39 protein-coding genes (2 of these 39 running past the window's edge) are annotated in these 57,671 nt (G+C 44.9%); 36 read left to right on the top strand and 3 right to left on the bottom strand.

All coding sequences use genetic code 11. The features are described from left to right. The 3 genes from pseC to NXH67_RS15810 form a co-directional block, all read left to right on the top strand. On the top strand, positions 1–810 hold the 3' portion of the coding sequence (gene pseC, locus NXH67_RS15820; RefSeq protein ID WP_026668586.1) for a UDP-4-amino-4,6-dideoxy-N-acetyl-beta-L-altrosamine transaminase. Its footprint begins 396 nt before the window's first position; the window shows 810 of its 1,206 coding nt (coding positions 397–1,206); its start codon lies beyond the left edge, outside the window; the stop codon is at positions 808–810. 4 nt (positions 811–814) lie between these two features. Continuing rightward, entirely contained in the window at positions 815–1,825 is a 1,011-nt protein-coding gene (gene pseB / locus NXH67_RS15815; protein WP_330676744.1) for a UDP-N-acetylglucosamine 4,6-dehydratase (inverting), read from the top strand. A 198-nt stretch (positions 1,826–2,023) separates the two neighbouring features. Then, positions 2,024–2,182 (top strand): rubredoxin, encoded by a 159-nt coding sequence (locus tag NXH67_RS15810; RefSeq protein ID WP_022777692.1) that lies wholly within the window; start codon positions 2,024–2,026, stop codon positions 2,180–2,182. 77 nt (positions 2,183–2,259) lie between these two features. On the opposite strand, the gene NXH67_RS15805 is transcribed toward NXH67_RS15810, so the two are convergent. Beyond that, entirely contained in the window at positions 2,260–3,438 is a 1,179-nt protein-coding gene (locus NXH67_RS15805) for a hypothetical protein (protein ID WP_272798004.1), read from the bottom strand. Positions 3,439–3,587: 149 nt separating this feature from the next. Between NXH67_RS15805 and NXH67_RS15800 the strand changes: the two genes are divergently transcribed. The 30 genes from NXH67_RS15800 to NXH67_RS15655 all read left to right on the top strand — a co-directional run bounded on the left by NXH67_RS15800 (position 3,588) and on the right by NXH67_RS15655 (position 50,885). Next, positions 3,588–4,973 (top strand): sugar transferase, encoded by a 1,386-nt coding sequence (locus NXH67_RS15800; protein WP_272798003.1) that lies wholly within the window; start codon positions 3,588–3,590, stop codon positions 4,971–4,973. Positions 4,974–5,008: 35 nt separating this feature from the next. Beyond that, positions 5,009–5,746 carry a glycosyltransferase family 2 protein gene (locus tag NXH67_RS15795; RefSeq protein ID WP_022777688.1) on the top strand — a complete coding sequence of 246 codons (738 nt, stop codon included), beginning with the start codon at positions 5,009–5,011 and terminating at the stop codon, positions 5,744–5,746. Between the two features lie 25 nt (positions 5,747–5,771). Next, entirely contained in the window at positions 5,772–6,896 is a 1,125-nt protein-coding gene (locus tag NXH67_RS15790; RefSeq protein ID WP_272798002.1) for a glycosyltransferase, read from the top strand. A gap of 36 nt (positions 6,897–6,932) precedes the next feature. Further along, positions 6,933–8,942 (top strand): phosphoenolpyruvate mutase, encoded by a 2,010-nt coding sequence (aepX, locus tag NXH67_RS15785; RefSeq protein ID WP_272798001.1) that lies wholly within the window; start codon positions 6,933–6,935, stop codon positions 8,940–8,942. A gap of 4 nt (positions 8,943–8,946) precedes the next feature. After that, positions 8,947–10,077: a phosphonoacetaldehyde reductase gene (locus NXH67_RS15780; protein WP_272798000.1), complete on the top strand. Its 1,131-nt coding sequence runs from the start codon at positions 8,947–8,949 to the stop codon at positions 10,075–10,077. Beyond that, the gene (aepY, locus tag NXH67_RS15775) at positions 10,074–11,192 is read left to right on the top strand and encodes a phosphonopyruvate decarboxylase (RefSeq protein WP_022777685.1); all 1,119 of its coding nucleotides are present in this window, start codon (positions 10,074–10,076) and stop codon (positions 11,190–11,192) included. The genes NXH67_RS15780 and aepY overlap by 4 nt, the downstream gene beginning before the upstream one ends. Positions 11,193–11,194: 2 nt before the next feature. Beyond that, positions 11,195–12,034 carry a LicD family protein gene (locus tag NXH67_RS15770; protein ID WP_022777684.1) on the top strand — a complete coding sequence of 280 codons (840 nt, stop codon included), beginning with the start codon at positions 11,195–11,197 and terminating at the stop codon, positions 12,032–12,034. 22 nt (positions 12,035–12,056) lie between these two features. Further along, complete coding sequence (locus tag NXH67_RS15765; protein ID WP_022777683.1) at positions 12,057–13,205, top strand: CDP-glycerol glycerophosphotransferase family protein; 1,149 nt, start codon at positions 12,057–12,059, stop codon at positions 13,203–13,205. Between the two features lie 18 nt (positions 13,206–13,223). Beyond that, positions 13,224–14,648: a lipopolysaccharide biosynthesis protein gene (locus tag NXH67_RS15760; RefSeq protein WP_272797999.1), complete on the top strand. Its 1,425-nt coding sequence runs from the start codon at positions 13,224–13,226 to the stop codon at positions 14,646–14,648. Positions 14,649–14,671: 23 nt separating this feature from the next. Next, positions 14,672–16,597, top strand: coding sequence for a hypothetical protein (locus NXH67_RS15755; RefSeq protein WP_272797998.1), 1,926 nt, complete (start codon positions 14,672–14,674; stop codon positions 16,595–16,597). 112 nt (positions 16,598–16,709) lie between these two features. Further along, entirely contained in the window at positions 16,710–17,804 is a 1,095-nt protein-coding gene (locus tag NXH67_RS15750) for a glycosyltransferase family 4 protein (protein ID WP_272797997.1), read from the top strand. 45 nt (positions 17,805–17,849) lie between these two features. Continuing rightward, the gene (locus tag NXH67_RS15745; RefSeq protein ID WP_272797996.1) at positions 17,850–18,830 is read left to right on the top strand and encodes an acyltransferase family protein; all 981 of its coding nucleotides are present in this window, start codon (positions 17,850–17,852) and stop codon (positions 18,828–18,830) included. Between the two features lie 17 nt (positions 18,831–18,847). Then, the gene (locus NXH67_RS15740; protein ID WP_272797995.1) at positions 18,848–20,446 is read left to right on the top strand and encodes a hypothetical protein; all 1,599 of its coding nucleotides are present in this window, start codon (positions 18,848–18,850) and stop codon (positions 20,444–20,446) included. Positions 20,447–20,496: 50 nt separating this feature from the next. After that, positions 20,497–22,512, top strand: coding sequence for a hypothetical protein (locus NXH67_RS15735; RefSeq protein ID WP_022777677.1), 2,016 nt, complete (start codon positions 20,497–20,499; stop codon positions 22,510–22,512). 19 nt (positions 22,513–22,531) lie between these two features. Further along, on the top strand, positions 22,532–24,310 hold the full coding sequence (locus tag NXH67_RS15730) for an ABC transporter ATP-binding protein (RefSeq protein ID WP_022777676.1): 1,779 nt from the start codon (positions 22,532–22,534) through the stop codon (positions 24,308–24,310). After that, on the top strand, positions 24,307–25,281 hold the full coding sequence (locus NXH67_RS15725) for a glycosyltransferase family 10 domain-containing protein (RefSeq protein ID WP_022777675.1): 975 nt from the start codon (positions 24,307–24,309) through the stop codon (positions 25,279–25,281). The genes NXH67_RS15730 and NXH67_RS15725 overlap by 4 nt, the downstream gene beginning before the upstream one ends. A gap of 1 nt (position 25,282) precedes the next feature. Beyond that, entirely contained in the window at positions 25,283–26,437 is a 1,155-nt protein-coding gene (locus NXH67_RS15720) for a glycosyltransferase 61 family protein (RefSeq protein WP_272797994.1), read from the top strand. A 14-nt stretch (positions 26,438–26,451) separates the two neighbouring features. Next, on the top strand, positions 26,452–27,420 hold the full coding sequence (locus NXH67_RS15715; RefSeq protein WP_272797993.1) for a glycosyltransferase family 2 protein: 969 nt from the start codon (positions 26,452–26,454) through the stop codon (positions 27,418–27,420). Next, entirely contained in the window at positions 27,417–28,367 is a 951-nt protein-coding gene (locus NXH67_RS15710; RefSeq protein ID WP_330676741.1) for a glycosyltransferase family 8 protein, read from the top strand. Before NXH67_RS15715 ends, NXH67_RS15710 begins: the two co-directional genes overlap by 4 nt. Next, on the top strand, positions 28,358–29,350 hold the full coding sequence (locus NXH67_RS15705; protein WP_272797991.1) for a glycosyltransferase family 8 protein: 993 nt from the start codon (positions 28,358–28,360) through the stop codon (positions 29,348–29,350). Before NXH67_RS15710 ends, NXH67_RS15705 begins: the two co-directional genes overlap by 10 nt. A 1-nt stretch (position 29,351) precedes the next feature. Further along, positions 29,352–30,440 carry a glycosyltransferase family 4 protein gene (locus NXH67_RS15700; RefSeq protein ID WP_272797990.1) on the top strand — a complete coding sequence of 363 codons (1,089 nt, stop codon included), beginning with the start codon at positions 29,352–29,354 and terminating at the stop codon, positions 30,438–30,440. Beyond that, positions 30,437–31,906 carry a hypothetical protein gene (locus NXH67_RS15695; protein ID WP_272797989.1) on the top strand — a complete coding sequence of 490 codons (1,470 nt, stop codon included), beginning with the start codon at positions 30,437–30,439 and terminating at the stop codon, positions 31,904–31,906. Before NXH67_RS15700 ends, NXH67_RS15695 begins: the two co-directional genes overlap by 4 nt. A 46-nt stretch (positions 31,907–31,952) precedes the next feature. Further along, positions 31,953–32,924, top strand: a complete 972-nt coding sequence (locus tag NXH67_RS15690; RefSeq protein ID WP_272797988.1) for a glycosyltransferase family 2 protein — start codon at positions 31,953–31,955, stop codon at positions 32,922–32,924. Between the two features lie 14 nt (positions 32,925–32,938). Next, positions 32,939–34,480, top strand: a complete 1,542-nt coding sequence (locus NXH67_RS15685; RefSeq protein ID WP_272797987.1) for a hypothetical protein — start codon at positions 32,939–32,941, stop codon at positions 34,478–34,480. Further along, positions 34,477–35,697 carry a glycosyltransferase gene (locus tag NXH67_RS15680; RefSeq protein WP_272797986.1) on the top strand — a complete coding sequence of 407 codons (1,221 nt, stop codon included), beginning with the start codon at positions 34,477–34,479 and terminating at the stop codon, positions 35,695–35,697. The genes NXH67_RS15685 and NXH67_RS15680 overlap by 4 nt, the downstream gene beginning before the upstream one ends. Positions 35,698–35,892: 195 nt before the next feature. Continuing rightward, complete coding sequence (locus NXH67_RS15675) at positions 35,893–36,510, top strand: superoxide dismutase (protein ID WP_272797985.1); 618 nt, start codon at positions 35,893–35,895, stop codon at positions 36,508–36,510. Between the two features lie 54 nt (positions 36,511–36,564). Continuing rightward, the gene (locus NXH67_RS15670; protein WP_272797984.1) at positions 36,565–43,431 is read left to right on the top strand and encodes an Ig-like domain-containing protein; all 6,867 of its coding nucleotides are present in this window, start codon (positions 36,565–36,567) and stop codon (positions 43,429–43,431) included. Positions 43,432–43,539: 108 nt separating this feature from the next. Further along, positions 43,540–47,361, top strand: coding sequence for a S8 family serine peptidase (locus NXH67_RS15665; protein WP_272797983.1), 3,822 nt, complete (start codon positions 43,540–43,542; stop codon positions 47,359–47,361). 157 nt (positions 47,362–47,518) lie between these two features. Continuing rightward, positions 47,519–49,216 (top strand): LTA synthase family protein, encoded by a 1,698-nt coding sequence (locus NXH67_RS15660; RefSeq protein WP_272797982.1) that lies wholly within the window; start codon positions 47,519–47,521, stop codon positions 49,214–49,216. A gap of 16 nt (positions 49,217–49,232) precedes the next feature. After that, a complete protein-coding gene (locus tag NXH67_RS15655; protein ID WP_272797981.1) occupies positions 49,233–50,885 on the top strand; it encodes a hypothetical protein in 1,653 nt (550 codons plus the stop codon). 60 nt (positions 50,886–50,945) lie between these two features. Here NXH67_RS15655 and NXH67_RS15650 read toward each other — a convergent pair whose 3' ends face one another. Then, entirely contained in the window at positions 50,946–54,308 is a 3,363-nt protein-coding gene (locus NXH67_RS15650; RefSeq protein WP_272797980.1) for a S8 family serine peptidase, read from the bottom strand. A gap of 125 nt (positions 54,309–54,433) precedes the next feature. Continuing rightward, the gene (locus NXH67_RS15645) at positions 54,434–54,793 is read right to left on the bottom strand and encodes a hypothetical protein (RefSeq protein ID WP_272797979.1); all 360 of its coding nucleotides are present in this window, start codon (positions 54,791–54,793) and stop codon (positions 54,434–54,436) included. 425 nt (positions 54,794–55,218) lie between these two features. Here NXH67_RS15645 and hpf point away from each other — a divergent pair, with 425 nt between their 5' ends. The 3 genes from hpf to NXH67_RS15630 form a co-directional block, all read left to right on the top strand. Continuing rightward, positions 55,219–55,749, top strand: coding sequence for a ribosome hibernation-promoting factor, HPF/YfiA family (hpf, locus tag NXH67_RS15640; protein WP_022777657.1), 531 nt, complete (start codon positions 55,219–55,221; stop codon positions 55,747–55,749). A gap of 192 nt (positions 55,750–55,941) precedes the next feature. Beyond that, complete coding sequence (locus NXH67_RS15635) at positions 55,942–57,132, top strand: acetyl-CoA C-acetyltransferase (RefSeq protein WP_272797978.1); 1,191 nt, start codon at positions 55,942–55,944, stop codon at positions 57,130–57,132. A 95-nt stretch (positions 57,133–57,227) separates the two neighbouring features. Further along, a protein-coding gene (locus NXH67_RS15630) for an enoyl-CoA hydratase-related protein (protein WP_022777655.1) crosses the window boundary here: on the top strand, positions 57,228–57,671 show its 5' portion. The gene runs 351 nt beyond the window's last position; 444 of the gene's 795 nt are visible here — the first part of the coding sequence; it begins with the start codon at positions 57,228–57,230; its stop codon lies beyond the right edge, outside the window.

The following is a 57,671-nucleotide window of genomic DNA, read 5'->3' as shown; positions in this document are numbered from 1 at the left end:
ACAGACAGGACCAAGGCTGTTGTGGCGGTGGACTTCACCGGACAGGCCGTTGATCACGACAGGATCAGCGCCATCTGCAAAAAGCACGGACTGATCTTTATCATAGACGGTGCCCACGCCATCGGAACCAAATACAAGGGTGTTCCTGAAGGCTCCCTGGCAGATATGACCTGCTTTAGCTTCCATCCCGTTAAGACTGTTACATCAGGAGAGGGCGGAGCCATTACCACCAACGATCCTGAGCTCTTTAAGAAGCTTCATCTTGCTTCCCAGCACGGAATCACCAAGAATCCCGAGGAGTTCGAGGGCGAATGCGAGGGACCCTGGAGCTATGAGATGCAGACCCTTGGATTTAACTACCGTATGACGGATTTTCAGGCAGCTCTTTTGATAAGTCAGCTGAACAGGCTCCAGGAGTTCTCCAAGAGAAGGAGCGAAATAGTTAATAAGTACAACGAAGCCTTCAAGGACGTTCCTGAGATCATAGTTCAGCAGGAAATCCCTGAGTCCGACACCACAAGGCATCTGTATATCATAAGACTTAACTTTGACAGATTATCCTGCACCAGAAGAGAGTTCTTCGATGCCATGAGCGCCGAGAACGTTCAGTGTCAGGTTCATTACATACCGGTTTATTACTTCCCCTTCTACAAGAGAATGGGATATGAGAAGGGCCTGTGCCCTGTAGCTGAGAAGGTATACGAGGGAATCATCAGTATTCCTCTTTATCCTCTTCTTACAGACGCTGATGTTGATGATGTTATAGCGGCAGTCAAGAAGATCGTAAATTGGTACAAAAAGGAGATTTAAATAAATGGAAAAATCAATTTTAGATAACAAGACCATACTTGTAACCGGCGGAACAGGTTCTTTCGGACATTGCTTCACCGAGTATGTGCTTGAGCACTACAACCCTAAGAAGATCATCATTTACTCCCGCGATGAGTTCAAGCAGTTCACAATGGCTAATGAGAAGGTTTACAAAGAGCACGCAGATAAGATGAGATTTTTCATCGGCGATGTAAGAGACGGCGCAAGACTTGAGAGAGCCTGCGAGAATGTTGATTATATTGTGCATGCAGCAGCTCTGAAGCAGGTTCCTGCCTGTGAGTACAACCCTGATGAGGCTATCAAGACCAACATCAACGGTGCTCAGAATGTTATCAATGCAGCCCTTAAGACCGGCGTTAAGAGAGTTGTAGCTCTTTCTACAGATAAGGCCGTTGATCCCGTTAACCTTTACGGCGCAACCAAGATGGTTTCCGACAAGCTCTTTATCGCAGCTAATGCTTATGCAGGCAGCAAGGATATCAACTTCTCAATCGTAAGATACGGAAATGTAGCCGGTTCCAGAGGTTCTATCATTCCTCTTTTCAAGACTCTTGCAGAGAGAGGAGAGAAGGAGCTTCCTATTACCGACTTCAGAATGACAAGATTCTGGATCAGCCTTCCCGAAGGTGTTGAGCTTGTTCTCAAGGCTCTTTCAGAGGCTAAGGGCGGCGAGACCTTCATCAGTAAGATCCCTTCCTTCAAGATCACAGATCTTGCAGAGGCTATGTATCCCGGAATTGCCACCAAGGAAATCGGCATCAGACCCGGCGAGAAGCTTGATGAAGTTATGGTTACCAAGGAAGATGCTCCCAACACCTATGAGTATGAGAAGCACTTCATCGTTTATCCTCAGATGTCTTTCTCCCATGAGATTGAGATTGCTCCCGGTGGAAAGAGAGTTCCTGAGGGCTTCTACTACAGCTCCGGCAACAATACAGAATGGATGAGCGTAGAAGACATCCGTGCACGTCTCTCAGAGGCTGTAGAGCACTGATAGCGGACGATGAAAAAATTGGGGTCTGACCCCAATTTTTTTTGCACATAGCGTGAGGCCAGTATTTATCAGTGGTTGCGAAAATATAAATTGTGTCTAAACTGTGAATTGGGGTCAGACCCCAATTTTAGTTTTGTGTGGTATAATATTCATATGTTTCCAATAAAACATTCAATTTGCAGAATGGAGGGTTTGCTTATGAAGTATGTATGTGGCACCTGTGGATATATTTATGATGAAGCTGCCGGCGATCCGGATAACGGAATTGCTCCGGGAACCAAGTGGGACGATCTTCCTGCAGATTTTGTTTGTCCCCTTTGCGGTGTAGGCAAGGAAGAGTTTGCTGTAGAAGCTTGATGAGATGATTGTAAAGTAAAAGGCTATGCACTTTTTGAACGAGGTGCATAGCCTTTTTAATGTAATTATTTCGGTGTTTATCGCAGTCCTTTGAAATAGTCGTAGCAATAACCTATGTAGGCTGCGAAATATGCGATGGCGCAGATCCATAACGGGATGGGACTTCCGTATATCAGTGCATTTGAATAGGTACAGATGGAGCATATCATCATGGAGATAGGAACCCACAAATACTTTCTGCGGAACATGAGGACATATACGAAAACAAAGATGATGGCGGTGTAATCATATCTCTCATGCATTGCGGGAAGGAACATATAGCAGGTCCAGATACACAGTCCTGTCAGCTGGAATACTCTTTTAAGGTCAAGTTTGTCCTTCTGCATAAAGGAATAGTAGGCTATGATGACGAAAATGGCTATAGTTGTCAAAATCGCAGCTCTGTAGAGCCCGTAGTAGTCGTTAAGTCCAAGCAGGTAGAAACCGGGAGTATTGATCGTCATGGCATCTTCCTGGCCCATCTGTCCCAGATAGGTCTTATAGACGTCCTGCCAGCGTCTTCCGCAGGCAATGGCGGGAATGCCGAAGGCAATGTACCAGGCCGGAATTTGGAAGAACTGGAAAAATGTGAACTTGTGGAAGCACACATAGGCTATAATAAAGAACGGAAGCACAAATATCATCTGAAGCTTGAAGCAAAAGCCCACAGACAAAAGTACAAAGGCAAGCGTATGCTTTTCCTTCAGAAGATAATACAGGCTTGCAAAGGTAAACATTGTATAAATGGAATCACACTGTTTCCAAAGGGATGAATTAAGTATCACATGGGGGAGATACAAAGTTGCTACAGCTACAAACAGTGCGAACTTACCATAATTCTCGGATTGATCCATACCTATTTTGGCGCCTATCAGACGCAGCAGCTTATAGATATAGTACACGCTGATATATTCCATTGCACAGAAGAATATGCTAAGGGGTACCCAGGGTTCAACCGGCAGAAGTGAAAACAGAGCGTACAACAGGTTGAAGGGTACGTAGTAATCACCTATTCCCTGCCTCAGACAGGAGACAATTCCATCAGTTCTATACTGTTCGATCCAGGGCTTATAGAAGGTGTTGTAGTCACCGGACAAAAAGGTGTTGGGCGCCAAGGTCCATCTTATCATCACGGATACTGCCAAGAGAAGCAGCATTACTATATGAAAAGCGTGCTTGCAGCAAAAGTCATAGAGTTTTTTATCAATTGTTTGCATGGTTATTCTCCCCAAAACTAATTTCAACAAATTTCAGTATAACGCAAAATTTGCGCAAAATGAAGTAATGGAACCCCTTAACTTTCCATAAGGGGATGCATGTGTTAAAATGACCTTTGAGATTTTAATGCGGAATGGAGAACCGGTAGATGAGTTCACAGAAGAAGGGGAAATATATATACAGGGCAGCATGCACATTGGTCTTTGCTATTTTTGCAACAGGCGTATTTATGATGTGGTGGTATGAATTTGCCAAAGAGAATAACCAGACGGGACATCTTTTGGGTTATGCCAACCTTTTAATGTCAGCAGGAATATATTTCATCTTGTACCTTATACTGGGTAAGGCTCTTAAGGCGTTCAGGATTGGTGTGGACAGAAAGGCTAACCTGCTTGCTTCGCAGGTGTTGACTCTTTTTTGTACTAATGCACTTGAAACCCTTGTATCCTGCGCTATAACCGGCCAGTTCAGATTTTTCCCGGCTTTTTTGTGGCGATATGCACTGGTATTTTTGATTCAGTCGGTGGTTCTTTGCTTTGCTACTTTATTATTGGTTGATATTTACAGGAAAATTTTCCCTCCCCACAGGATTCTTGAAGTATTCTGTGACCGCACCGGAGGCAAGCTCCATTTCATGGATGGAAGACCGGATAAGTACAGCATCGGCGAGTCCATCAATATAGATAAATTGGACGGGAATCTGCAGCCTATATATGACAAGATGTCAGGTTACGATGCGGTCCTTATCAATGATATTCCATCAGAAGTTAAGAACGACATATTAAAAGAGTGCTTCAGCAGGGATAAGAGAGTCTACTTTACTCCGAAGATTTCCGATATTATCGAAAAACATTCAGAGGAGATCAACCTCTTCGATACACCTCTTTATTTGTGCAGAAACAGCGGTATTTCACCCTGGCAGCTGGCAATTAAGAGATTTTTTGATGTGCTGTTATCTCTCATTGGAATAATTCTGACCAGCCCGATCCTTCTGATAACCGCGCTTGCCATTAAACTGGAGGATGGCGGCCCTGTTTTCTTCAGACAGGAGAGGACTACCATTGGCGGCAAGGAATTCAGCATTCTGAAATTCCGCTCCATGATCGTTGATGCGGAGAAGGATGGAAGACCACACCCTGCAGGAGAGAAGGATGATCGTATCACCAAGGTGGGCCATATTATCAGACCAACCAGAATAGACGAGCTTCCACAGCTTATCAATATTATCCGTGGTGATATGTCCATCGTTGGACCAAGACCCGAGCGTATCGAGCATGTGAAGAAGTACACCGAGGATGTTCCTGAGTTTGAGCTTCGCCTTAAGGTAAAGGGCGGTCTTACGGGCCCTGCACAGGTTTTTGGTAAATACAATACCAGCCCCTTGAATAAGCTTAAGATGGATCTGTATTACATAACCAATTATTCAATTCTGTTGGATCTTCAGATATTATTTGAGACAGTCAAGATTCTTGTTCAGAAGGACAGCACAGAGGGATTCTCAGAGGAAAAACAGGATGAGATGCACGATGCGTGAGCATCTCGTTATAGTAAAGGAATTGTGATCCGGTAATGATATCTATAGTTACAGTGACTTACAACAGTGAAAAAACTGTAAGTCGGACAATTGAATCAGTACTAAGACAGAGTGTCGGTGTCCTGGAGCATATCATCGTTGATGGCAAATCCTCCGACAAGACTCTTGAGATTGTGGAATCCTACAGGCAGCAGTATGAAGCTAAGGGTTATGTTCTTAAGGTTATCTCAGAGAAGGACAGAGGTCCCTATGATGGCATGAACAAAGGTGTATCCATTGCTACGGGAGACTACATCGGTATTCTTAACAGCGACGATGCCTATGATAACAATGCCCTTGAGATTGTAGAGAAGGCTGTAGCAGACGGCAGCGCTGATATTTATATGGGCGCCATCCGCATTCATAACGGCGAATCACAGATAATTGAGAAACATGCTAAGGATGGTCGGTATCAGACCTCCCGCCATTTCAATCACCCCGCTATGTATGCATCCCGCAGCTGCTACAAGGATGTGGGACTCTATGGCATAGAGAATGTTCACTCAGACTACGGATGGTACTTGAAGGCTCTTAAGATGGGCAAGAAGGTCACGATAATCCCGCAGGTTCTTGCTGATTTCTACATCGGCGGCTGGAGTTCCAAGAAATCCTTTAAGAACACACTTGAGCGAATTAAGACCAAGTATCAGGTTTACAAGGAGAATGGCTATAGCAGACTCTATTATTTTGAATGCTTCGGTCAGGAGATCGCCAAGTATTTATTACTCAAATGAGATTAGAACACAGGTCAGTTAAGTAATGAAAGTTTTGTTGATTAATGCCGTTCTGGGGTATGGCTCTACGGGCAAAATCGTCCTTGATATTGCCAGGGAGTACGACGAGAAGGGCTTTGAGGTTAAAATAGCATACGGAAGAAAACCGGAGATTCCGGCGGGGGCTGAAAAATACGCGGTGCTTATCGGTAGTAAGGCTGATACTTACATGCACGGTATCTACACCCGCCTTACGGACAAACACGGACTGGGATCGAGACATGCAACGGCTAAGTTCCTGAAATGGGCCGAGGAATACAATCCCGATATTTTGTGGCTTCACAATATTCACGGTTATTATATAAACTATGAAATGCTCTTTGCATGGATCAAGTCCAGACCTGATATGAAGGTCAAGTGGACCCTTCATGACTGCTGGACATTTACAGGGCACTGCGCCTATTACACCTACGAAAAATGCGATAAATGGATGACCTGCTGCAGTGAATGTCCTTCACTAGCGCAGTATCCAAAGAGTAATCGCGACAACAGCAAGGATAATTATCTTAGGAAAAAGGCTGCATTTACAGGTGTTAAGAACCTGCAGATAATCACACCTTCAGCATGGCTTAAAGCTGAAGTTGAAAAGAGCTTTTTGGCAGAGTACCCGGTCGAAGTAATCTACAACAGGATAAATACTGAGGTGTTCAAGCCTACAGACAGTTCCTTCAGAAAGGACCATGATCTTGCGGACAAAAAGATGCTTCTTGGAGTTGCCAGCATCTGGGAGAGAAGGAAAGGTCTTGATGATTATATAGAGCTGTCAAGAATCCTTGATGCCAAGGCACCGGGCAGATACAAGATAGTTCTTGTGGGACTTAATGAAGCACAGATAGATGACCTTCATAAGCGAGGCATCGATATACTGGCACTTCCCAGAACAAGCAGTGCCACTAAGCTGGCAGAAATATATTCCGCCGCAGATGCATTTGTCAATCTTACCCATGAGGACAATCTGCCAACCGTCAATCTTGAGGCGGAGGCCTGCGGAACACCGGTAATAACTTATGATACAGGCGGCTGCGCCGAGACGATTCACAGACAGGACAGCGTTGTAGTACCGCAGGATATACAGGCTGTGAGCAAGATAATAACAGATGTGATATACTAAAAAGCGTAGTTTTGGAAAGAAAGGTTTTATATTTATATGAAAGCATTAATTCTTAATTCAGGAATGGGATCACGTATGGGCGTTCTGACTTCAGAGCATCCTAAGTGCATGACCGAGATTTCCTCAAAAGAGACAATATTGTCAAGACAGCTGACACAGCTCTGCGCAGCAGGCATTGAAGAGGTAGTAATGACTACAGGTCTTTTCGATGCGGTTTTGGTCAACTACTGTCAGAGTCTTGATCTTCCGATTCATTTTACTTTTGTGAAGAATCCCAAATATGACAGTACCAATTATATTTACAGTATCTACTGTGCAAGGGAGCATCTTGATGATGACATCATCCTTATGCACGGTGACCTTGTTTTTGAAAACGAGGTTCTGGACAGAATAATCGCTGCAAAGGACAGTTCCATGGCAGTATCCTCTACTCTTGAGCTTCCTGAGAAGGATTTTAAGGCTGTAGTTAGAAACGGCAAGGTAGAGAAGGTTGGAATAGAATTCTTTAATGAAGCTATGGAAGCGCAGGCTCTCTATAAGCTCAAGAAGGAAGACTGGAAGATCTGGCTTGATAAGATCTGCGAATTCTGTGAGAGCGGCAATACTAATGTCTATGCGGAGAATGCTCTTAACGAAGTGACAGATAAATGCGTTATTAAGCCCGCCGATATGAAGAATATGCTTTGCGCTGAGATCGATAATCCTGAAGATCTCGCTGTTGTAAGTTCCAAGCTTAAGGAAATTGAGTCAAGAGTGGTATATATGTGCTTTTCAACAGATATTATCCACGGAGGACATATAGCAATTATCAAAAAGGCTCAGAAGCTCGGTAAGCTTATTATAGGTGTTCTGTCCGATGAAGCTGTAGCCTCCTACAAGAGAATGCCTCTTGTTCCTTTCTCAGAGAGAAAGATAATGTTTGAGAATATTTCCGGTGTTTACAAGGTTGTTGAGCAGAAGACACTGTCCTACAAGGACAACCTTAAGGAGTACAGACCTGACATCGTTGTTCACGGAGATGACTGGCAGAACGGCTTCCAGAGACCCATAAGGGATGAAGTTACATCAATTCTTGCAACTTATGGCGGAAGACTTGTTGAGTATCCTTATGCCAGTGATGATAAGTACAAGGACATCGACAATCGCCAGAGAGCAGATCTTGCCATGCCTGATATCAGACGTGGAAGCCTTAGAAGAATGCTTGATGCCAAGGGCCTTGTTACTGCAATGGAAGCTCATGACGGTCTTACAGGCCTCGTGGTTGAGAATACAGTAGTTTATCAGAACGGCGGAGCACATCAGTATGACGCTATGTGGGTTTCTTCCCTGTGTGATTCCACGGCAAAGGGTAAGCCTGACATCGAGCTGGTTGATATGACCTCCCGTTTCAGAACAATAGAGGATATTACAGAGGTTACCACCAAGCCCATCATCTTCGACGGTGATACAGGCGGAAAGACAGAGCATTTTGTATACACCGTAAGGTCTCTTGAGAGACTGGGCGTATCAATGGTAATCATTGAAGATAAGACAGGACTTAAGAAAAACAGTCTTTTCGGAACTGAGGTAGTACAGACGCAGGACAGCATCGAGAGCTTTTCCGAGAAGATTCGTGCAGGTAAAAAGGCACAGCGCACCAAGGAGTTCATGATCTGTGCAAGAATAGAGAGCCTTATCCTTGAACAGGGAATGGAGGATGCTCTTGAAAGAGCCTTTGCATTTGTAGCAGCAGGTGCAGATGCAATCATGATCCACAGCAGAAAGAAGGATCCTTCAGAGATATTTGAATTCCTTGAGAAATTCAGGGAAAAGAATTCCAAGACACCTGTGGTTTTGGTACCTACAAGCTTTAACTCTGTTAAAGAGGAAGAGTGGAAGGAAAGAGGCGCCAATGTAATAATATATGCAAATCAGCTGATGAGAGCTACCGTTCCGGCAATACAGGAGGCTGCAAGGATCATCCTTGAGAACCACCGCGCCGAGGAATGCGACAAGATGCTGATGCCGTTCAAAGACATTATAAGATTGATTCCTGATGAGGTTTGATATTATGGAGCAAAGGCTTATTTCTACCACCGGTGAATTATCGGAGTTAAGGCAACTTCTTGATTCGGGAATGTATAATAACGTACTGCTTGTGTGTGGCAAACACACAAGCAGTACGCTTTGTGTTAACGATTTGATTCTGGGCAAGGTTACAGGCTCAAATATCACTATGTTTTCGGACTTCAAGCCCAACCCCACCTATGAATCTGTAGTACAGGGAGTGAAGCTGTTCCGTGAGAATGGATGCGACAGTATTGTGGCCATTGGAGGCGGATCTGCTATTGATGTGGCCAAATGCATCAAGCTTTTTACCGGCCTTGAAGGCGACGGTGAGAATGGAGAGTTCCTTAAAATGGAACTGCAGCCAAGTGATATTCCCTTTGCAGTAATGCCTACAACCGCTGGTACAGGCTCTGAGGCCACCAGATTTGCGGTTATATATTATAACGGAGTAAAGCAGTCGGTAACCCATGTCAGCAGTATTCCGAATGTTGTTTTTCTGAATCCCGATGCACTTAAATCGCTTCCGGATTATCACAGAAAGAGTTCCATGCTGGATGCGCTGGCACATTCAATAGAGTCCTTCTGGTCAGTTAACAGCACGGAGGAGAGCCGTAGCTACAGCTGTGATGCCATCAGTATGATAATGGCTAACATGGAGGAATATCTCAATAATACCCCGGAAGGCAACAGGCAGATGTTGATAGCGGCCAATACTGCAGGCAAGGCAATCAATATAACTCAGACAACTGCAGGTCATGCGATGTGTTATAAGATTACAAGTTTATTCGGACTGGCGCATGGACATGCAGCATTTTTATGTGATAAGATACTTTTCCCATGGATGACTGAGCGCACAGACAGATGCAGTGATCCAAGAGGAAGTGAATATCTAAAGAGTGTATTTGAGCAGATTTCCAAGGCTCTGGGATGTGGCAGCACGGAAGAAGCCAAGGAAAAGCTTGAAAGAATATATAAGGTGCTTGAACTGGATACACCTAAGGCAGATCAGGAACAAATTAATGAATTAACAGACTCAGTAAATGAGCAGAGATTAAAGAATAATCCAATAGCATTGGATAAGGCAACGATCAGACAGTTGTATGAACAGATTTTGGAAGGAGTAAGACAATGAAGGTTGAAAAGTTTGTGGAAATGATAGGAGCTGATTTTTATACGGGAGTGCCAGATTCTCAGCTAAAGCCTTTATGCGACTATTTAATCAACCTGTACGGTATAGATAAAAAGCATCACATAATTGCTGCTAATGAAGGAAACTGTACAGCATTGGCAGCAGGTTATCATCTTGCTACAGGTAAGGTGCCGGTTGTTTATATGCAGAACAGCGGTGAGGGCAATATCATCAATCCATTGGCTTCACTTCTTAACGAGAAAGTATATGCAATACCCATGATCTTTATCATCGGATGGAGAGGTGAGCCCGGGGTACATGACGAACCTCAGCACATTTATCAGGGTGAGGTAACAATTAAGCTTCTTGAGGATATGGGAGTTGACTCATTTGTTGTTGATAAGGATACCAGCGAGAGCGACCTTATGAATACTCTGGAAAGCTTCAGAAAGCAGCTTGCAGCAGGTAAGGATGTTGCCTTTGTTATCAAAAAGGGAGCATTGGAGTACGACGAGGCAGCAGTTTACAAGAACGATAACACAATGGTCAGAGAAGAAATCATCAGACATATTGTTGAAGTGAGCGGAGAGGACCCGATCGTTTCTACTACAGGTAAGGCCAGCAGGGAACTGTTCGAAATAAGAGAAGCTAACAAGCAGGGACATAAATATGATTTCCTTACAGTTGGCTCTATGGGACACTCAAGCTCTATAGCACTTGGAGTTGCAATCAATGCTCCCGAGCGCAAGGTATGGTGTATTGATGGAGACGGAGCTGCTCTTATGCACATGGGCGCCATGGCTGTTATAGGCAATAACAAGCCCGGGAATCTTGTACATGTTGTTATCAATAACTCAGCTCATGAGACTGTCGGAGGTATGCCAACCGTTGCAGGAAGCATCGACCTTGTAGCTATTGCCAAAGCCTGCGGTTATGAGCATGCTATCTGTGTAGACAGCTTTGAGAAGCTGGATGAGGCTCTCAAGGAAGCTAAGACAAGAAAGGCTCTTTCTCTTATCGAGGTTAAATGTTCCATCGGAGCAAGAAAAGACCTGGGAAGACCCACAACAAGTGCATTGGACAATAAGCTTCAGTTCATGGAGTTCATCAGAGGATAAGTATGCAAAAAGAGGATTTGAAAAAAGTTCATTTGGCGCAGCTGGATCTTTTGATAGAACTTAAGAGAGTCTGCGACAAAAACGGTATAAAATTCTGGCTGGCCTACGGAAGCATGCTGGGTGCAGTAAGGCATAAAGGCTTTATTCCCTGGGATGATGATCTGGATGTTGCCATGACCAGAGCTGATTACAAAAAGCTTAGGGCTGCCTGTGACAAGGATCTTGATCCTGAGTATGAGTATCAGGACTGGGATGTGGATCCGGCTTTTGGATTTGGCTATGCCAAATTAAGGATCAGGGGCACGCATTTTGTGGAACAGAATGCAGTTGATTCTTCTGCACATAACGGAATATTTATTGATATTTTTCCCTATGACAATGGGGCTCCTTCAATTGAGGAAGAGAAAAAGGATGAGAAGCTCTTCTATGTCCTTAAAAGGCGCATACTTGCCAAGAATGGCTATATGCCTGCCGATGCGGGACTTATTAAGCGCATTGCCTATTTTGCCATGAAGCATTGTCCGGGCAGTGTGGACTCCCTCAAAAAGAAGATTGAGAAGAAAATTGAAGAAAGAGCCGGGCAGTCTTCCGACTATCTCATTTGCCATTACGGAGCCTATGGCTATATGAAGGAGAGAATGCCTGGGAGCATATTCAGCGAAATCGTGGACTGCGAATTCGAGAAGAATGTAATGCCCATTCCTGTGGGATATAAGGAATATCTGACTCAGTTATACAGAGACTATATGCAGTTTCCTCCGGAATCGGAAAGAGAGAACAGGCACTGCATAGTCGAACTTGATTTTGGAAGCTATAAGATCCGTAGTACAGAAGGCTGCTGATCAATTTGCTTGGAGATATTATATGGCAAACGTAATAAAGTACATAATTAACTATTGTTTACGGATCATACTGGTGATCTTCAGAATATTTCCCATCGATAATTCCAAGGTCATACTAATGAGCTTTGGTGGCAAGGGATTAAGTGATAACCCAAGATACGTGGCAGAGAGACTTGCCAAGGATTATCCGCAGGGCAAGTACATCTGGCTTGCCAAGAACATGGATGAGGAGTATCCGGAATACATCACCAAGGTCAAGATCCACTCACTCAGGTCAATGTATGAGCTGGCAACTGCAAAGGTATGGTATTTTAACAGCAGAGTCAATCTCTATATGATCAAGAGAAAGGGCCAGACTTATATCCAGACCTGGCATGGAGGTATCAGTGTAAAGAAGATCGGTAATGCCGTTAATAATTCTGATTTCCTTGCTACCAAGAGAATGCAGCATGATATAGCGATTACTGATGTAATGATATCAAGCAGCGGCTTCGGAGATAAAGTTTACCAGAAGGACTTTGGCTTTAATAAGGAGATTCTTAAGCACGGATATCCAAGACTTGATATATTGTTCAACGCAACTGATGAGGACAAGGCTCTTTACAGGAAAAAGATCGGTATCAAAGAGGGTGCAAAGGTTGTGTTCTATGCTCCTACCTTCAGAGATGATCAGAGAACAGATGTCTATGATCTTGATTATGACGCAATACTTAAGGCTCTTGAGAGTAAATGGGGTGGAGAGTGGGTTTTTGTCACCAAGTTCCATCCTGTTATGAGAAATGCCGATAATCTTATTCCGGGTGACCCCAGAGTCATAGATGCTCGCGGCTATGACGACACCTATGAGATCATGGCTGTCAGCGATTGTCTCATAACTGACTATTCAAGCGTTATGTTTGAGATGGGAATGGTTCACAAGCCGGTATTTCTGTATCAGAAGGATTATCAGGACTACTGCGCAGGAAGAGGATTGTATTTTACAAGAGAAGAATTGCCTTTCCCCAATGCTCAGGATAATGATAAACTTATTGAGAATATTGCGGCATTTGATGCAGAGCCGTATGTAGTAGCGGTAGACAAGCTCTTCAAGGAGAAGATTGAAGATTATGACGATGGCAGGGCTTCAGAGCGTACCAGCCGATATATCGTCGATATTTTGCAGGGAAAGTAAGGAAGAATTTCTAAGGTCATGGCCAGAAAAGAGATAAAAGCAGGAATCGGATATACAGTCGGAAATATATTGATAAAGAGCATTGCTTTTTTGACTTTGCCTATCTTTTCCAGGCTTTTGTCCACTGAGGAGTTTGGTGTATTCAATACCTACATGGCTTATGAGGCGATATTGGCAATTATCATAGGTCTTGGAATGTATCCTTCCATCAGAAATGCCGGTATTGATTATGAGTCGGAAATAGATACCTATGTTTCTACCATCGTAGGAATTACAGTTGTACCCCTGACGGTTCTTACAGCCGGCATCTTTGCTGCTCGTAGTTTGTTCCACTTCGGAAGTGAGTATCCCTGGTATGTATTTGCCTGTCTGATATTCCACTCCTTTGGAACCGCCATGCTGGCTATCAGCAATGCAAGGCTGGCACTTGATTATAACTATAGGAAATTTATGGCATATGCGGCATTTAATGCGATTTTTAATGTCGTTTTGTCTATTGCTCTTATAAAACTTGTATTTACATCCTCCAGGGAATACGGAAGGATAGTCGGAAGTGCAATTCCGCTTATTCTTATTGGTATTGAGATTTTCATCTCATTGGGCCAAAGAGGGCATTTCAGAGTAAAACCTGACATGGCCAAATATGCCCTTGGTTTTGGCTTTCCCATGATCTGGCATTTTATGTCGCAGCAGATCCAGAGTCAGTTTGACAGGATTGCCATCACAAATATAGTGGGTGCTGCCCGCACGGGAATCTATTCTTTTTCATACAGCATCGCATATGTCCTTCAGGTTATTTTTTACTCGGCAGAGAATGTATGGGGTGTGTGGTTCTATAAGAAAATGAAAGAAGAGGACTATCCAACTATCCGTAAGGTGTCAAGAATATATATGGCTGTTATTGCATTCCTTGCTATAGGTATGCTGGTGGTGGAGAATGAAGTGATCCATATTTTGGGACCCAAGGATTATTGGGAAGGAAGCGGTATTTTTATTCCAATCCTCATTGGCATTTTTATGCTGTATCTGTATACCATTCCTGTTGGAATTGAGTATTATTTCAAGAAGACCAGATATATCGCAATGATGACTATTATTTCAGCTATAGTAAACATTACAGGTAACCTGATCTTTATACCGATGTACGGATATAATGCTGCGGCGTTTACCACGTTTGCCAGTTATGCATTTCAGTTCTTTGTTCATTGGATGATTTCTAAGAAGGTTCTGAAGCAGCACAGTATAGTTCAGAACGTTTTCAGGCTTTCGGATATTATGCTGATACTTATGGTAGTGATAATAAGCGGCGTTGCGGTTTATTTCCTGAATGCGCATATTCTCCTAAAATATGTGGCATTTATCATCGCATCACTGATAGCACTGTGGTTTTACCGCAAGGAACTGGTATTTGCGTTTAAGGAAGTTATACGTAAGAAGAAGTAAAGTATTCCGATCAGGAGGAGTATATGGCGTTTTTGATAGTGATTCCCATAGCAATGCTATTGGCGATAGTTTTTGACAAAAAGACAGAAGAGACAATTGCCCTTTCCATGATCTGGGCATCGCTCCTTGCATATCTGTGCGGAATCATCTATGAATTGTGGATCGCTACCTATCTGGTGGCCGGTATTGCGGTATTATCTACGGTGGGAACAGTTGTATATGGTATCAGGAAGAAAAAGATTGCCAATCTCATCACCCCGGGACTACTGCAATATCTTCTTTTGTGTGGCTACTATATGCTTGTCTTCAAGGGAAGATTTGTAAATAGTCAGGACAGTCTTGTTGCATATGAGAAATATCCCCGTGAGTTTTATTATGTGAATGATATCTGCAGATTCAAAGAGCCGGTAGGCGTTATGGTCTGGAAATATCTTAGTCTTAAAATGTGGCCCAACTATTCGGAGGGCATGCAGCTTTTTGCCGGAGTTGCAATGCAGGTTGCTATGCTGGTATTTTTCTTCAGGCAGACAGAGAGTGATAAGAAAAGGGACAAGATCCTTAAGTTCTGTCTGGGATTGTTCTTTATGCTGTTCCTGCCGCTGACCTATAAAGGCGGCGTTGTGGCGATGCAGTATGATTACATTGCAGGAATTCTTACTGCTTTTGTGCTGGCTGCATATATGGCGTTAAAACAGACGGGAGACAGATATTATAAGGTTTTAGTTATCAGTTCGCTTGTTTTTCTGATCCATATTAAGAGCACCGGTATTATCCTTGCGCTTATATGTCTTATGATCATTGCAGGCATGGAAATGGTATATGAGAAGCAGGAGGGCATCAGGAGATATTATTTCCTGACTGTCTGCACCGTAGCTGTAGTACTGTCCAAGCTTAGCTGGACTTTCTTCTGCAAATTAAATGATGCTGAGGAGAAGTTCAGTATCGGTCAGGCTATACATAAGATGAAGCCCTACGCAGTAGTGGCGGCTGTCATCGTATTTGCCGCGACTTTGTATATCGGAATCAGGATTCTTCTTAAAAAGAATCTAAAAGTATATATTTCATTGGTGATTTTGATGGCAATTGCCATCTTCGCAGGCACAACTGTGATAATGCCTGCTGATATAAGGCTTCAGACCATGGGAAGCTTTGCTCAGATAATTTTTTCCAACTACTGCGTTGACAGGGCATACGGCTTTGGATCCAATCTTCAGGCACCTTTTATCATGGTAATTGTGATTCTTCCCTGCCTCCTGTATATGTTATCCAGGGAAAAAGAGGACAGTGTCAGAAGGCGGAACAGGATATTTATGATCCTTGTAAATGCTGGCTTTTTGGTTTATGCATCAGTGGTGTATCTGACCAACTTCTACGGAAGGGGACTTAATCAGACTGTCAAAGCCAAACAGTGTGAAAGATATCTTTTTGGATATATCATTGTGTTTGTTCTGCTGTACATCTCAATCATATTAAGGGATATGGAGAAAACCTCGCTGTACCCTGTAGTCATCGGACTACTGGTATTCACAGCTGTGTTTATATCTGACCTTGGTATATTCTACCGTCAGACTTTTGTTCGTTCCGAAGTGGCAAGATATGACGCTATTGAGAAGGTCGATATTGAATATCCCGATGTGGTCTATTTCATTGATGAGACTGGCGATGAGAACGTAGACCGATTTAATTTTGAGTTATCACCGGGTAGAATTGTTTCCAAAGATTATATCGATATGCATCTTAGCACTCTTGCTGACGAGCCTCACAAGATTACGCTTGAGGAGTGGGCTGACAAGCTCAAAGAATGCAGATATGTGTTCCTCGCAGCGGTTGATGACAATTTCGCCGAAGAATACGGCAGCATCTTTGAAGACGAAATTGCTTTGGGACATTTCTATTCCGTTATAGTTGATGGGGAAAATGTCAGGCTTAAGATTGCGGATATGAATTAAATCCGTATACTTGTTTAATTGGATGATGAATCGTTTAAAGGACAGACAGTGCCGCCTCGGTGCTGCCTGTTATCTTGTTTTTTAATGCAACCACACAAAGAGGTTAGCGGATATGAAAAGAGTAGTATATATAGCAAGGGCGACAGTGCCTTCTAAATCAACGAATAGTGTGCATATTGCCAAGATATCAGAAGGCTTTACGGAGCTTACGGACAGCTTTAGTCTGATTGTCTCAGGAAGTGATAAGAGCATAAGCGCTGCTGAATATTATGGACTTAACCATGATTTTGAGATAATTGAACTTAAAGAGAAGGGGAAAGACAGGCTGTCACAGATAAAGTGGGCCAATGCCGCAGTTAAGATGGCGATAAAGAGCGGCGCAGACCGCATAGTGACAAGGGATCCCTTCACAGCCTTTTTTGCTGTAATGAAGGGAACAGAGGCTACTCTTGATCTTCACGGAGATCTTAATCACCTCTGCGGCAGGTTTTACAGGATGATCAAATGGGGGCCCTTTGTGAATAACAAAAAGCTTAAACTGGTGATGATCTCAGAGGGACTTAAGGATTATTATGTGAAAAAGTATGGTGTAAGCCCTGACAGAATCACAGTTTTGCCCGATGCCTGCACCCTCAGCGATTATGAAGGAATATCCGACAAGCCCTCCGGGAATTTCGGGGAGAGGCTTCAAATAGGATATTTTGGTAAGACACTTATTGGCAAAGGCATAGATCTCATCAGAAGATTGGCTGCTTTGGACCCTGATAATGACTATGAGATATATGGCGACACCAAAGAGGCCGCAGAGAAGGAGACAGGCAAGCCGTTTAGTGACAACGTTCACTTCCATGGGCATGTAAGGAACGCAGAGATACCGGCGATCATGTGCAGCATGGACGTGCTGCTTCTTCCCAACCAGGACAAGGTTATGGTCATGGGGGAGGATATAGGCAAATTTACATCGCCGCTCAAACTCTTTGAGTACATGGCAAGCGGCAGGGTGATAATTGCCTCTGACCTTCCGGTTATAAGGGAAGTAGTTGATGATAATATCGCCTATCTGGCGGACAGCGCCGATGAAACAGAATGGAAGAAGGCGCTTGATTCTATCAAGGAGGGTCCAAGGCAGGCCGCTCAAAGAGCAGAGGCTGCCAAAGAAAAAGTAAAGCAGTACACCTGGATCGAAAGAGCCCGGAAGATGCTGTGATATAATAAATTAGTTATTTGGCAGCGGTTGGGGGTTGTCACAGGAATGAAAAAGTTTAATTGGTACATGATAAGTAAGAACAGAGATGCAGTGTATGCACTGGCCATCATCTGTATAATGATATTCCACTGCAAGTCTCCGAAGAATATTGAGGGGGGCCTGCAGATTCTCCATTCCTTCAAACTGATGGGGAATCTTGGAGTTGATATTTTCCTGTTTGTTTCCGGAATCTCTTTGTATTTTGCCATAACAAAGAACAGCTCCTGGAAGAGGTTCTACATAAACAGGCTTAAGAGAGTATGGATACCTACGATAATCGTGTTGTCTGTATGCTATCTGTATTTTGTGCGGGACAGAAGGTTCCTATCATACATAACATATGTTACCGGAATTGATATGTTTATCAAGGATTCTCTGGTGATATGGTTTATTACATGTATTACTGTCTGCTATATTCTGTATTATTTTGTCTACCGGTTATACCTTAGGACAAACTGGAGTATATGGGCTCTTGTTGCGGCACTTGCGGTTTCAATCGGCTTTAACGCTGTCATGAGCTATGCATTTCCTGAATTCTGGAAGTCAACGGAGATCATGTGGAGACGAATCCCCATATTCCTGGTGGGCTCCTATATGGGCAAGGCGGTTTATGACAAAAAGGAATCGAGACTGTCGTATGTTCATGTGATTTTGCTTATGATCGTATCTATCATCAGTGTATTTGTATGGGACAGCTTCATTGCGGACTATGTTTCCAAGAGATATTTATATCTGGTGATGGCGGTGATCTTTTCCATGTTCTTTGGCATTATAGGGGAAGTGAAGCAGCTGGGGCCTGTTTTTCGCTGGCTTTCACCTCTGACACTGGAGATATATCTGGTGCATGAGAGAATCATTGATGCTCTTAAGATGAAGCACCTGGATAACAATCTTTTAATTATGAATATGATTGCCATCGTATGCGCATTGGTAGTTGCCAAACTTTTGCTTACCTTTGAAGATAAGGTGATTTACAGGAAAAAATAAGTGATCGGAGATCTTGCATGACTAAAGAAAAAGCATTTAGGGTCTTGATACCCCTCGTTATCATAATTTACATAATCGTGGGAAGATTTCTTCTGCTTGATTATGGTGTGTCAAGAGACGAAAGGGCTGAGAGACAGTCCCTTCAGGTTAACATGAACTATGTTACTGAGCTTGTTACGGGGCAGTCAGATGAGAATATCACACCATTGTTTGAATATAAGGACAAGTATTACGGAATGTCCGCGCAGTTTCCCATGGCGGTATTTGAGTATCTGTTCAAAGACAATATCCGCAGCATTTTTCTTGCAAGGCATTTATATACGTTTTTGTTTTGCTGCTTGGGCTATATCTGCTTTTATCTGTTTACTTCCAAGGTATTTAAGTCCGGGGCTATGGGCGCTCTGGGGACTGCAATGGTGGCTCTCTATCCCAGGTTTTTTGCCGAGCAGTTCTATAACATCAAGGACATGGTGTTTATGTCCCTGTTTATGATCAATCTGTTTGTTGTATATCTTCTTGTGGAAAACGGGTTTAAATGGCGCCACTGCCTGTTATTCATACTCGTAAGCGCCGTGTCCGTTAACGTAAGGATCATGGGAGCTGTTTTTCCTGCTCTGGTCCTTGGATATATGTGGGTATTTGGAATCAGGGAAAAAAGAGAGGGTGAAGAGAAACTGTTTGTTAAAAAGGCATTAGCCCAGACCCTTGCGCTGATATTTGGAATCCTTGTGCTTCTGGTGATTCTTACTCCGGTTACCTGGCATAGCCCCATTAAGCAGTTGGTAAGGATGTTTAAGACATTCCTTGACTATGGAAGATGGAACGGCACCATCGTATTTATGGGAGAGGCTCTTACCAAGGATCAGCTTCCCTGGTATTACGTACCTGTATGGCTTCTGATTTCACTTCCGATATGGTATATCATATTGGGACTGGCTGCCGTAGTGCTTTTTGTGATCGCGGTGGCAGGAGCCGTCAGGAAGAAGACGAAATTTAATGATATAGTACTCGGCAATAAATATATTATTCTTGCATTTGCTGCGGGATTTCTGCCATGGCTTTCAGTGGCAATCACTCATGCAACAATATATAATGGGTGGAGGCACTTATATTTTGTTATGCCCTCAATTGTTACAGTTCTTTTGTGGGCGGTAAAGAGGCTCCTTGGTAGCGGCAAGCTGTTTAGGGTATCTGCTATGGCACTTATTGCAGCAGGTCTTTTGACTCAGGTTGTATGGATCTGTAAATATCATCCTTACGAATATGTCTATCTGAATGAGATAGGAAGCCTTTTCGGAGATCAGTTCGACAGAGATTACTGGACTCTTAGTGAATATCAGGCTTATGAGAAGATAAGAGATGTTAATCCTGAGCTTACCGGCAGGGATTACTTCTGGATGGGATCCCAGGGAGCCGGATATTTTGAATATGTCCTTAAGGATGAGGAAGAAGAGAAGGTTGCTGTAAGAGCTGATGGCTATGAGTATTATGCTGCCTTTTACAGAGGAGTTGTTGGTAACGAATATACCGTTGAAGGCTTCACTGAGATAGATTCAATTTATGTCAATGGATTCAAGATAGCATCGATCTATATTAAGGATGGATTTGAGCCCTGATCTGCGGGAGGCAGAGACGGATAATTAACTACATGGGAGAGGATTAGAGAATGTCTATAGTTGTTGCACTTCCTATAGCAGCTGCAATTGCATTGTTTTTTAACAAGAGAATAGAAGAAACGGTGGCTCCGGCAATTTTTTCGGTTATAACACTTCTGTATTTCTCCGGAATCATAACTACATTTACCCCCGGAATTATACTGTCACTTGTTCTTGCAGTAGCATGTGCTGTATATACGGTTATTACGTGTGTTAAGAGCAGAGAGCGAATAAAAGAGAATCTTTTTACGCCGGGACTTATAGTGTTTCTCGCTTTATCTGTGTACTTTCTTTTTGTGGCTTATGGAAGAATATTCAATCAGGGAACCGATGAGGGACATCATTGGGCGATAGTCATCAAGTACTTCTATATGCTGAATGACTACTCAAATGTACCTATGACGACGGACCTGGCTCCTTACCATTGCCCGGCGGTATCCTTGTGGGACTATTTCAGTACAAAGCTATGGCTCTCCTGTTCAACCGGAATCATGATGTGGGGGCAGCAGATAATGGCTGTGAGCCTGCTTCTTCCGCTATTTGCTCATATTACTTCTTTTAAAGAAAAAAATAAGATTCTGATCACAACTTTGTTTATTACCGTTCTTCCTTATTGTCTGAGGGATGTTAATTATAAGTTTGTGGGCTATACAACGTTTCAGCCTGATTATATACAGTATCTTCTTATGGCTGTCGCTTTAATATACTTCAGACAGTATTATCTTAAAAAGGACGGCTTTTATCTGGGTTCAAGCTTATTTTCCGTATTTATTCTTGTGTTGTCCAAGAGAACGGGAATCATAGATGCGATTGTCTATCTCATCATAATTTATGCTGTGATGCTGCTTCATAAGGAATTTGACCTTAAGAAGACCTGGACTGTAATTGGAGCCAATCTTGCAGCTATCGGCGCAGCATACCTGACCTGGGAGCTGTATCTGACTTTTACCGGAACTGTTACGGGAGGTCTCTCAGGCACTGTTGCCAAAATGGCAGGGAAACTTTTTGCTGCCGGTCCGGTAGTTGTTATAGGAGCGATAGTAGTAGCTATCGTAGTATGCATTGTTTTGTGGAAACTTCAGACCAAAAAGCCTATAGCAGTTATCGCTGCCCTGATGGGTGCATATACACTGGTATGTATTTATCTGATCAAGGCCAAGGATGTGGAAGAGTCTTTTAAGAATGAGGCATTTGCCTATGTTGCAAGGACCTTTCTCGGGCATGACCTTACAGGGTACGATGGCCTTATCAAAATCGATGTACCCCAGATAGGCCACGGAATTCCGATATCCATGGGAGCATTCCTTCTTCTGTGCATCATACTCTGGAGAGTTGCTATCCTTAAGAAGGAAGAAATGTCAGATAAGAATAAATTTGATGATTATATGGTAATCTTCCTGGTAGTTGGCTATGTGCTGATGCAGATCTTCAGGCTTATGGGGGCTATCGCCTTCATGGCTTACAAGAATCAGCCCACACTGGCGGCTTCCGACAACTATCTCGGACCCTATCTTCTGGCGATGCTGGTGGTTCTGGGAGAGCTGTGGCTTGACCATGACAGGACGAGAGGAGACCTTGGAGTCAATAAGACTCTGGTAATGTTGTTCGCCATTATGTTGTTCTTCAACTGCGGTTCCATTGTGCTTAACCTGGTGGAGAAGCCCACAGAGCATTATTTCTATGCACTGGAGGGACAGTCCTTTAACTACGGCGATAAGATATATCTTATGGATACAAATATTGAAAACGAGAATCTGAATCCCGATTTCTATTTCCAGGTGGCTCCGGCTTCCTCAAGCGCAGGCTCCTGGTATATTGACGGATACATGAGCGACAGATTAACTCCTGAGGAAGTGTCCGATAAGCTGATTAACGGCAAATTTAATTATGTATATATAGAGAATCTGGGTCCTGACTATAAGGGATACTATGATGAACTCTTCGCCAATCCCGGTGATATGGACAACAATCATCTCTACAGTGTAAATGTGGTTGATGGTATGGTATCATTGGTTTTGGTTAATTAAACAATAGTGAGAATGATAAATGGATACATTAAAAAAAGTAAATTATATTTTTAATAAAAGTCAAAAGGCGGAGCTGGTTCTGAACGTGTTCCTGGCATTGTTTGCCGGAATATTTGAACTGCTTGGAGTATCGGCACTGCTTCCTCTTGTAAATGTGATCTTGGATCCGGGACAGATAGATACCAACAAGAATTACAAATTGTTCGCGGATATATTCAATGCGCATACAATCAAGACCTTTGTAATATACTTCTCTGTAGGACTTATTATTCTGTACATTGTGAAAAATGCGTATCTGATGTTCAGATTTAAATTTCAGCTGGATTTCGTGTACAAGAACAGGAAGAGCCTTGCCATGAGGCTGATGGACTGTTACCTCAGCCAGGACTATCTGTTCCACGTTGAGCATGCGGCTCCTGAGCTTCAGAGAAACGTTAACAGCGATGTTGTGAGCTTTTTGAATGTAATATCGGCAATTGTAAGTATCCTGGTAGAGATGTTCACCTTTGCGTGCATGCTGGTATTTCTTATTGTGACAGATGCAGTAACAACGATGCTTTTGGCAGGTATATTCCTGGTGGCTTTTATTGTTATCTTCAAGGTATACAGGAAGAACCAGGTTAAGGCCGGTGAGGATGCCAGAGCTGCTTCCGGAGATCTGAACAAGTGGCTTATTCAGTCATTTGGAGGCATTAAGGAACTTAAGGTTCTTAACAGAGAGCAGTTCTTTTTGGATAACTTCAGTATTTCATATGATAAGTCCATCAGATCCAACAAGAAATTCAATCTCTACACTCATTTCCCTAAATACATTACTGAGATGCTTACAGTGGGAGCCCTTCTTATCACCATCATCATCAGAATGAGCATGAATGTGGACGTGAAGGCCTTTGCTGCAACTCTTTCAGCCTTTGCTCTTGCAGCGATACGTATGCTTCCCGCCTTCAACAGAATGACTGAGCACATGGGCAGCATTATGTATGGCAAGGCTTCCGTTGATGCAATATACGAGGACCTGGTTCAGGCTGACAAGATCAAGAAGGAAGTTGCAGCAAGACAGGGAACCACAGCCCTTGAGCTTACTGATGCTCTCAAGGTTGAACATGTTGTATTCAAATATCCTGAGGGAGATAACCCTGTATTTACAGATGCCTGCATGACCATCAAAAAGAATGAGTCTGTGGCGCTTATCGGAGAATCCGGCGCAGGCAAGACCACTCTTGCAGATATCATGTTAGGACTCCTTGAGCCCCAGAGCGGCAAGGTTATGGTTGACGGCAAGGATGTATTTGCCAATGACGATGCATGGCACAGGTCTGTGGGATATATACCTCAGATGATCTATCTTATCGATGATACCATCAGAGCCAACGTTGCCTTTGGGCACAAAGAGGTGGATGATGACAGGATCTGGGCTGCGCTCAAGGAAGCACAGCTGGACGAATATGTTAGAAGCCTTAATAAGGGGCTTGACACTGTCGTGGGTGACAGAGGTGTTAAGCTCTCCGGTGGTCAGAGACAGAGAATCGGAATTGCAAGAGCCCTCTATACAAGGCCTTCAGTTCTGTTCCTGGATGAAGCTACATCGGCTCTTGATTCTGAGACAGAGGCAGCTGTTATGGAATCCATCAACTATCTTCAGGGTAAGACAACCCTGGTTATCATTGCTCACAGGCTCACAACCATCAGAAACTGTGATGCCATCTACGAAGTGGGCGGCGGTGTCATTACCATGAAGGACAAGAAGAAAGTATTTGAAGAGGAATCGCAGAAACTGCGACGGGCGGCAGATCTATGAAGAAAGTAAAGGTTAAGTTTGTCGATACCTACGGCAAGCAGCAAAAGTATTTAGAGAAGCTCCTTGGAGATGATATTGAGCTTGAGTACAGCGATGAGCCGGATTATCTTTTTTACGGAGTGTTTGGCTCAGGAATGGAGCATTATAAATACAAGAACTGCGTGAAGATTTTTTTTGCATCAGAGGGTGTCATTCCTGATTTTAACGAGTGCGATTATGCCATAGCGGAATATCCCATGACAGTTGGTGACAGGTATTTTTGCAAGCCCTACATGGCACCGAAGGAAGCGGATTTCTCCGTATTTGATGAAAAGGCGGATTATCTTGGCAGGAAGTTCTGTAACTTTGTATTTTCCAATGAGACCAACGGAAGAGGCGCTGTTCTTAGAAAGCAGTTCTGTCAGAAACTGATGGAATACAAGCATGTTGACTGCCCCGGCAAGGTACTCAACAACATGAAGGATGCTATTGAGCCAAGAAACGGCAAATGGTTTCACGGTAAGCTGGATTTTATCAAGGATTATAAGTTCACCATTGCCTTTGAGAATGTGAATACTCCTGGAATGGTTTCAGAGAAGATATACAATGCATTTCAGGCAAGGACAGTTCCTATTTATTGGGGCCCGGATGATGTTAACAAGATATACAACCCCAAGTCCTTCATCAACTGCAGCGGCTTGACAATCGATGAGATGGTTAAGAAAGTCGCAGAGGTTGACTCTAACGACGAGCTGTATATGGATATGCTCAGGCAGAATCCTATTGCAGAGGGCTTTAACCTTAATTGGGAAGAGGATATGGCAAGGTTCCTTCGGGGAATAATTCTGGAAAACAAGGATTATTACGACAAGGATCCTCTTGGCTGGGACAGTGGTAATAAGGCAGCTAAAGAGCTTATCAGTCTTGAAGATACAATGTTGTATAAGCTTCACAAGGGCAGAGAGAAGGTAGCCAAAAAGTTGAAGAGGTAATATGCTGAGTAGATTTTACATGCCGGAAGGGCTTAAAAGTGAATACAAGAGACTGTCGGATGTAAGTTACAAGAGAAGTGAGCCGCTTCAAGTAGCTGCGGTAGAAAACGCTACTGTTCTTACACCGCAGAAAGATACCGTCAATCACGGACTTGACAAGGCTACCTATGGTCTTGGCGGAGTAATTGACAGCGAAGACCGGTTCATCGACTATTCACTGATGGATGCCGGCAAATGTGTCACCGTTTCCAATCTCTGCAGAAAAAGATTCGGCGGAAGATATGATATTGAAGCCTCTGAAGTGATCGAAAATGATAGGGAAGTAATCTACATAGGATTGTTCTGGCCCCAGTGGGGACATTTTCTGGTGGATATAATCACCAGGTTGTGGTATGCGCTTGAAAACGAGCTTCCTGTGGTTTTCATCAGGAAAGATAAGGAATTATACGGCAATTATCTTGAGCTTATTGAACTCCTTGGCATATCGAAGGACAGGATAATTTATGTCGATAAGCCTACTCGGTTTAAAAAAGTATATGTGCCTGAGCCGGCTTTTTATCCCGGGAAGTACTATACGGACAAATATTACGCGATGATAGACCGTGCTGTGCAGGAAGCAAGGTTTAGGTGCTCAGGTAAACAAGCTTTTTCCAAGGTTTATTTTTCCAGAACCAGGATAGGCAGTGCGGAAATTGGTGAGATCAGTATAGAAAAAGTGATGAAGGACAACGGATTTGAGATCTTTTATCCGGAAAACCTGTCAGCGGCTGAACAGATATATTATGTCAATTCCAGTGAAGTTTTTGCTGCCGTGGAGGGCACAATTTCTCATAATTCGGTGTTTGCATCGGAAAGGACCAAGCAGATTGTATTCCTCAGGAGTATTGTGCCGATAGTTTTTCAGTTTCAGATTAACGAGATGAAAAATATATCAGCAGACTATGTTTATTCGACTGCAGGAAATCTGCCACTAATCAGGAAGAACGGATTTCTGGTAGAACCGCGACTTTTGTGTATCAGCAGGTATTTCAAGAAATATGCAGCTGAAAACGGCATAGGAACAGGCTCTGCTTCTGCAGTGGATTTCTGCCGCCATTATTTGGTTTATGTGCTTAAATGGATCAAGAAGTTTGTTAAGGTTAAGATATTAAAGTGAATGTGAGTGATAATATGTCGGAAAAACAACAGGAACTTATATCGATTATTGTTCCGTCATATAATGTTGAAAAATATATAGATGCCTGCGTGGAGAGTATCTGCGGCCAGACCTATGAGAAGCTGGAGATAATCCTTGTTGATGATGGAGCTACAGACCGAACAGGTGAAAAATGCGACGAATGGGCTGATAGAGATGACAGAATAAAGGTTATTCATCAGAAGAACAGGGGCTTGTCCGGCGCAAGAAATGCAGGGATACGTGAAGCCAAGGGTGAATACCTGGCGTTCATTGATTCCGATGATATGATCGCGAAGGATTATGTTGAGACCCTGTATAAATGCGCTGTTGATAATAAAGTTCTATTGGCACAGGGCCGTTCCAATAATTTTTACAAAGAGGAAGATATCAAGGGATTTACCGATTCCGATGGATGCAAGGTATTATCTTCCGCAGAGATGTGTCGGATACTTATGAGTGAGTACCGTAAGGGCTGGGGCATTGTGATGACCAAGCTGTTTCACAGGAGTCTTTTCGATGATCTGGAGTTTCCGGAGGGCAGGATCCATGAGGATGAGTACATGGTGTACCGCCTGTTCTGGAAGGCCGGGAGGATTGCCCTGTCTGATAGGATAGTATATTATTACCGCTCCAAGAGGGAAGGAAGTATAACCCACAGCGGATTTGCGCTTAAGAGGCTTGACGTACTGGATGCAAGACGTAAGCGCTATGAGTTCTTCGAGGAGCTGGGAGAGAAGGAGCTTCAAGGATACGCACTTCTGTCTCTTTGCCAGGCCCAGGCAGACTGTCTTGGGAAACTGAGAAACTGCGATATTGATGACAAAGACAAATATATTGATGAGATAAAAAAAGAGCTGACGGAAAACTTCCGTGAAGTTAAGAGAACGCCAACCGTCAGTAGCAAAAAGAAGCTGTCCCTGTGGCTGGACATCTATATGCCCTGGGTAAAGCGTAGGAAATGAAGGATAGTATGATACCTGCAGTATTTATTAGTGACGATAATTTTATAATGCCAACCTGTGTGGCAATTACATCTCTTCTTGTAAACAAGGCTCCGGAGACGGAATATGATGTGTACATCATAATGGCTGAATGCTCGGAGAGTTCCTATGAGAAGATCAATGAGCTCAAGAGCTTTGGATCACCGATCAATCTCGTTAGAGCATCCCTTGATGAATACAGGGATATCAAACAGCTGGCCCATATTTCAATTGCCTGTCTTCTTAAGTTTGATGTTAGCGAACTGGTGCCTAACTACGATAAGCTCCTGTATCTTGACGGAGACATTATAGTAAGAGGCGACCTTAGTAGTCTCTACAATGTGGAGCTGGGAAATCATTATGCAGCAGGCGTTAAGGAAATCGCCAACATGGACGAAGAGACCGGTAACGTCAATGCCGGTATCATGCTGTTTAATGCTAAAAGAATCCGTGATGAGAAGCTCAATCTCAAGATGAGAGAAGTAAGAAGGAGCCTTGGAGACCGAGGATCCATGGACCAGCAGACCTATAACATTGTAACCGGCAAGGACTATCTGTATCAGGATATTAAATATAACTGCGTGCCTCCCAAGGTAATAGAGCTGGCAACAGGCAGGATTGATAGGCTTAATGAGGTCTACAGCTCTGATTACAAGGGACCTCAGGACGTGATCAATAAGGCTGTTATTATTCACTATGCCACCGGAGATAAGCCCTGGAAGTATACCTTCAGACCCTGGGCAAAGGAGTGGTATGAGTATTACAAGCTGTCTCCATACAAGAATGTTCCGTTCAAGTTAAGAGGCATCTGGGGCTACAGATGGGATAAGCTTGTAAGCACAGTTAAAAAGAAGGGAATCGGCGGAATCTTTGCCATTCTCAAGGAACGAAAAGAGAGAAAGAACAAGAAGGTCGGAAAATGGGAATGAACAGACTTCCGTTTGCTCTTATATGTGACAGGGATTTTTCAATGCCTACTGTTGTCACCATAACGTCAATTCTAGAAAACAAGGCAGAGGACACCTTTGCGGACATTTATGTGTTCGGCGGTGATTTTAGCATTGAGGATTGCAAGAAATTTGATGTGTTTGAAGATTACAAGAACTGTAAGGTCACTTGCATTCCCAAGTCTCTTGATAAGTTCAATGATATTGTACAGATGTCAAGCATTTCTCCGGCATGTCTTCTTAAGTTTGAACTATGCGATGAGCTGTCAGAGTACGACAGGGTTCTTTATGTTGATACGGATATGATAATCAGGGAGGATCTGTGGAATCTATACTCCACAGCAGAGCTTGGCGACAATTATCTTGGAGCGGTTCTGCATTCATCCTGTATTATGGATAAGACAGAGAGAATAAATGGGGGATTTCTGCTTTTTAATGCCCGCAAGATGCGTGATGACCATATGAGTGAGAAGCTTCTGGCATATCGCAGAAGTCTGGGCAACAGGAGGTCTATGGACCAGCAGACCTTTAATGAGTATTGCAAGGGGCAGATTACTTTTTTGCCAATCAGATATAACTGTATGCCCTTCAGATACATAGATGAGCAGATTCCTCAGTATTATACTATGGCTGAGTTCAATGAGTTTTTTGGAACTAACTACAGAAGCTGGAAGGATGCCGTTAAGGATGCAGCGGTTATCCATTACATAACCGGGGAGAAGCCCTGGAAGAGCTATGATATCTACGCGGGAGAAGAGTGGTACAAGTATTACCTTAAGTCTCCTTACAAGGACGTTCCGCTTAAGAGGACCGGTAAAGGAGCCAGGTTTGCCAAGCTTATGAGGAAAGAAGGAATGAGCGGCGTTTTGGAGCGTTATATCAAGAGACCTCTTAGAAGCGTCTACTATACTGTCAGAGGATTAGAATTTCGCAAGAAAAAATGGGCTTCAAATAATTGGGGATGATATGAAAAAAGTACTTCACCTTCTGGCCGGCGGAGGGGCCGGCGGAATAGAGATATTATGTGAGCAGATTGGGCTACTTGGTAAAGAGAGGCATGAATTCTGCTTTCTTTTTGGCATGGGCGAAATTGCTGACAGGATGAGAGGTGAAGGACTTCAGGTTTATGACATAACGGAAGGCTCTTTTTTAAATAAGCTGGGACGGCTCAAGGCGCTGGCGAGGAAAAATGGCTATGATGCAGTGATAGTGCATCATGAGGGAGTAGGAACCTACTTGTTCTATTATCTGTTGCATAAAACTGTAAAAGCCCCCAAATATTTTAAATACCTTCATTGCTCATTTGAGGACAGATTTTTTTATACAGGAAATAAGCTCAAGGACAAGTTGCATTACATGCTTCTGGCCAAAGTTTTACGATCGTCCGATGCACTAATTGCAGTTTCTGAGTTTACTAAAAAAAGCTACGTTGAAGAATTTAAGCTTTCGCCGGATAAGGTGAAAGTTGTATATAACGGAATAAAAGCAATAGAAGATGAAGCGCGCTCAAAGGAGCATGACAATGCTAATCTTCTCTATATCGGACGACTTGTCGATGTTAAGGGCGTGGATGTGCTCGTAGATGCGCTGGGAATTCTCGTTAATGATGAGAAACTGTGCCATATTCATCTTGATATATTGGGAGATGGCCCCGCAAGGGTAGAACTGGAGCAAAAAGCGAAGGCACTTGGTCTTAAGGACATCGTGACTTTCCACGGCGTTCAGCTTAATAAGGCACCTTTTTATGATAAGGCGAAGATCTTCGTCTATCCTCCGATATGGCAGGAGGCCTTTGGTATATCCATAATTGAGGCAATGTCTCAGGGGCTTATCTGTGTGGCCTCTGATGTGGGAGGAATTCCGGAGATTATAACGGACGGACAGGATGGTCTGTTATTTGAGGCGGGAAGTCCCAAGGCTCTCGCAGAGGCTCTTAATAAGGCCATCGCAATTACAGGGGGAAGCGATGCTGCAGAATTTATCAAGGCTTCGAGACGCCGCGCAGCAGATTTTACCATTGAGAAATCCATTGAGGGACTGGAGAGTATTGTATGAAAAACAAGGCTTTGAACATAGCTTTTTACTTATGTATTTTTATAGGGCTCTTTTCATTTTTTTACATAGCCCATCCCATGATTTTGTTTAATGCAGACGATTGGACCTATGTGAGCTACTGGAGAAGGCCCCTTCCGATTCCGGGAAGCTTTAATGGAATAAAGGTATTTCCCGAGACTTTTTTTGCCTTTGTCTCTGAGATCGGGGCATATGTGGTTTATCCATTTTTGAAGGATTATCTTAAGTCAATGGCCTTTATCTATGCACTTGTTGTATCAGGTGCGATCCTTGTTTATGTAATGCTTCTGGAGCGAGTTATCAGACGAGTTAATAAGGAGGAGTGGAGTAGCAGGGCCATAACTCTGATTTTTTTGTTTCTGCATTTTCTGATATTCAAAAACGACTGGACAGGGAATGAGCATCTTTTCTATGCCCAGGATCCCAACTGTGTATTTAACTATATTCTGCCGGCGCTGTTAAATGCCGGTCTTGTTCTGTTTCTTATGGAAAAAGAGTGGGACGGAACCAGTATTTCTGCGGATATTCTGCAGAAGAGAGTTGGAGCGGCAGGGGCAGCGGCTTTGGTACTTGCAATGTATCTGTCTGTGTTCTCGAGTATGTTTCACAACGTTATTTTTGCCACCTTCTGTGGCGTTAAGCTGATCACTTTTTTACCTAAGAAATTTAACAATACTGAGCTTAAGAAGTTTATGTCCAACACCTGGTTCTATGTATCGGGACTTGTTCTGTGGTTTGTTGCTCTTATTGTGCAGGCGATGGATCAGAGAAATGCCGCGGTTAAGCAGCAGGAGAGCAAGGCAGGGCTGTCAGAAGCTATCCTTGGATTTGTCAAAAAGATGGGCTCCGTAAACAAGATGGCAGCTCTTATCATCATAGTTATAATCGCTATAGCCATCATCAGAGCAGTCAGAGAGAAGCTTAAGATGAATGCAATGCCGGTTATCATAGCATCGGGGGTTCTTACGACCATCTACCTGATACTTATGGCAGCAGTTGCGGGGAAGGGTTATATCAAGCGAAGTGATGTGCTTGTATCTGCCTTTTTCTGGGCGTTTACCGCAGTGGCGTTAATGCTGGCCTATATCATGAAGGAGAGCCGATTAAGCTTGGTTTTGCTGGTGCTCACTTTTATTCTTGGAGCCCAGAGCCTTAATTACTGTAAATCCTATGCAGATTACAACGTATTTGGTCTTGCCTGGGAGCAGACCTACGCTGCAGGACAGGATATTCTGGCCCGGTTTGAGGAAGCCGACGAAAAAGGCATGTCCGAACTTGAGCTTCATGTGACGGACAACGAAGCCTGGAACAATACCTGGCCTTATCCTGAGTACGTAGGAGATGCCATTTCCGACACGCTGTTCAGACATGGTATTATTAAAAAGCAGATCAAAACCACTGTGGTTTATGACAAGAGCAAAAATGCGGAACTGGGTATAAATTATTAAGGTTTGTGCAGATAAAGTCAGTGATATTAATTTGGAGTATTAAACATTGGAAAATACTAAGATAAGCATCGTTGTACCTATCTACAACGCTGAAAAGTACATAGACCGCTGCGTTAGCAGCATTCTCGCCCAGAGCTACCGTAATCTGGAGGTGCTCCTTATGGACGATGGCTCAACGGACGGTACACCGGCTATCCTGGATGATTTTGCCAAAAAGGATGATAGAGTAAGGGTGATTCACAAGGAGAATACGGGACATGCCAATTCCCGTAACTGCGGGCTGCTTGAGGCGACCGGTGAGTTCATCACCTTCATGGACTGCGATGATTACATGCATCCGGATTTTATTGAGAAAATGTACGGGGCTATCTGCGAGGATGGATCGGACATGGCCTGCTGCTCCTTCAGATATGTTGATGAAGAGGGAAAGGAGCTGGACTGGACTACGCCTGTCCTTGACAGAAAGGCTGTATCAAGCGCCGACGCTCAGAGAGACTTTCTTTTGACGCACAATATCGAGGGCTTTTCCTGGAACAAGCTGGTAAGACGCAGCACCATGATGGAGCAGGGGCTTCGCTACGCAGAGGATCAGAAGGCCTTTGTTGATATGCTGTTGTGGTACAGGTTCATTTCTTTTTCAGGCAGGGTCAGCTATGTAGCTGACAAGCTCTATGATTATTATCAGATGCCGGGCTCTGTTGTTCATTCCATCGGGGATGAGAAGATGGGTAACTTCGTGACCACCACAACGAATATCAGGCAGCAGGCCACGGAGAACGGACTTGGCAGAGAGGGGGAGTACTATCAGACCTCCAGAATGTTAAGCCAGGTATATGACCAGATAAGGATCGACGTAAAGAGCGGGCTTAAATCCGGGTTCCTGCGTAAATACGGTTGGGAACAGCTCTTTGGTGCTCCCGGAAAAGAAGTAAGAAAGAGGATCAGGAGCTTCTCCAAGGAGTGGGAGATCATGGGAGGTATTAAGCTTCTGCTCATTGGCCTGTACCTGAAGAAGTAAAAGGGTATTATTCAATGAAAAAAGACACAGCTAAACTTAAATGCATATTTTGGGCACTGGTCCTTGTTGCAAGCCTTATCCCGGTATTTATGCTGGCACCTTACGATGCGGCAGCGGGAGATGATTACAACTACGGGGCAGCAGCGCACCTTGCTTACAAGGCTACAGGGTCGGTCCTTGCGGCTGTGAAGGCTGCGGCAGGCACCACTTTATATACCTACAAGACCTGGCAGGGAACCTGGTTTGACTGCTTCGTGTTCTGCCTTCACCCGGAGGTGTTCTCGGACAGGGGATATGTGCTTGTGCCCTTTATTTTCGTGATATTGCAGATAATTGCCTATACGATATTTGCTCATCATTTCATCAAGGAAAAATGGAGACTTGGGGGCCTGTACTATCTTGAGGCTGCCCTTATTTTTCTGACTTTCAGTTTCCAGCTGGTTCCTTCACAGAAATCAGCAATTTTCTGGTGGGTCGGTTCGGTTCACTATGCGATGCCAATGTGCATGGCTCTTATCGGAGTAGTGCTGGGAGACAGATTCCTGGAAAGAGGTAAGACAGGGGATCTGATCGGATTGTCGGTTATAGCTGCTCTTATGGGCGGCGCCACTTACCCGGCAGCGCTGCTTCTTCCCATTGTTGTATTCGTACTGTGGCTGGAGAGGGCTGTTATCAGGAGAGAGGCGGCAAGGAGGGATGCACTTCTTGTGATCCCTCTTATGCTTGAGGGAATAGGACTGTATCTTAGCTTTGCGGCGCCCGGCAACGCAGTAAGGAGCGCCACGGATATCGGTAACGGCGCAGAGCCCACAGGGGGCGCAGTGGCTACAATTCTGGCCAGCATTACTTTTTCCGTTACTGATGCATACGAGAGTTTCATTTGTCAAAAGACGCTTGTTATCGCGGGAGTTCTGATCATTGCCATATCTGCTATTCCTGCGCTGTTTGAACTTAAGAGCCGGGACAAGGCTATGTTTAGAAAGCGATTTTTCCATCCGGTACTGTTTATTGCGACAGCTTTTTTGATCAACGCTGCCATGTATGCGCCAAGGCTCTATGCGGGAGGAGTGGTATCCTCAGGTTATTTTAACTTTAATTTCTGGGTGTTCTTCCTGTGCATTACGGCTTGTGCTATATATCTTATGGGCTTTGTTATTGCACTTTTGAATCTTGAGCCCTCAGGGAAGTCCGGCAACATCTTAGGATATGTGATTATGATCGGAGCGATTCTTGTGTGTGCTTATTTTGGTCGTCACGGGATTAAGGAATATACGGATTATGTCTGCCTTGAGTATTACCTCAGCGGACAGGCTGCGGATTACAAGGACCAGATCGAGCTTCAGAGAAGACTCATGGAGGAGGAAGGCGTCACGGACGTCATAGTTCCCGGAATCAACAATGAGCAGGGACCTCTTATGCACATGCCTGTGGTGGAGGATCCCAAGAATATCGATAATTATATGACTGCGCTTTTTTACGGCAAAAACAGCTGCAGGTCCATGCCAAGACCTGAATGGATAGCACAGTACGGTGAGAAATACGGAGTTTCGCAATGAAGATTTTAATGGTAAATAAATTCCTCCATCCAAACGGCGGATCGGAGACCTATATTTTTAAGCTGGGAGAGGCTCTTGTAAGACAGGGCCATGAGGTACAGTACTTCGGTATGGAGCATGAGGGAAGGTGTGTTTCCAATAACGTTGGAGCCTATACTTCAGACATGGATTTCCATGGTGGTTCCAAATTGTCCAAGCTGACCTATCCCATCAAGACCATCTACAGCAAAGAGGCAAGGCAGAAGATAAGGCTGGTGCTGGAGGATTTTCAGCCTGATGTGGTGCATCTTAATAATTTCAACTACCAGCTGACACCGTCGGTTATTCTCGAGGTTGTAAAGTGGAGGAAGCAGGCGGGCAGGGACTGCAGAATAGTATTTACAGCCCATGATTATCAGCTTCTTTGCCCTAATCATATGATGAACAACCCGGAGAGCCGCCTTAACTGCGAGAAGTGCCTGGGCGGGCATTTCGGCAACTGCGTCAAGGGCAAATGCATTCACGGCTCTGCGGCAAAATCTCTGGTGGGAGCTACCGAGGCGGCCTTCTGGAATGCCAAGGGAACCTATAAATATATCGACAGGATCATCTGCTGCTCAGAGTTCATGAAGCGGAAGATGGATACCAATCCGGTATTCGCGGATAAGACCGTGGCTATGCACAACTTCGTGGAGCCAATGAAGGCGGAGGGAACAGCGGATCCTACGCTCAAGCTTCCACCGGTATATGTACTGTATTTTGGCAGATATTCCTGGGAAAAGGGCATGGGAACACTTCTTAGTGCTTGCGATATGCTGCCGGAGGTAGACTTCGTTTTTGCCGGCAAGGGTAAATACAAGGAGGCTATAGATAGCCTTCCCTATGCGACAGATGTGGGCTTCAGAACAGGAGCAGACCTCAGAAAGCTTATCAGCGGTGCACTTTTTACCGTGTACCCATCCGAGTGGTATGAGAACAATCCTTTCTCTGTTATGGAGAGCCAGCAGCTGGGAGTTCCCGTTATCGGTGCCAACATAGGAGGAATCCCGGAGCTTATCCAGGACGGCGTAACGGGGCGCCTCTTTGAACCCGGCGATGCCAAGGACCTGGCAGCCATCATGAAGTTCCACTGGGACAATCCCGAGGTGCTTGAGCGCTACAGGAATAATCTTAAGGAACTTCAGCGCATGGACGCAGATGAATATGCGAAGTGGATCACGGAGAGTGTGTATTCGTAAGTTAAACGGAAACTGCAGTGCAGTATTAAGTTTATTATATTTTTATTAAATTGGGTAAAATAAGGCATTTGCGGAGCCTGTGGACGAAACTAATATTCAATAATATGATAAAATAGATATGTGTAGCCGTATTATTCAGCGCTGCACATATCTTTTTTTATTGGCAGAAAACATATAGAAGAAAGGGGCCTAATTATGTTTGAACAGGTGAAATTATCTTACGATGTTAACGGTCTTGAGCCGCATATAGATCGGCTCACGATAGAGACTCATTACGGCAAGCACCATGCTGCCTATACCAAGACCTTCAATGAGCTGGCCGAGAAGGCTGGGATGGCAGATAAAGAGGTCGAGGAGATCCTGGCAAGCCTTGATAAGGTGGCTGATGAGACCTTGAGAAAAGGGCTCCGCAATCAGGGCGGCGGCTATTACAACCACAACCTGTATTTCATGACGCTTTCTCCTGGTGCTGCGAAGGCTCCTGTAGGGAAGCTTGCGGATAAGATAAATGCTACCTTCGGAAGCCTCGAGGAAGTAATAGATCAGCTCTCCAAGGCAGCTGCAGGGCAGTTTGGCTCAGGCTGGTCATTCCTTTCTGCCGATAAGGAAGGGAACCTTTTTGTTACCGCATCTCCCAACCAGGACAATCCTATCAGTGAAGGCACAGGAAGAATCCCGATCCTTGCACTGGATGTATGGGAGCACGCATATTATCTGAAATACAAGAATCTCAGAGCGGACTATATAAAGGAGTTCTGGCAGGTACTCGACTGGAACGTTGTTTCCGCTCTTTATGACAAAATAACAGGCTGATCATTAAAAGAAACTTCATCGTAAATACTTATCTTGTGAGGGGGATTGGTTTTTATGAAGAGAAGGCTGATATCATTTCTTTTGGCTACCTCTATGGTGCTGACGAGCGGTACAAGCGCACTGGCAGTATCTTCGGAGGAAGCTCTTTTCGGCGACCTCGAGGAAGAGATTGAAATCTCGGAAGAAGATACGGGCGAAGTAGCAGAAATAGCAGAAGATCAAGGCGAAGACTTTGGAGGAGACAGCGATGTCACTCCAGATGAGGACTTTCAGGAAGAACTTGAAGAAGTGCTGCCGGAAGAGTCTTTTTCTGATGCCATAGAGGAAGAGATTCTGATAGATGAGAGCTCCCCGGAAGATGAGGATATCGGTGATATCTCATCCTACTTCCCGGAGGGAACAGAAGAAAAGAGCATCGCCACCGGTTACAGAGAGCTGGGGCATAAGGTACACATAGGAAGCCTTGAGGGAGAAGACCTCTCAGGGCCGTCACTTATGTCTGCCGACGAGGAGCTTGAGCCTTATTATGTAACTCCGAATCTTCCGCCGTTGCAGGATCAGGGAGACTACGGAACCTGCTGGGCCTTCTCAGCTCTGTCAGCGGCAGAGATCAATATGATGAATAACGGGGTCCTTCCATGGGACTATATCCCCGACTATTCCAAGCTGCATCTGGCTTATTTTTCCTACAGAACAGTGGAAGATCCTCTTGGGGGGACCAGAGGAGATTATAATGGGTGCTATGAAAAAGGCACCGGCATGCTCAATCTTGGTGGCAACGTTTTCCTTGCTGAGAATGTGCTCGCCAACTGGACTGGTGCGGCCTCTGAGGAGGTTCTGCCCTATTCTGAATGTCCGGAGCTTAATGAGACAATCATCGACGAAGGCCTTGCCTATGACGACATGGCACATCTACAGGGCTACTATGACCAGGAGTACAGCAGTGACAACCTAGAGCCCATCAAGAATCTGATCAAAAAATGCGGCGCAGTCAGCATCAGCTTCTACGCCATCAATCCCTTCAGCGGCGGAACGGACTATGCAGTATACAATGCCAAGTATAATTCCTACTACAATCCCGAAGTTAACTGTGCCAACCACGCTGTCTCAGTAGTTGGATGGGATGACAATTTCCCAAAGGAGAATTTCTCAGTTAAGCCCCCCGAGGACGGAGCATGGCTTGTTAGAAACAGCTGGACAAACGGCGAACTTGAGGATAGTCAGGAATACGACGGATATTTCTGGATGTCCTACTATGAGGGAAGTCTGTACGATTATGTCCACGCCTTTGATTTTGAGTCAGCGGATAATTATGACAACAATTATCAATATGACGGCGGTATGGATGTTGAGAGCATCTATGCCAAAAAAGCTGCCAATGTTTTCACCTCCAGGGCTCCCGGCGGAGCGGGCGGTGAGACCTTAGAGGCTGTGGGCTTCTACAGCGGCTATGCAGATACGGATTATATAGTTTCTGTTTATACGGATCTAACGGATGCGGCTACCAATCCCGAGAGCGGCAAGCTCGTCAGCAGCGTGACAGGAAGGCTGACCTATGCGGGTTTTACCACAGTCAAACTTGACACTCCTGTCATACTTTCGCCGGATACGGTCTTTTCCGTTGTTGTGGAGCTTATGGAGCAGCCGGAATATGAAGACCAGACCGACGACTCCAGGAAGGGCTATTTTGGTTATGAGTGTGAAGCCAATTCCTGGTACACGGTTGAAACATCTGCGGAGCCCGGCCAGAGCTTTTTGAAGACCGATATAGAGGCCGAATGGTCAGACTTTGGGCAGGAGAGCAACGCTAACATCAAGATCAAGGCCTATACCAGGGATAACGACGGAGATTTGGAAGATACAGTTGCTCCCACCGAGATCGTTTTTGACGCAGATATGGAGGATATGGTTCTTGGCATCAGTGAGTCAAGAAGGATCAAGGCGACCGTCCTTCCAAGCAGTGCAACCAGCAAAAAGCTTGAGTATTTCAGCAGTGATGACAGCATTGTCAGCATAGTTAAGGGATATCTCTACGGTAAGGGTCAGGGAACTGCCACCATAACCGCAAGAGCCACCATTGCAGATGCTGATGGCAACTATGCACAGAATAGCTTTAATGTAACTGTAGAACCAAGGCTCCTTGGCTTTACCATAGATGGCTGCGAAGACCTTGAGATGGGCAAAGAATACGACTTTAACCTTAAGTCCATTCCCAAGGAGGCAGAGCTTCCTGATGATACTATCTGGCTTTCCTCGGATCCCAAGGTGGCTGAGGTTGATATCGCCACAGGCCGCGTTACGGCTCATGAAGTGGGAAGCACCATGATTACAGCCCTCTGCGGTGATGAGAGCGAATCCATCTTCGTGTGGGTATATCCTGAGGCTCCTGTGGAGCTGCAGGCCAAGGTGGACAGGTTCAACAACGTCACACTCTTATGGGAGTCCTCCAGAGGCGCTCAGAAATACGAAATCGTAAGAAATGGTCTGGTGGTAAAAAAGATCACCGCTTCTGCAAATAAAGATGAATACTCTTTTGTTGATACGTCACTTCGTGGCAACTTCGAAAGTGAGGAGCTAAACTATGCTGTTCGAAGTGTCAGAAAGGATTTCTGGATCTGCGAGACCCTGTCGGTGCAGACCTATGAGAAAATTGAACTTGATCCCGACGGCGGTACCTGCGACAAGACCTATGCAGTGCGAATTCCCGGGCAGGAACCGGTAAGTCTTCCGATTCCGGGGAAAAAGGGCTACAGCTTCACAGAGTGGGAAGACTTCGCGGATAATCAGCTGATCGCAAGATATACACCTATTACTTACAGCATCAGCTTTGACGGCAACTGCGATAATGCAGAGGGCGTCATGACAGGGCTTATCTGTGAGTATGACAGGGAGGAAAATCTTCCCGAATGTGAATATATTAATACAGACGGACTGGATTTCGCCGGCTGGAATACAAGGCCTGACGGAAAGGGTAAGTCTATCGGAGACGGAGTAGCTGTCAAGAATCTCAGCAGCATTCAGGGGAGCGACGTAACTCTATATGCTCAGTGGGAAGAGGCCAAGAGGACCGTTACCTTTGATACCATGGGAGGCAGCAAGATCGCTGCAGTGACCGTTACCCCCAAAGAGGTGGTAGAGGCTCCTGAGAGAACACCTGTTAAGAGCGGCTTTGTCTTTGGCGGATGGTTCGTGGACAGTGACCTTGTAACGAGAGCTCTTTTCCCTATGGAGATCACAGAGGACATTACTCTGTATGCCAAGTGGGACAGCACTCAGAAGATGGTTCGGATAGAAGGTCCTAACGATGCTTCCGGAGGCGAGAATGTGCTCTATATCGGCAGCAAAGAGGGAAGAGAAGGCTACAGCCTCGAATTCTCCGCAGGAATAGTCCTTGGGGACGAAAGCACTGCCAAAGAGGGTGAGATCATCTGGACCACCTCAGATTACATGGTTGCAGGCTTTATGGAGAAGGAAGGAGGGAACCTTCTTAGCAGAATAAGAACTGATGGCTCCACAGGAAATAAGGTGACCGTAGCTATTTATTCAGAGGATACCGACCTTGACGGATATGCCGACAAGTGGCCGGAGGAGGGTAGAAATGCCTATATCTACGCAACATCTGCCACAGATGGCGCAGTATACGGCAGTGTTAAGGTGGTTGTCAAGGATCCTTCCAAGGGCAACGTGAAGGTTGGGGATTACAACGAGTTTAGGATAATGCATGGGGATACCATGTTGGCTTCCAGCACAGGAAGCGCCGGAGAGACTCTTACGGTTGTATCGGGAAAAGAAACAACTGTCACAGCAGTAGCTCTTCCTGAGGATTCTTTTGAGAAGTCAGTGAACTATACATCAGCCAATATAGCTGTCGCTACGGTATCTTCCGACGGTGTCGTCAAGGGTAAGAGCGCGGGAACCACGGTTATAACGGCTGCGCTTGCGGGAACCGGCCTTGAGGCAAGCTTCAGGGTATCGGTAAATGAAGAGATAACGGGAATTGTTTTGTCAGACAGTTCCCTTAAGGTTGGAGAAGGCAAGAACTTCGAGATAGAGGTCACAAGGATCCTTCCTTCGACAGGTAGCGGAGAGATTCAGTTTAGTAGCAGCAATGAAGCAGTAGTTGAGTTCACCCGGCTTACAACTAACGAAGATGGAAGGCCTGTAGCTGTATTTGCAGCAAGAGGAAAGGGCAAAGCAGTTATTACAGCCACAGCGGGCAGTGCCACCGCCAAATGCAGTGTACAGGTGGGGAATCCCTTGCAGAGTATTGAGATAAGTGCCGGCAAGGGAATGGTTGCTGTGGATAAGACTCTTAAGATCACTGCCAAGTTCAACGGCGGCAATAAGAAGCTCCAGCCGCTTAATAAGGACCTTAAGTGGCAGGTTACCAATCTTGACGGCTCTGCAACCGACAAGGCTGTCATAAATGAGAAGACAGGTAAACTCACCGCCATTAAGCCCGGCTGCGTAAGAGTAAGTGCTTCCTGCAAGACAGAAGGTGTCACTTCAGCTTACGATGACAGCTCAATTGTAAGGATCTATGTTCCTGTCAAAAAAGCGGCTCTTAGTGTGAGCGATGTCTCCATCAAGCCCGGCGGCGAATATGTTGTAGCTCTTGAGTTTACACCCGCCAGCGTAGAAGGATATCCTTGCACCGGCGGCTATGACGAAAACGGCGAAGCAATAGCCATTACGGATATGGCAGACAGGATCACCTGGAATCTCAAGGATAATGACTATGTGAGCTGCGAAGAACTTACAGGTGGAAGGTGTCGCCTGGTAGCTGTGGCTACAGAGAGTAAGGGTACGATCACCCTAAAGGCCGGGTATCTGCCCTATGGTGCTACCAAGGCTAAGACCATATCCTGTAAGGTTAAGGTTACAAATAATGCCGTCAGCAAGATAGCTCTCTCAAAGACCAAAATAACCATGGGAAGAGGAGCTGATGCAACGATATCCGCAAGGCTTACTCCCACAGCTCCGGAGGAATCAGGAGTTGTATGGACCATTCCTTCCGAGTATGCACAGGATATCTGTTTCCTGGACGGAGATACCGAGCTGGAGCTCCTGCAGCTGACCACAAGTCTTGACCTTCCCGGAGGCAATACAGTAAGGATCAGGACCAAAGAGAATACGGAAGTTAAGAATAAAACCGTCAAACTCCTTGCAGAGACAGTGGCAGCCAATAAGAAGGGCGTTCATTTCAAGGCAACCTGCAGCGTCGTGATATACGGAAATGCCAACTGCATAGAGTTTACAGGGATTAACTATACACTTCAGAAGGGAAAGAGCTTTACTCCCAAGGCAACAGCTTATCTGGTTATCGGTGAGGAAAAGATCAAATCCGGAATTCAGAAGTTTACCTATAAGAGCGAAGATACAAGCGTTGCTACAGTAAACAGAAGTAGCGGCAAAGTAACTGCAGTGGGAGCCGGAAGTAGCAAGATCACCGCAACTTCCAATGACGGAAGCGGTCTTACCGCAAGCTTCACCGTCAGGGTATTTGAGCCGGTTACAAGTCTTACAATTGATAAGGCTTCGTTCTATATGGGACTTAAGAATGAGGACGCCGAGAGTGAGGCGGCGGCAGCAGAGAGTGCTCTTGCTTCCTACAATTTCCTTACACCGGTTGTACTTCCGGAGGGAGCCTTTGGAGATAACTGCAGCTTCACCTGGACTATCAGTAACAGCGCAGCGATGGAGACTGCGGTACTTAATACAGACACTTTTGCCGGAGTCAAGGATGTTACATCGGTTCAGAGAATACTGGCCGGGATGGATAACGGAAGCTCATTTGCAAGTAATTCGGAAGTAGTGACAGGCCCCGGAGAAGGACTTGCGCTCAAGGCAGTAACCACCGGCACTGTGAATATCACAGTTACTTCCTCCAATGGTAAAAAAGCAAGCTGCACCGTCAAGATCAATGCTCATGTCAACGGAATAAACGTCATCACCGATTACAAGGCCATACCCGAGGATGGCAACACCGACAATGTGGCCTTCAACGAAGCAATCAAAAAGGCTCATGAGAACAGCATAAGCGGCAAGGGTTATACCGTTGTGTATGTGCCGGGCGGAACCTATGATATAGAAGCCTTTAATACCAACGAGGGCTCCAGCGAACTTACAACAGGAATCCATATGCTCTCCGGAGTCAGTCTTATCATGGACAGCGATGCGATTCTCAAAGTTAAGAGCAACGGAATGAGTGACTATGGTGTCATCTGCGTCAGAGGTGAAAAACTGAACTACGGAAATGGTGAAGTTGTTCCTGACAATGTTGTCATATCCGGCGGAGAGATAGCGGGAGAAGGAAGAAGGCATAGCGGCAGCGGCGGAGAAGGAGGCCACGGCATATATCTGGCAGGAGCCTGCAACGTCACCATTTCCGATATGTTCATTCACGATAACTGGGGAGATGGTATATACATCGGAACCAGAGCTCTTTTCAAGGCAAGCATCGGCTGCAGGAACATTACCGTGCAGAACTGCGATATCGCTGCTAATTGCAGAAACGGAATATCCATCGTTGACCTTGGAACAGACACGGATTACAAAAAAGGACTCAAGGTTGAGAACTGTATCATCAGGGACAGCCACGGACATGCACCGCAGTGCGGCATATATGTAGAGCCCAACAACAAGCCAAAGCAGGATGGCTACGTACAATCCGAGTTCATTATCTGCGATACCATCTATGTGAAGGATACTGACATTAACGCATATCAGGGCAAGAATGATGCGGAGCATACCTGCTTCATGACCCACAGGGATCCCAAAAACACTTCCTATGTCACAGCCAGAGATATCACCTTTGATCATTGCAGGATCAAAGGATGGTTTGGAAATTATTCGGGACAAAATCTGAAACTTACCGATACTTCGATAAGCGGTGAAAAGATTTTGGGGTCAAATCGCTGAAGATTTCGTGAGGTATGTGTTAAAAGTTGATAAAACCGCCCTTTTGACGTATTACTCGTTTATAATTAAAATGCAGTAGAGGAAAAATTATGAAAAGGAGTCATACGTTTGAGAAGCAATGGGGTAAAGGCAGCTAAGGTTTTATCTTGTATTATTGCTGCAGTTATTATCATAAACAGTACTCAAACAGCCTGCGCATCCTCGCAGGCTGCTTTTGATATGTCTATTGAGGAAGAACAGATATTGCTTGAAGAGGCAGTATCTTCGGAGGAAGAGAGTGAAATCTACGAAGAAGCATCTGATGATGCGAATATATCTTGGGACGATGAAATAGGAGTATCACAGGAAGAGAAAGTAATAATTCTTGAGGAAGCGGAGGACACGGAAGAAAACGGCTCTGTGATCTTAGATGATCAGGAAATGATCCTCGAAGAAGAAATCCTTGATAAGCTTGGCGAGGCTGAGCTGGAAGCAGCAGAGGAAATCATACTTACTGAGGAAGATATTGAAGTAAAGAATTCACTTGTCCAAAATGATGTCCTCGCAGATCTTCTGGAGATGGAAGAGGGCGAGGATTACGTGGAGGATCAGATCATCGCACTTGCCTCAGGCAATGAAGAAGCAGAGCTTATTGCCAGAGCCTATGGCGGAGAGTTGATTGATTTTTCCTACGGAGTTGCGACCATAAGTCTCAAGGACTGTGAACTTACCGTAGTTGAGGCCTTTCAGTACGGAATTAATCCTGATGTAAGTGTTCCGGCTGTAGAGCCTGATTATCTTCTTTCCTTTGACGATTATGAAGAAACCGGCGAAGACGAGGACTATGCTGATTTTACCAATTGGAATGATCAGTATTATATTGAGGGACATAACGATCCCCTGCTTAATCCCGCGGCCGGAAACTATCAGTGGCATCATGAGGTTATGGGATGTTTTGATGCCTGGAATGTGAGCCTTGGCAGCAGTGACATAACAGTTGCAGTAATTGATTCCGGTGTTAAGACAGATCATGACGATCTTAAAGACGCTATAGTTGATAATTATGAGCAGGTTAACAGTGATACAGCTGCTATCGGCATGAATGACAGCAATGATGACGGTTATGGACACGGAACCCATGTGGCGGGACTTATTGCAGCTTCCATCGGAAACGGCAAGGGAGGCTCAGGCGTTGCACCCGGCGCAAAGATTCTTCCGATAAATGTGTGCAAGCCTACAAAACCGGGGAGCCCCGTTGTGGATTATATGATAAAGGCTATTCAATATGTGGCCGGAGCCGTAGATGTTAACACCACAGAGGGCAAGGTTACTTATTACAAAGGCAGACGTGCGGACATCATTAACATGAGTATAGGTTCCAATACCTACAGCGCAGCTATGGAGGCGGCAGTTAATGCAGCCTATGCTCAGGGAGTTACTATCGTTGCAGCTATGGGAAACGACGGATCCAATCTGGTTAAATATCCCGCCAGATATGATCATGTGATAGGTGTTTGTGCCACCAAGAAGGACAATACTCTGGCCGAATTCTCAGACTTTGGCTCCTGGGCTGATATTTCTTCTCCGGGCTCAGGTATTTATTCCACATCCTGGTCCGGAACTGACAGATATGAATCCAAAGATGGAACTTCTATGGCATCCCCCATCATAGCGGGAGCCTGCGCTCTATATATGAGCTATAAAGGGCATGTGAGTCCCGATGCTATGGAAAAGGCACTGAAGAGTTCTGCAACCAAGGCTCTTCAGCCTGATTCAGGTGCAGGTGTTGTCAATGTGGCCGCTATGCTGGGAGTAAAAGCAACTACTCCTTCGCCTGTTTCTGCCAATCTTCCAATCAAGACCATAATTCTTGATAAGACCTACGTGACATTATCATCTCCGGCAGCAGGCGTTTCGGAGATTGCGAATATTAACGTCAGCAAGCTGGTTAATACAGAGAATCAAGATCTTACAGAGCTGGGAAGAACAGGTTACACTGAGCTAAAATGGAGCAGCTCCGATGAAAAGGTGGCCAGGATATCCGGAAGTACCGGGGGCTATGGCCTTACATCCGTTACTATTGTACCTGTAAGTACAGGAACTGCCACCATAACCTGTCAGGTTATGGATAAATCATCCAAAAAAGCTGTTTGTAAGGTCAAGGTTGTAGGTGACAAGGCTGTCACCGAAATTAGCCTTAAGTGTTACAACGCAAGTTCCTATGTAAAGACTGATGCCGTCGGCAAAGTTACTGCAGCTACTTTGTTTAGGGATGCGCCGGGCTCAGAACTTCTTATAGATGATGACGAGGAACTGATAATTGTCGAGGATGAAAAGAGCTCTGCAATAGTCCTTAACGCTGAGCAGTCCACCAAAGACGGCGATTTCGAAGACTTTATCAAGGCTCCTGTCTTTAAAAACAGTAATTCCAAAGTAGTCAGAATGGATTATGCCGATGATTCAGGTAAGTCCATACTGCTTACGGCGCTGGCAAAGGGAACAGCCAAGATAACAGCGACTGCATCGGACGGCTCAGGAAAGAGCACCTCTGTATATATTACGGTTAAACAGATCGTTACGGGAATTGAGGTGACGGGACAGGCATATATTCAGGCGGGGACCAAGGCTACTTACAAGGCTACGGTCAAACCCTCCGATGCAAATAATAAGAAGGTTAAGTGGGAAGCAGGGGAGGATCCCGGAAACGGCAGATTAAGCTCTATAACCGGTGTGACCATAAGCTCAGGCGGAGTTGTTAGTGTAGCTAAGAATGCTGTTTTTTCAGGAGAAATATGTGTAAGAGCAACCTCAGAAGATGATGGCAGCATCACAGGCGAAACCACCTTTATGATAAGCCCGAGAGCTGAGAGCGTATATCTCAATACCAAGAGTGTCAGCGGCTCCGGAGATTCCTCAGTGCTGGCTCCTGCGGATGTGGGTAAGTATAAGAGTACTGTTACCTTGGTTGGATATGCCGTTGTGCCGGGAAGTAAGATTTCGGGTAAGGTAAATTTCAGCTCTTCCAATCAAAAAGTTGCAAGTATAGAGAATGTAAGCTATGACAGCGCAACCGGTAGGTCAGAGGCAATAATCAGGGCTCATAAGAAGGGCAAGGTTACCATAACCTGCAGTGCGACAGATGGCAGCAAAAAGAGCGCGAAGCTCAAGTTCAGCGTTGTGATCCCTGTGTCGGGGCTTACGCTGACACTTAAGGATAACCTCAGAACCAACCTGGCCTATGGAGGCTCAGCACAGGCTCTGGCTACTATTGGCAAGGCTTATGGCAAGCCTGATAATTCCAAGGTGATCTGGGACTACGATATAGTTGCCTACAGGGTTGACAGTGGCTATGATATGCTAAGCACAACCGATCCACAACTTTTGGAAGAGATTAAAAAGACCAAGAGTTTCTTTGAGTTTAACAAGGGTAAAATAAAGGTTAACAAAAAGGAAAAGTTTGAAACCTGCATCAGGAAGTATGGCTATGACAGCAAAGGTTCTGCAATCTACAAGGATTTCGGACTTAAGATAAGTGTAAGTACAGCCGACGGCTCGGGATTCTATAAGGAATCCTCCGTTATAAGAGCAATAGATAACGGAACCTATATCGATTTTTATCAATATATACCTAAGACTGTTAACAACAAAACTGAGTATACTCTCAATGAGAACAAGACCGATACAATAGTGGTCAGCCTGTCTGACAAAAAATACAATCCGATTATTGTGGATGTAAAATTTGATTCGGATGTGGCATCTACGATAAAAAGCGCAATGACTACCGTAAGCAGCAATACTGCGGTTGCTTCAGCTTACAGCGGATTACACAGCAGCTCAGGCATCACCGGACTTGTTATTTATCCCTATAAAATAGGTGAATCCAATATAATCATGACTTTGAGAGATGGTTCCGGATTCAAGCGTGCACTTAAGATAAAAGTTGTTGAATAGCATATTCGGTTTATCTTGTTTTTTAAAAATAAGGCTCTCATCAGTACACCGCTACTGATGGGAGTTTTTTATAGTTTTGAATTATATCCCTCGGTATAGTATTATATTGGGAGTGCATATTCGCAGAATATGACATTCTATATTGGAGAGAGAAGTAATGTTAAAAAAGAAATTACAGGATTCCCGTTTTCTTATGGGAACACATTTATTTATAGTTTTATTGGGACTTGCCTGGATCGCATTGTCCATTAAGCTAAATGATAAGTTTGAGCAGTTCAACTGGTACTATCTTATTGGCATAGGAGTTCTTTTGGTTGCCAATACCGTCTTATGGTTCAGGACGCCACCAACTGACAGGAAACCAAAGCTTAACAAGCTGTTCCTGATTCTGGGATTTGCGGAGATAATACTGACAACAGGGCTTCTGATAGGCTTTTTTATACTGTATTTCAAGTTCTCCACCATCAATCTGAGTGAGCTGGCATGGCTGATGCACGCTGACATTACGGGAACCAATATTTCCACGTTTTACGGGGATATCATACGAGGCGTAATTGCGCTTATTCTGATAATTGTCGCATACTTTGGTCTGTTCAGACTGGCTAAGAAAAGGAATAAGCAGTCCCGATTTGTATTGTGGTGTTTCACCGTGTTTTTTGCAGGCTTCTGTATCGTGTCCGGCATGCATTACAAGCATCTCATGGTGGGAGAGTACCTCAGAAATATCGGTAAATACTCACCCTTCATCGAGGACAACTATGTTGATGCTGGCAAGGTCGATATAACCTTCAAGGAAAAGAGAAATCTGATCTACATCTATCTTGAGTCAATGGAGCCCACCTTCGCAGGCATAGAGAACGGCGGAGCTACACAGGAAGACATCATTCCGGAGCTTACCGCTATTGCGCAGGAGAACATGGACTTTGGAGAGGGCAGTGCACTTAACGGAGCCTATGCCCTTAACGGAGCAACTTACACCATGGGAGCCATGGCTGCCATGACTTCGGGCGTTGGAGTCAGCGAGGACTTTTTTGACAACCATATCAGAAACAATGTCTGGGAGAAGGATGAGTACGTAACTGACTATCTGCCCGGTGTCTGGTCCCTGGGCCAGGTCCTTGAGGAGAACGGCTACAAAAATATGCTTATGATCGGCTCTAAGGCAGGCTTTTCCGGAAGAGACGTATTCTTTACCAATCACGGAAATTACGAGATCTTTGATTATGACACTGCTGTCGAAAGAGGCTACATCCCTGAGGACTACTACAGATGGTGGGGCTTTGAGGACGCCAAGCTCTATGAGTATGCAAGAGATGAGGTGACGAAGCTTGCGGCTGCAGACGAGCCCTTCAACCTGACACTTCTTACGGTAGATACGCATTTTACCGGAGGCTATGTATGCCAGCTCTGCGGCGACAAATATGATGAGCAGTACAGCAATGTATATGCCTGCGCCAGCAAGCAACTCTCGGATTTCCTTGAGTGGATCAAACAGCAGGACTTTTATGAGAACACGACAGTGATAATTGCAGGCGATCATCCTACAATGGACACTGAGTATATCAGCAAAATGGGAATATCCGATGAATATGAGAGGAAATCATATATTGCAGTGATCAACCCTGCCAAGGACTGCGTAGAGCGTCCCAGGGTTTACACCACCTTTGATATGTATCCCACAACCCTTGCTTCCATCGGTGCCACCATTCAGGGAGACAGACTGGGACTTGGAACCAACCTTTTTTCCGACAAGCCCACGCTTATTGAGAAATACGGATATCAGGAGATGAGCACGCAGCTTCTTCAGCGCTCGCTCTTCTATGAACAGAATCTTGCGGGGAGACTTCAGAAATAACCGCAGAAGGACCGGTATGGGGAGAAAAACTACAGCACAAACCGATAGTAATATATTTGGCAGCATGATCTTTAATGAGGTCGTGCTGCTTGTTATAACCCTAATTTTGTTATTTGTAGTAAAGGTTAATTTCGTCAACGGCGATGAATATGCCATAGCTTATTCCATGGCAGGGGGCTTTGGCAGGGACATATCGCATCTTATCTATGCCACTATAGGGCCACTGTTTGGATTTATCGAGACTGCGCTTTCGGTGGTGATTCCGGGGGGCAGGGTGTATGTATGCACGCTTGTGCTGTTGCTTTTCCTTGCTTCCAACAACTTTTTTTGGACGCTGAGATATTACGAAGCTGAGTGGTACAGCTATGTTGTAGGCTGGCTTGTGTATGCCTACATGCTCATCAATATCAATTACAGCCTTGTGACCATAATGCTGGCAGGGAGCGGGCTTCTTCTGGCCTATGCTCTTGGGAAGCATGGGGGAAAAGACAGAGCTGCGATAGCGATGATCGTCGTGTCCCTTGTTTTTGCAGGTTCGCTAAGGTATCCGCTGTGCGCATTTGCGCTTCTGTGCGTCCTGGCATTTGCTTTTCCTTATAAAGACAGAGCTGCACTTAAGCCGCTTATTATATCAGCCGTTTTTCTTATTCTGGTAATTGGGATCAATTATGGTATGAATATGGTGCTGTGCCGTTTTTCGGCTGAGGGTGCGGAATATATGACCTGGTATGGCTACAGCGTGGGATTTCGTGATTTCCCTGATGTGGACTACGACAGGTACAAGACGTTATTTGGCAGCGTCTGTTACAGCAGCAATGACGTGGATATGCTTAATCACTGGTGCTTCGACGATCTTGCTGTTTTTTCCTCAGAGAACATGTCCTATGTGCTGTCCAATATACCGATGAATCAGCATTATAACATGAGTATCAAGCGGATAATCAGGGATATGATAGGTACGCCTGCAGTGTGGATCGCGTTTTTATTATTGGCTGCGGCGGTGATTGCTTCGATACGTAAGGACAAGAAGGAGGACCTTGTTAATATTGTAAAAGCGGTATTTATCATGGCGCCTTTTGCAATTATTATGGTAGGTCTGTCCGTAAGACAGAGGATATATCCTCATGTTTTTATGCCCTTTATAGTTTTTATTATCATAGAGCTGATCCTTTTCGTGCAAAAGGGGAACAAGGCAAGGTATGTAGTTGCTGCTGCGGCGTTTGGTCTGATTCTTTTCTGGAATATTACAGGGGTAGCGGAGCTAAGAAACGGTGCGGAGAGGTCGGAGGCTTACGGAGAGTATATTGCAGCCCATGCGGGGCAGACCTTTTTGATGGATAATTCTGTTGTGGATTGTATGACGGAGAGCGTTTCTCCTATAGTTTCCGAGTCGAGATATCAGCTGTATCCCAATCTTGTAACCATGTCGGATTTTGATACCGCATCTCCAAGGGATTTCGTCAAACTTGAAACTGCCGGTGTGGCGAATGTCAGAAGGCCATATTTGAGCCTGCTGGAGGAAAATGTGTATTACATCGGAAGAGAAGACGGGGCCCAGATAGAGTATCTTAAGACCTATTTTGCAGAGCATTTCGGGCAATATGTCGAAGCGGAAGTCGTCCATGACTTTGGACTTGATTCCAAGGTTAAGGTTTACAGATTCAAATAAATACCGGATAAAAATAAGCCTTCCACCATGTGCTTGGTGGGAGGCTTATTTGTTTGCCGCTTAGAAATATTTATATACCTTGATCGGAAGTGTTCCGCTGACACCGGAGCCGTCCATGGTCTTTACTTTGATCTTGCAGGAGCCCTTGGACTTCAAGTTGATGTACAGACCTGAATATGTTTTACCGTCTAGTTTAAGAGAGGTTACATAGCCATCTGCTACAGCCGGGTTGCTGTTCTCTACTGCAAGTTCATAATACTCAGCATCGAGCAGGAAGAAAACGCTGTCACCTTCATAACCGCCATAGGATTTGTAATAGTACATAATGCCACTGCTTTCGTACTTGACGAATTTGATATATGGGTTGCGGTTAACTATCTTCAAGATTCTTGTATCATAGGTCCCTGATTCGTCTGCTGCTGTGGCAGTTACCTTGACTGCATAATCTTCGTAGTTTGTACCTAATTTGGCAAGCTCTGATTTGTGGTAATCAAACAGTCCCTGCTCATCTGCGGTTACCTTACCTTTTTTATCTACTCTGAAGAGTGCATTGTTTTCTTCACAGTACTGCTTTGCTTTTGCGCTCAGGGGCTTTAAGGTTGAGCCTGAAAGACCATATATCTCGTAGGTCCAGTTAACCTTTTTGTTGGAAGGTGTTCCGTAGGTGGAGCCGATAACGGGGTTCAGGGTTATGCTGGCGCCTGTTGCAATGGAGCGATTTGACTGTCCGTTCTTGGCGACCAGGTGGATGCTGGCAACAGGGTTGATAACCTTGAAGGTTACGGAAGCTTTCTTCTTGGAACCGTCGTTTGCTGTAGCTGTTATTGTTACCTTGCCGCTCTTATGAGCTGTGAGGGTTACGGAGCCGCCTCTGTTCTTGGAAAGGGATGCAACGCTGTCATTGGAGGATTTCCAGATGAGGTCGCTGACCTTGGTTCCTGATGGTGTTACGGCTTCGGCCTTAAGTGTGACGCTATTTACAAGAGAGCCTTTGGCTGCTGAGGCAAGGGTAGTAGTTACAGGCGGTGCAATGGTGACCAGAGAGGCTTTTTCCTTGCTGCCTATTGTAACGGTCATTTCATCGTGAGCTCCGCTGGGGTCTGTTGATGCAGCGACTACTGTAAAGCTTCCCTTTGCGTTTTTGCCAAGGGTTACCTGTCCGCTTTTTTCATTGATGGAAATGTCGGTGTATTTCTTGTCAAGCTTGTAGGTTACTGTCTTGAAATTGGCATTCTTGGGATAAACTGCTGCTTTGTAAGTAACCTTGGAGCCTGCTGTTACATTGCTGGCAGGACCGGACAGCTGAACATCGGTAACACCCTGAGCTACGGTAATGGTCACGGAAGCTTTTTTGCCTGAGCCGTCTGTGGCTGCACAAGTAATTGTAGCTTTACCCTTGGAAGCTGCGGTAACTGTAACTGAAGAGCCGTTTGCTTTGATGGAAGCTACCTTGGGATTACTGGTGGACCAGTAAGGTGCGGGAGCTGTACCACTTGATGTAGACTGCTTGGCGCTAAAGGCGATGTTTGTAAGTGCTTTGCCAAGATATATTGTTGCGGAAGAAACCGAGTTATTTTTCCTTGTTATCTTGTAGCCTACATTTTCGCTGGAAGGGTTAAGCTGTACACCGGTAACAATGTTCTTGTAGTTTAAAGGAGCATGGGGCTTGGCTGAGGCAAGGAGCTTGGCTACATTTAAGATGCCCTTATTGGAGGTGCTCTTAAGAGCCTTCTGCATAGCCTCAGGGGAAACATGACCAACGTAGCTCATGTACAGTGCGCAGGCGCCTGCAACAACAGGAGTTGCCTGTGAAGTTCCGTCCATTACTTCATAGCCCTTCTGACTGCCTGTGCCGTAGCGGCTGGGGGTCAGACTTGTGGGATAAGAAGATACGATGTCTGTTCCGGGAGCTGCGATATCCTGCCAGGAACCATAGTCGGAGAAGCTGGTTCTTTCTCCGGTTTCGTTAACAGCGCCTACGGCAATGACGTTATCGTATCCTGCGGGATAGACCTTGTGATTGGCGCGGTCATTACCCATAGCTGCGATTATTGTTACTCCGTTTATGACTGCAAGATTGATGGAGTCCTGCAGCGCCTGGTTGTAGGATGCACCGCCAAGACTTAAGTTGGCGATATCTGCAAGAGGAGTACCCAGGCTGTCATCATTTTTGATTGCAGCAACATATCTGATGCCTTCGAGAACTGCACTGCTGGAGATGGCTGAGCCGCTCTTATCCAGGACTTTAACAGCGAGGATATTTGCCTTGGGGGCAATACCTGAACCGCCGAGGCCGTTACCTGCAGCACCTGCGATGATTCCCGCAACATGGGTGCCGTGACCGTTGTCGTCTGTGGTGTCACCGGATCTTGTCTTGACTCTGCCGCTTAATTCAGGGTGATTACTCTGGACACCGCTGTCGATTACAGCAACCGTTACGTTATAGCTGCCGCCTGTGGTGATCTTCCAGGCTTCATAGGTGCCTATCATATCGTGATGCCACTGATAATAGTGATTAGCGGGATCAAGGAAAGGATCGTTGAAGCTAATTCCGTTTATGGTGTTCTTGTAAATATCACTCCAGGAACCGGTTGCTTCAAACTCAGCATTTTCTTCTGCATTATTCTCTTCTTCGCAAGGACTCTCATTATCAGGGGCAACTGCGCCCCTGTTAATAACTTCATCTGCATCTGAACCTGTAGGTCCAATGAGGTGATAGATGTAATTAGGCTCTACAGCAGGAAGATTGAGGCCGTCTTCAAAGGCAAGGCTGTAGGCGGTTGATACATCAACCGTGCTGCCTGAGAGGTTGATAACGGCAACTCCGTATTCGTAGCTCTCAAGTTCTCCGGAGTAGGCGGCTGCAATCTCTTTGGCGTGTTCCTCGGAGTCGGTTACGCATATTACCTCATCAGAGATGTAGTCTACGCCTTCCTCCAGGGTCTTGAACTCTTCATAAACGTCTTCTTTTCCGGACAGCTCCTGCTTGAACTTCTTCTCCTCGGAGGTAAGCTTGTAACCCTCAGGCATACCTGCGATTCCGGTAGGAAGTGCGCTAAGACTCTCTGATTCTGAGTTGACTGTCAGATCCTGTGTATCCTCTACCTCTTCGATAAGCTCGTATTCGCCTGTGATTTCGGCAGCCTCTTCATTGGATTCTGTATCGGATGCTTCAATAGATGTTTCGTCAGATGCGTCATCGGATACTTCTTCAGATACTTCATCAGATAGTTCTTTGGATGTTTCGTCGGAGACTTCGATCTCAACATCGTCGGTTTCCGACAGGTCGAGCTCACTGCTGTCATCTATGAAGATGAATTCCTCTTCATTATCTGAGGCTGCGCGGACAACGGGAGCCTGACCCATTACCAGCGAAGCCGCCAGAACAGCAGCGATCAGCTGTTTAAACTTTTTTTCATACATTTTCATTTCCCCTTTTTCTGCCTTAAATTAATGTTATTTAAGTTCGACTATTTTACCGTTTTTTAAAATAAAATTTCAAGATGTAAAAGCAACAAAACGTTAAAACAATCACAGGGGATTGTTTTTTAATATAGTTCGTTATATTCGTTTACAGACAGTTCGGGATAGCCTTTTTGCTTACCCATTTCAATAACGCTGCGGGGATCTTCGGTGGTATGGAAGGTGGCCACTCCATAGGCGTACTTGACAAACTCTATGCCATACATCTTTGCTATTTCTCTGGCCTCTTCTTCGGACTTGGCGATACACAGAAGCTCTTCGCCTTCCACGTAATTTGCGATGGGAGAGTGTGAAACGCTTATTGATTCGCTCTTTTGGTCCCTGGGACTGCACCCAAAAAGAAGTGAAAAAGGAAAAATCATAATTGCTGCTCCTATAATGATCCCGGATATTTTAATGTTTACTGTATGCAGGCGATTGTTCATTTTGTAATCCTCCTTCTTTATTATATACAAATGAGAAGACGAATTTGTTGAAATAAAATATTCAATTTCTCTAAAATGCACAGAAAAAGAATTGTCAACATAAAATTATAACTTTTTTTTTATAAAAATTTTAAAAGTTATCCACAATCCCCAGAATAAAAAGGTCGATTTTTGGACTTATACACGAAGTTATCCACATTGTCCACAAAAACAATGTTTTACAAGTGGATTTTACACAATAGAAAGCACTAGATATTTTTTGTGCATAATTTACAAAAGACCATATTTTATAAAAAGATTATTTTTCAAAATGCTCCGAAAAATTGCATAGAGTCTTTCGAGGATGTTATAATAGCGTATATACAATATTCGCTGCGATAGGCTAATTGTTAGACTATTGTCGGCATAGTAAAGGGGATGATCGCATGAAATTTACTATCGTAGGAAAGAACATCGAGGTCACACCGGGACTGCATTCCGCAGTTGAGGAGAAGATCGGAAAGCTTGAAAAGTATTTCACGCCCGAGACAATTGTTAATGTAACACTTAACGTTGACAAAGACAGACATAAGATTGAGGTTACCATTCCCGTTAAAGGTAAGATCATTCGTGCAGAGCAGGTTAGCAACGACATGTATGTTTCCATTGATCTGGTGGAGGAGATCATTGAGAGACAGCTCAAGAAGTATAAGAGCAAACTCGTAGACAAGCAGCAGGCTGAGGCAAGCTACTTCAAGAAAGAGTATCTGGAGTCCGATTATATGGACGAAGAGGATATCCGCATCGAGCGTATGAAGAAGTTCGATCCCAAACCCATGTATCCTGAGGATGCCTGCGTACAGATGGAGCTTCTCGGACATAACTTCTTCGTATTCGTTAATGCCGAGACCGATCAGATCTGTGTTGTTTATAAGAGAAAGGGAAATACCTACGGACTTATCGAGCCGGAGTTCTAAATTCTGTTAAAAAAATATCAAATTATGGAATTTTTATAAAATAGCTCTCTTCGGAGAGCTATTTTTGTTGCATTTGGCTAATGTGAATGATATAATAAATTCGTTCTGATAAAAATTTATCAATGTGGAACAGCAAGTTACAATTTCATACAAATCAAGGACAAGAGTCCGAAAAAACGGAGGAAATGCTTTATGGCACAGAAGGTAGTTTTGGCAGGCGCTGTTAGAACAGCTATCGGCAAGATGGGCGGAGCTCTCAGCAACACTCCTGCAGCTGAACTTGGTTCAATCGTTATCAAGGAGGCACTTAATCGTGCAGGTGTTAAGCCTGAACAGGTAGACGAGGTACTCATGGGATGCGTTATCCAGGCAGGTCTTGGACAGAACGTAGCAAGACAGGCATCCATCAAGGCAGGCCTTCCGATCGAGACTCCTGCAGTTACACTTAATGTAGTTTGCGGATCCGGTCTTAACTGCGTAAACATGGCAGCAGATCTTATCAAGGCCGGTGAGGCTGATATCGTAGTAGCAGGCGGTATGGAGAACATGTCTATGGCTCCTTACGCACTTCCCAACGCACGTTTCGGTTATCGTATGAACAACGGTACAGTTGTAGATACCATGGTAAACGATGCTCTTACAGATGCATTCAATCACTATCACATGATGATCACAGCAGAGAATATCTGCGATAGATGGAACCTTACAAGAGAAGAGCTCGACGAGTTCTCAGCTAATTCTCAGCAGAAGTGCGAGAAGGCTATGGCAGAGGGCAGATTTGACGGCGAGATCGTTCCCGTTCCCGTTAAGGTTAAGAAGGAAATCGTTGAGTTCAAGGTTGATGAGGGCCCTCGTGCCGGCACAACTGTGGAAACTCTTGCTAAGCTTAAATGCTGCTCCGGCAAAGAGGGCGGCCTTGTAACAGCCGGCAACGCTTCAGGTATCAACGACGGCGCTGCAGCAGTAGTTGTTATGAGCGAAGAGAAGGCTAAAGAGCTTGGAATCAAGCCTATGGCTACATGGGTTGGCGGCGCACTTGCAGGTGTTGAGCCTGAGGTTATGGGTATCGGCCCTGTTGCAGCTACCAAGAAGGTTCTTAAGAAGACAGAGCTTTCACTTGATGATATCGATCTTATCGAGGCTAACGAGGCATTCGCAGCTCAGTCAGTTGCAGTTGCCAAGGATCTTGGCTTTGATATGAGCAAGGTTAATGTTAACGGTGGCGCTATCGCCCTCGGACATCCCGTAGGAGCTTCAGGATGCCGTATCCTTGTTACTCTTCTTCACGAGATGGCTAAGAGAGACGATGCCAAGAAGGGTCTTGCAACTCTTTGCATCGGCGGCGGAATGGGCTGCGCAACTATTGTGGAAAAGTATGAGTGATAAAGGAATTCAAACTGAAGCAGTCTGTCGTGCTTGCACGATACAGACTGCTTTAGCTTGAAGACCAGATTATTCTAATTCATAGGAGGAAAAAAATGGGTTTTGTTAATTGCGAAGTAAAAGACAAGATTGCTGTCGTTACAATCAACCGCCCCGAGGCACTCAACGCCCTGAATTCTCAGGTTCTTGATGACCTCGCAGCTGCATTTGACAGCATCGACACCAATGCTGTAAGAGCGGTTGTTCTTACAGGCGCAGGCGAGAAGTCATTTGTTGCCGGCGCAGACATCGGAGAGATGAGCACACTTTCCAAGGCTGAGGGCGAGGCTTTCGGCAAGAAGGGAAATGACATCTTCCGTAAGATCGAGCAGTTCCCTGTTCCCGTAATCGCAGCCATCAACGGATTTGCACTTGGCGGCGGATGCGAGATCTCAATGAGCTGCGATATTCGTATCTGCTCAGAGAACGCTATGTTTGGTCAGCCTGAGGTAGGCCTTGGAATCACACCTGGCTTTGGAGGAACTCAGAGACTTGCACGT

The organism is Butyrivibrio sp. DSM 10294 (assembly GCF_028539135.1).
In the GTDB taxonomy this organism is placed as follows: Bacteria; Bacillota; Clostridia; order Lachnospirales; family Lachnospiraceae; genus Butyrivibrio.
Note: the sequence above shows the minus strand (reverse complement) of the source record. Positions and strands in the feature narration are given on the sequence as shown.

Bases quoted from the DNA above. Each gene is read 5' to 3' on its own strand.
- hpf (WP_022777657.1), top strand. From the start codon at position 55,219: ATGAAATTTACTATCGTAGGAAAGAACATCGAGGTCACACCGGGACTG.
- aepX (WP_272798001.1), top strand. From the start codon at position 6,933: ATGAAAGCATTAATTCTTAATTCAGGAATGGGATCACGTATGGGCGTT.
- NXH67_RS15805 (WP_272798004.1), bottom strand. From the start codon at position 3,438: ATGCAAACAATTGATAAAAAACTCTATGACTTTTGCTGCAAGCACGCT.
- NXH67_RS15725 (WP_022777675.1), top strand. From the start codon at position 24,307: ATGAAGAAAGTAAAGGTTAAGTTTGTCGATACCTACGGCAAGCAGCAA.
- NXH67_RS15680 (WP_272797986.1), top strand. From the start codon at position 34,477: ATGAAGATTTTAATGGTAAATAAATTCCTCCATCCAAACGGCGGATCG.
- NXH67_RS15635 (WP_272797978.1), top strand. From the start codon at position 55,942: ATGGCACAGAAGGTAGTTTTGGCAGGCGCTGTTAGAACAGCTATCGGC.
- NXH67_RS15795 (WP_022777688.1), top strand. From the start codon at position 5,009: ATGATATCTATAGTTACAGTGACTTACAACAGTGAAAAAACTGTAAGT.
- NXH67_RS15720 (WP_272797994.1), top strand. From the start codon at position 25,283: ATGCTGAGTAGATTTTACATGCCGGAAGGGCTTAAAAGTGAATACAAG.
- NXH67_RS15705 (WP_272797991.1), top strand. From the start codon at position 28,358: ATGGGAATGAACAGACTTCCGTTTGCTCTTATATGTGACAGGGATTTT.
- NXH67_RS15650 (WP_272797980.1), bottom strand. From the start codon at position 54,308: ATGTATGAAAAAAAGTTTAAACAGCTGATCGCTGCTGTTCTGGCGGCT.
- NXH67_RS15740 (WP_272797995.1), top strand. From the start codon at position 18,848: ATGACTAAAGAAAAAGCATTTAGGGTCTTGATACCCCTCGTTATCATA.
- NXH67_RS15800 (WP_272798003.1), top strand. From the start codon at position 3,588: ATGAGTTCACAGAAGAAGGGGAAATATATATACAGGGCAGCATGCACA.
- pseB (WP_330676744.1), top strand. From the start codon at position 815: ATGGAAAAATCAATTTTAGATAACAAGACCATACTTGTAACCGGCGGA.
- NXH67_RS15660 (WP_272797982.1), top strand. From the start codon at position 47,519: ATGTTAAAAAAGAAATTACAGGATTCCCGTTTTCTTATGGGAACACAT.
- NXH67_RS15735 (WP_022777677.1), top strand. From the start codon at position 20,497: ATGTCTATAGTTGTTGCACTTCCTATAGCAGCTGCAATTGCATTGTTT.
- NXH67_RS15790 (WP_272798002.1), top strand. From the start codon at position 5,772: ATGAAAGTTTTGTTGATTAATGCCGTTCTGGGGTATGGCTCTACGGGC.
- NXH67_RS15770 (WP_022777684.1), top strand. From the start codon at position 11,195: ATGCAAAAAGAGGATTTGAAAAAAGTTCATTTGGCGCAGCTGGATCTT.
- NXH67_RS15765 (WP_022777683.1), top strand. From the start codon at position 12,057: ATGGCAAACGTAATAAAGTACATAATTAACTATTGTTTACGGATCATA.
- NXH67_RS15675 (WP_272797985.1), top strand. From the start codon at position 35,893: ATGTTTGAACAGGTGAAATTATCTTACGATGTTAACGGTCTTGAGCCG.
- NXH67_RS15810 (WP_022777692.1), top strand. From the start codon at position 2,024: ATGAAGTATGTATGTGGCACCTGTGGATATATTTATGATGAAGCTGCC.
- NXH67_RS15760 (WP_272797999.1), top strand. From the start codon at position 13,224: ATGGCCAGAAAAGAGATAAAAGCAGGAATCGGATATACAGTCGGAAAT.
- NXH67_RS15750 (WP_272797997.1), top strand. From the start codon at position 16,710: ATGAAAAGAGTAGTATATATAGCAAGGGCGACAGTGCCTTCTAAATCA.
- NXH67_RS15780 (WP_272798000.1), top strand. From the start codon at position 8,947: ATGGAGCAAAGGCTTATTTCTACCACCGGTGAATTATCGGAGTTAAGG.
- NXH67_RS15745 (WP_272797996.1), top strand. From the start codon at position 17,850: ATGAAAAAGTTTAATTGGTACATGATAAGTAAGAACAGAGATGCAGTG.
- aepY (WP_022777685.1), top strand. From the start codon at position 10,074: ATGAAGGTTGAAAAGTTTGTGGAAATGATAGGAGCTGATTTTTATACG.
- NXH67_RS15670 (WP_272797984.1), top strand. From the start codon at position 36,565: ATGAAGAGAAGGCTGATATCATTTCTTTTGGCTACCTCTATGGTGCTG.
- NXH67_RS15700 (WP_272797990.1), top strand. From the start codon at position 29,352: ATGAAAAAAGTACTTCACCTTCTGGCCGGCGGAGGGGCCGGCGGAATA.
- NXH67_RS15655 (WP_272797981.1), top strand. From the start codon at position 49,233: ATGGGGAGAAAAACTACAGCACAAACCGATAGTAATATATTTGGCAGC.
- NXH67_RS15730 (WP_022777676.1), top strand. From the start codon at position 22,532: ATGGATACATTAAAAAAAGTAAATTATATTTTTAATAAAAGTCAAAAG.
- NXH67_RS15695 (WP_272797989.1), top strand. From the start codon at position 30,437: ATGAAAAACAAGGCTTTGAACATAGCTTTTTACTTATGTATTTTTATA.
- NXH67_RS15715 (WP_272797993.1), top strand. From the start codon at position 26,452: ATGTCGGAAAAACAACAGGAACTTATATCGATTATTGTTCCGTCATAT.
- NXH67_RS15685 (WP_272797987.1), top strand. From the start codon at position 32,939: ATGAAAAAAGACACAGCTAAACTTAAATGCATATTTTGGGCACTGGTC.
- NXH67_RS15645 (WP_272797979.1), bottom strand. From the start codon at position 54,793: ATGAACAATCGCCTGCATACAGTAAACATTAAAATATCCGGGATCATT.
- NXH67_RS15755 (WP_272797998.1), top strand. From the start codon at position 14,672: ATGGCGTTTTTGATAGTGATTCCCATAGCAATGCTATTGGCGATAGTT.
- NXH67_RS15710 (WP_330676741.1), top strand. From the start codon at position 27,417: ATGAAGGATAGTATGATACCTGCAGTATTTATTAGTGACGATAATTTT.